Source organism: Vibrio sp. M260121, assembly GCF_036533715.1.
Lineage (GTDB): Bacteria > Pseudomonadota > Gammaproteobacteria > Enterobacterales > Vibrionaceae > Vibrio.
The window spans coordinates 1-57,671 of sequence record NZ_JATABF010000014.1; the positions used below are offsets into that span (position 1 = coordinate 1).

Annotated in this window: 52 protein-coding genes and 4 pseudogenes; 28 read left to right on the forward strand and 28 right to left on the reverse strand. The window is 46.1% G+C overall.

Annotated elements, in window-relative coordinates; genetic code table 11:
* Both QTO06_RS09970 and QTO06_RS09975 read left to right on the forward strand, forming a co-directional pair.
* Nucleotides 1-227: pseudogene (locus QTO06_RS09970) on the forward strand (IS4 family transposase); the annotation flags it as partial.
* 47 nt (nucleotides 228-274) lie between these two features.
* Nucleotides 275-971 (forward strand): annotated as a pseudogene (locus tag QTO06_RS09975) (IS1 family transposase).
* Nucleotides 972-992: 21 nt separating this feature from the next.
* Here the strand turns inward: QTO06_RS09975 and QTO06_RS09980 are convergent.
* Nucleotides 993-1,337 carry a hypothetical protein gene (locus QTO06_RS09980; RefSeq protein ID WP_331407700.1) on the reverse strand — a complete coding sequence of 115 codons (345 nt, stop codon included), beginning with the start codon at nucleotides 1,335-1,337 and terminating at the stop codon, nucleotides 993-995.
* 360 nt (nucleotides 1,338-1,697) lie between these two features.
* Here QTO06_RS09980 and QTO06_RS09985 point away from each other — a divergent pair, with 360 nt between their 5' ends.
* Nucleotides 1,698-2,699, forward strand: coding sequence for a GGDEF domain-containing protein (locus QTO06_RS09985; protein ID WP_331407703.1), 1,002 nt, complete (start codon nucleotides 1,698-1,700; stop codon nucleotides 2,697-2,699).
* 113 nt (nucleotides 2,700-2,812) lie between these two features.
* On the opposite strand, the gene QTO06_RS09990 is transcribed toward QTO06_RS09985, so the two are convergent.
* Nucleotides 2,813-3,487: a fructose-6-phosphate aldolase gene (locus QTO06_RS09990; RefSeq protein WP_136976822.1), complete on the reverse strand. Its 675-nt coding sequence runs from the start codon at nucleotides 3,485-3,487 to the stop codon at nucleotides 2,813-2,815.
* Between the two features lie 254 nt (nucleotides 3,488-3,741).
* On the opposite strand from QTO06_RS09990, the gene QTO06_RS09995 reads away from it, so the two are divergent.
* From QTO06_RS09995 to QTO06_RS10025, 7 genes and pseudogenes are all read left to right on the forward strand, one after another.
* Complete coding sequence (locus QTO06_RS09995; RefSeq protein ID WP_331407707.1) at nucleotides 3,742-4,683, forward strand: glycyl-radical enzyme activating protein; 942 nt, start codon at nucleotides 3,742-3,744, stop codon at nucleotides 4,681-4,683.
* Between the two features lie 2 nt (nucleotides 4,684-4,685).
* Entirely contained in the window at nucleotides 4,686-7,124 is a 2,439-nt protein-coding gene (locus QTO06_RS10000; protein WP_331407710.1) for a formate C-acetyltransferase/glycerol dehydratase family glycyl radical enzyme, read from the forward strand.
* A gap of 155 nt (nucleotides 7,125-7,279) precedes the next feature.
* Nucleotides 7,280-7,744 (forward strand): NUDIX domain-containing protein, encoded by a 465-nt coding sequence (locus QTO06_RS10005; protein WP_331407713.1) that lies wholly within the window; start codon nucleotides 7,280-7,282, stop codon nucleotides 7,742-7,744.
* A 33-nt stretch (nucleotides 7,745-7,777) separates the two neighbouring features.
* Nucleotides 7,778-8,268: pseudogene (locus QTO06_RS10010) on the forward strand (GNAT family N-acetyltransferase).
* Between the two features lie 32 nt (nucleotides 8,269-8,300).
* Nucleotides 8,301-8,720 carry a VOC family protein gene (locus QTO06_RS10015; RefSeq protein WP_331407715.1) on the forward strand — a complete coding sequence of 140 codons (420 nt, stop codon included), beginning with the start codon at nucleotides 8,301-8,303 and terminating at the stop codon, nucleotides 8,718-8,720.
* A 191-nt stretch (nucleotides 8,721-8,911) separates the two neighbouring features.
* Complete coding sequence (locus tag QTO06_RS10020; protein WP_078609968.1) at nucleotides 8,912-10,516, forward strand: ABC-F family ATPase; 1,605 nt, start codon at nucleotides 8,912-8,914, stop codon at nucleotides 10,514-10,516.
* A 165-nt stretch (nucleotides 10,517-10,681) separates the two neighbouring features.
* Entirely contained in the window at nucleotides 10,682-11,113 is a 432-nt protein-coding gene (locus QTO06_RS10025; protein ID WP_038885589.1) for a VF530 family DNA-binding protein, read from the forward strand.
* Nucleotides 11,114-11,237: 124 nt separating this feature from the next.
* Here QTO06_RS10025 and QTO06_RS10030 read toward each other — a convergent pair whose 3' ends face one another.
* A complete protein-coding gene (locus tag QTO06_RS10030; protein ID WP_331407717.1) occupies nucleotides 11,238-12,188 on the reverse strand; it encodes a LysR family transcriptional regulator in 951 nt (316 codons plus the stop codon).
* 149 nt (nucleotides 12,189-12,337) lie between these two features.
* On the opposite strand from QTO06_RS10030, the gene QTO06_RS10035 reads away from it, so the two are divergent.
* Nucleotides 12,338-12,877: an NADPH-dependent FMN reductase gene (locus QTO06_RS10035; RefSeq protein ID WP_331407720.1), complete on the forward strand. Its 540-nt coding sequence runs from the start codon at nucleotides 12,338-12,340 to the stop codon at nucleotides 12,875-12,877.
* Nucleotides 12,878-13,129: 252 nt separating this feature from the next.
* On the opposite strand, the gene QTO06_RS10040 is transcribed toward QTO06_RS10035, so the two are convergent.
* Nucleotides 13,130-14,005 (reverse strand): LysR family transcriptional regulator, encoded by an 876-nt coding sequence (locus tag QTO06_RS10040; RefSeq protein ID WP_331407723.1) that lies wholly within the window; start codon nucleotides 14,003-14,005, stop codon nucleotides 13,130-13,132.
* Nucleotides 14,006-14,103: 98 nt separating this feature from the next.
* Here QTO06_RS10040 and QTO06_RS10045 point away from each other — a divergent pair, with 98 nt between their 5' ends.
* Nucleotides 14,104-14,274, forward strand: a complete 171-nt coding sequence (locus tag QTO06_RS10045; protein ID WP_331407725.1) for a hypothetical protein — start codon at nucleotides 14,104-14,106, stop codon at nucleotides 14,272-14,274.
* Between the two features lie 77 nt (nucleotides 14,275-14,351).
* Here QTO06_RS10045 and QTO06_RS10050 read toward each other — a convergent pair whose 3' ends face one another.
* Nucleotides 14,352-15,167: an enoyl-CoA hydratase/isomerase family protein gene (locus tag QTO06_RS10050; protein ID WP_331407728.1), complete on the reverse strand. Its 816-nt coding sequence runs from the start codon at nucleotides 15,165-15,167 to the stop codon at nucleotides 14,352-14,354.
* Nucleotides 15,168-15,355: 188 nt separating this feature from the next.
* On the opposite strand from QTO06_RS10050, the gene QTO06_RS10055 reads away from it, so the two are divergent.
* The gene (locus tag QTO06_RS10055; protein WP_331407730.1) at nucleotides 15,356-16,306 is read left to right on the forward strand and encodes a LysR family transcriptional regulator; all 951 of its coding nucleotides are present in this window, start codon (nucleotides 15,356-15,358) and stop codon (nucleotides 16,304-16,306) included.
* Between the two features lie 64 nt (nucleotides 16,307-16,370).
* Here the strand turns inward: QTO06_RS10055 and QTO06_RS10060 are convergent, their stop codons facing one another.
* From QTO06_RS10060 to QTO06_RS10095, 8 genes are all read right to left on the reverse strand, one after another.
* Nucleotides 16,371-16,721, reverse strand: a complete 351-nt coding sequence (locus QTO06_RS10060) for a rhodanese-like domain-containing protein (RefSeq protein ID WP_331407732.1) — start codon at nucleotides 16,719-16,721, stop codon at nucleotides 16,371-16,373.
* Between the two features lie 142 nt (nucleotides 16,722-16,863).
* Entirely contained in the window at nucleotides 16,864-19,344 is a 2,481-nt protein-coding gene (locus QTO06_RS10065; RefSeq protein ID WP_331407734.1) for a GH92 family glycosyl hydrolase, read from the reverse strand.
* A gap of 89 nt (nucleotides 19,345-19,433) precedes the next feature.
* Nucleotides 19,434-21,890 carry a GH92 family glycosyl hydrolase gene (locus tag QTO06_RS10070; RefSeq protein WP_331407738.1) on the reverse strand — a complete coding sequence of 819 codons (2,457 nt, stop codon included), beginning with the start codon at nucleotides 21,888-21,890 and terminating at the stop codon, nucleotides 19,434-19,436.
* 73 nt (nucleotides 21,891-21,963) lie between these two features.
* Complete coding sequence (locus tag QTO06_RS10075; RefSeq protein ID WP_331407741.1) at nucleotides 21,964-24,669, reverse strand: GH92 family glycosyl hydrolase; 2,706 nt, start codon at nucleotides 24,667-24,669, stop codon at nucleotides 21,964-21,966.
* 47 nt (nucleotides 24,670-24,716) lie between these two features.
* Nucleotides 24,717-27,137 (reverse strand): GH92 family glycosyl hydrolase, encoded by a 2,421-nt coding sequence (locus tag QTO06_RS10080; RefSeq protein WP_331407743.1) that lies wholly within the window; start codon nucleotides 27,135-27,137, stop codon nucleotides 24,717-24,719.
* A 121-nt stretch (nucleotides 27,138-27,258) separates the two neighbouring features.
* The gene (locus QTO06_RS10085) at nucleotides 27,259-28,659 is read right to left on the reverse strand and encodes a fructose-specific PTS transporter subunit EIIC (protein ID WP_010453114.1); all 1,401 of its coding nucleotides are present in this window, start codon (nucleotides 28,657-28,659) and stop codon (nucleotides 27,259-27,261) included.
* Between the two features lie 11 nt (nucleotides 28,660-28,670).
* Nucleotides 28,671-29,111: a PTS sugar transporter subunit IIA gene (locus QTO06_RS10090; RefSeq protein WP_005436338.1), complete on the reverse strand. Its 441-nt coding sequence runs from the start codon at nucleotides 29,109-29,111 to the stop codon at nucleotides 28,671-28,673.
* Nucleotides 29,112-29,562: 451 nt separating this feature from the next.
* A complete protein-coding gene (locus QTO06_RS10095; RefSeq protein WP_331407879.1) occupies nucleotides 29,563-30,042 on the reverse strand; it encodes a peptide-methionine (S)-S-oxide reductase in 480 nt (159 codons plus the stop codon).
* A 158-nt stretch (nucleotides 30,043-30,200) separates the two neighbouring features.
* Between QTO06_RS10095 and QTO06_RS10100 the strand changes: the two genes are divergently transcribed.
* Complete coding sequence (locus tag QTO06_RS10100; protein WP_331407746.1) at nucleotides 30,201-30,590, forward strand: VOC family protein; 390 nt, start codon at nucleotides 30,201-30,203, stop codon at nucleotides 30,588-30,590.
* Between the two features lie 91 nt (nucleotides 30,591-30,681).
* On the forward strand, nucleotides 30,682-31,422 hold the full coding sequence (locus tag QTO06_RS10105; RefSeq protein ID WP_331407748.1) for a DeoR family transcriptional regulator: 741 nt from the start codon (nucleotides 30,682-30,684) through the stop codon (nucleotides 31,420-31,422).
* A 121-nt stretch (nucleotides 31,423-31,543) separates the two neighbouring features.
* On the opposite strand, the gene QTO06_RS10110 is transcribed toward QTO06_RS10105, so the two are convergent.
* Both QTO06_RS10110 and QTO06_RS10115 read right to left on the reverse strand, forming a co-directional pair.
* A complete protein-coding gene (locus QTO06_RS10110; RefSeq protein ID WP_331407751.1) occupies nucleotides 31,544-32,197 on the reverse strand; it encodes a nicotinamidase in 654 nt (217 codons plus the stop codon).
* A gap of 31 nt (nucleotides 32,198-32,228) precedes the next feature.
* Nucleotides 32,229-32,954: an NUDIX domain-containing protein gene (locus QTO06_RS10115; protein WP_331407753.1), complete on the reverse strand. Its 726-nt coding sequence runs from the start codon at nucleotides 32,952-32,954 to the stop codon at nucleotides 32,229-32,231.
* Nucleotides 32,955-33,344: 390 nt separating this feature from the next.
* Between QTO06_RS10115 and pncB the strand changes: the two genes are divergently transcribed.
* Nucleotides 33,345-34,655, forward strand: a complete 1,311-nt coding sequence (gene pncB, locus QTO06_RS10120; RefSeq protein ID WP_331407755.1) for a nicotinate phosphoribosyltransferase — start codon at nucleotides 33,345-33,347, stop codon at nucleotides 34,653-34,655.
* 42 nt (nucleotides 34,656-34,697) lie between these two features.
* On the opposite strand, the gene QTO06_RS10125 is transcribed toward pncB, so the two are convergent.
* Complete coding sequence (locus QTO06_RS10125; protein ID WP_005429476.1) at nucleotides 34,698-34,880, reverse strand: hypothetical protein; 183 nt, start codon at nucleotides 34,878-34,880, stop codon at nucleotides 34,698-34,700.
* A gap of 227 nt (nucleotides 34,881-35,107) precedes the next feature.
* Between QTO06_RS10125 and QTO06_RS10130 the strand changes: the two genes are divergently transcribed.
* From QTO06_RS10130 to QTO06_RS10140, 3 genes are all read left to right on the forward strand, one after another.
* Entirely contained in the window at nucleotides 35,108-35,467 is a 360-nt protein-coding gene (locus QTO06_RS10130; RefSeq protein WP_005429478.1) for a hypothetical protein, read from the forward strand.
* A gap of 18 nt (nucleotides 35,468-35,485) precedes the next feature.
* Nucleotides 35,486-35,833: a GlpM family protein gene (locus QTO06_RS10135; RefSeq protein WP_005429480.1), complete on the forward strand. Its 348-nt coding sequence runs from the start codon at nucleotides 35,486-35,488 to the stop codon at nucleotides 35,831-35,833.
* Nucleotides 35,834-36,053: 220 nt separating this feature from the next.
* A complete protein-coding gene (locus QTO06_RS10140) occupies nucleotides 36,054-36,572 on the forward strand; it encodes a glycine zipper 2TM domain-containing protein (protein WP_331407761.1) in 519 nt (172 codons plus the stop codon).
* Between the two features lie 81 nt (nucleotides 36,573-36,653).
* Here the strand turns inward: QTO06_RS10140 and QTO06_RS10145 are convergent, their stop codons facing one another.
* Entirely contained in the window at nucleotides 36,654-37,745 is a 1,092-nt protein-coding gene (locus tag QTO06_RS10145; protein ID WP_331407764.1) for a transporter substrate-binding domain-containing protein, read from the reverse strand.
* Between the two features lie 197 nt (nucleotides 37,746-37,942).
* Entirely contained in the window at nucleotides 37,943-38,851 is a 909-nt protein-coding gene (locus QTO06_RS10150) for a DMT family transporter (protein WP_331407767.1), read from the reverse strand.
* A gap of 94 nt (nucleotides 38,852-38,945) precedes the next feature.
* On the opposite strand from QTO06_RS10150, the gene QTO06_RS10155 reads away from it, so the two are divergent.
* The gene (locus tag QTO06_RS10155) at nucleotides 38,946-39,830 is read left to right on the forward strand and encodes a LysR substrate-binding domain-containing protein (protein ID WP_331407770.1); all 885 of its coding nucleotides are present in this window, start codon (nucleotides 38,946-38,948) and stop codon (nucleotides 39,828-39,830) included.
* Nucleotides 39,831-39,906: 76 nt separating this feature from the next.
* Nucleotides 39,907-40,293, forward strand: a complete 387-nt coding sequence (locus QTO06_RS10160; RefSeq protein WP_077262786.1) for a universal stress protein — start codon at nucleotides 39,907-39,909, stop codon at nucleotides 40,291-40,293.
* A gap of 69 nt (nucleotides 40,294-40,362) precedes the next feature.
* Here the strand turns inward: QTO06_RS10160 and QTO06_RS10165 are convergent, their stop codons facing one another.
* Together QTO06_RS10165 and QTO06_RS10170 are read right to left on the reverse strand one after the other, a co-directional pair.
* Nucleotides 40,363-41,175, reverse strand: coding sequence for a 5'-methylthioadenosine/S-adenosylhomocysteine nucleosidase (locus tag QTO06_RS10165; protein WP_331407774.1), 813 nt, complete (start codon nucleotides 41,173-41,175; stop codon nucleotides 40,363-40,365).
* 193 nt (nucleotides 41,176-41,368) lie between these two features.
* A complete protein-coding gene (locus QTO06_RS10170) occupies nucleotides 41,369-41,878 on the reverse strand; it encodes a copper resistance protein NlpE (RefSeq protein ID WP_331407776.1) in 510 nt (169 codons plus the stop codon).
* 200 nt (nucleotides 41,879-42,078) lie between these two features.
* Between QTO06_RS10170 and QTO06_RS10175 the strand changes: the two genes are divergently transcribed.
* Complete coding sequence (locus tag QTO06_RS10175) at nucleotides 42,079-42,309, forward strand: hypothetical protein (RefSeq protein ID WP_331407779.1); 231 nt, start codon at nucleotides 42,079-42,081, stop codon at nucleotides 42,307-42,309.
* Nucleotides 42,310-42,385: 76 nt separating this feature from the next.
* On the opposite strand, the gene QTO06_RS10180 is transcribed toward QTO06_RS10175, so the two are convergent.
* From QTO06_RS10180 to QTO06_RS10190, 3 genes are all read right to left on the reverse strand, one after another.
* Nucleotides 42,386-43,627, reverse strand: coding sequence for a quaternary amine ABC transporter ATP-binding protein (locus QTO06_RS10180; protein ID WP_005429507.1), 1,242 nt, complete (start codon nucleotides 43,625-43,627; stop codon nucleotides 42,386-42,388).
* Nucleotides 43,620-44,519 carry an ABC transporter permease gene (locus QTO06_RS10185; RefSeq protein WP_005429511.1) on the reverse strand — a complete coding sequence of 300 codons (900 nt, stop codon included), beginning with the start codon at nucleotides 44,517-44,519 and terminating at the stop codon, nucleotides 43,620-43,622. The genes QTO06_RS10180 and QTO06_RS10185 overlap by 8 nt, the downstream gene beginning before the upstream one ends.
* A gap of 88 nt (nucleotides 44,520-44,607) precedes the next feature.
* On the reverse strand, nucleotides 44,608-45,600 hold the full coding sequence (locus QTO06_RS10190) for an ABC transporter substrate-binding protein (protein ID WP_005429514.1): 993 nt from the start codon (nucleotides 45,598-45,600) through the stop codon (nucleotides 44,608-44,610).
* 341 nt (nucleotides 45,601-45,941) lie between these two features.
* Between QTO06_RS10190 and QTO06_RS10195 the strand changes: the two genes are divergently transcribed.
* From QTO06_RS10195 to QTO06_RS10210, 4 genes and pseudogenes are all read left to right on the forward strand, one after another.
* Nucleotides 45,942-46,232, forward strand: coding sequence for a DUF134 domain-containing protein (locus QTO06_RS10195; protein ID WP_005452940.1), 291 nt, complete (start codon nucleotides 45,942-45,944; stop codon nucleotides 46,230-46,232).
* A complete protein-coding gene (locus tag QTO06_RS10200; RefSeq protein ID WP_331407784.1) occupies nucleotides 46,229-46,732 on the forward strand; it encodes a NifB/NifX family molybdenum-iron cluster-binding protein in 504 nt (167 codons plus the stop codon). Before QTO06_RS10195 ends, QTO06_RS10200 begins: the two co-directional genes overlap by 4 nt.
* Entirely contained in the window at nucleotides 46,732-46,950 is a 219-nt protein-coding gene (nqrM, locus tag QTO06_RS10205) for a (Na+)-NQR maturation NqrM (protein WP_039988478.1), read from the forward strand. The genes QTO06_RS10200 and nqrM overlap by 1 nt, the downstream gene beginning before the upstream one ends.
* Before the next feature lie 123 nt (nucleotides 46,951-47,073).
* Nucleotides 47,074-47,688, forward strand: a pseudogene (locus QTO06_RS10210) (sugar O-acetyltransferase).
* An 84-nt stretch (nucleotides 47,689-47,772) separates the two neighbouring features.
* On the opposite strand, the gene QTO06_RS10215 reads toward QTO06_RS10210, so the two are convergent.
* Nucleotides 47,773-50,787, reverse strand: a complete 3,015-nt coding sequence (locus tag QTO06_RS10215; protein WP_331407788.1) for an EAL domain-containing protein — start codon at nucleotides 50,785-50,787, stop codon at nucleotides 47,773-47,775.
* 336 nt (nucleotides 50,788-51,123) lie between these two features.
* Between QTO06_RS10215 and QTO06_RS10220 the strand changes: the two genes are divergently transcribed.
* Nucleotides 51,124-51,318, forward strand: a complete 195-nt coding sequence (locus tag QTO06_RS10220) for a hypothetical protein (protein ID WP_020196099.1) — start codon at nucleotides 51,124-51,126, stop codon at nucleotides 51,316-51,318.
* Nucleotides 51,319-51,391: 73 nt separating this feature from the next.
* Here QTO06_RS10220 and fusA read toward each other — a convergent pair whose 3' ends face one another.
* The 4 genes from fusA to QTO06_RS10240 form a co-directional block, all read right to left on the reverse strand.
* Nucleotides 51,392-53,416 (reverse strand): elongation factor G, encoded by a 2,025-nt coding sequence (gene fusA / locus QTO06_RS10225; protein WP_331407790.1) that lies wholly within the window; start codon nucleotides 53,414-53,416, stop codon nucleotides 51,392-51,394.
* Between the two features lie 309 nt (nucleotides 53,417-53,725).
* A complete protein-coding gene (dgcA, locus tag QTO06_RS10230) occupies nucleotides 53,726-54,712 on the reverse strand; it encodes an N-acetyl-D-Glu racemase DgcA (protein WP_331407792.1) in 987 nt (328 codons plus the stop codon).
* A 26-nt stretch (nucleotides 54,713-54,738) separates the two neighbouring features.
* Entirely contained in the window at nucleotides 54,739-55,743 is a 1,005-nt protein-coding gene (gene dgcN / locus QTO06_RS10235; RefSeq protein WP_331407794.1) for an N-acetyltransferase DgcN, read from the reverse strand.
* A 119-nt stretch (nucleotides 55,744-55,862) separates the two neighbouring features.
* Nucleotides 55,863-56,747 (reverse strand): LysR family transcriptional regulator, encoded by an 885-nt coding sequence (locus QTO06_RS10240; protein ID WP_331407796.1) that lies wholly within the window; start codon nucleotides 56,745-56,747, stop codon nucleotides 55,863-55,865.
* A 128-nt stretch (nucleotides 56,748-56,875) separates the two neighbouring features.
* On the opposite strand from QTO06_RS10240, the gene QTO06_RS10245 reads away from it, so the two are divergent.
* Complete coding sequence (locus QTO06_RS10245; RefSeq protein ID WP_331407798.1) at nucleotides 56,876-57,604, forward strand: GntR family transcriptional regulator; 729 nt, start codon at nucleotides 56,876-56,878, stop codon at nucleotides 57,602-57,604.
* Nucleotides 57,605-57,671: the final 67 nt, after the last annotated feature.

Genomic DNA, 57,671 nt, shown 5'->3' on the forward strand with positions numbered 1-57,671 from the left:
ACATCGCTGAAGCTGGCTTTCAAGCGACCGTATCTCGAGCTAAAGAGCATGAAGAATTACTCGCGCTTGAAGATACAACAACGCTCAGTTTTCCGCATCGAAGTATAAAAGATGAACTCGGGCACACGAATCAAAGCAATAGAACCCGAGCTCTCCACGTACATTCGCCTCTACTTTTCGCGCCACAAAGTCAGACCATTGTTGGTCTGGTCATGACTTCAACATGGTGAACTTGTTCTAAAATGTCATCCTTTTCACCATCAAATTAGAAATCATGGCTACCATTCGAGTTCAATGTCGATTTTGCAACCAAACTGAACATGTTCGTAAACACGGAAAAGGTCTTAGAGGCTTTCAGCGCTTTCGTTGTATTGAGTGCAAGCGCTCCTTTCAGCTTGATTATGCATACGAGGCATATAAGCCCAATGTCAAAGAACAAATCATTGATATGGCAATGAATAGCTCGGGTGTAAGAGAAGCCAGTCGTGTCTTAAAGGTTGGCTATAACACAGTGTTACGCACTTTAAAAAACTCTCGCCAAGGCAAGTAACTTCTATACCTTTCGATAAAGCAAATATCTCGCTCATCTGTGAAGTTGATGGCAATGGTCGTTCGTAGGTAATAAGAAAAATCGACGTTGGCTTTGGTATGCATGGGAGCCTCGCTATAAACGTATCATTGCTCACGCATTTGGTAAGCGTAATACGGATGCACTGCGTTCGTTACTCGCTTTGCTCAAGCCGTTCGACATCAGCTTCTTTTTTACCGATGACTTCAGCGTTTACGCAAAAGAACTACCAAGGAAAAAACATGTTGTAGGGAAAATGTTCACTCAGCGAATTGAGCTAACCAATCTGACTTTACGCTCCAGATTAAAACGTTTCGTACGCAGAACTATCGGTTTTTCCAAATGCGAGAAAATGCACGGCAAGGTGATAGGAACATTCATTGAGCAGGAGTTCTATCTTTAAATCAACTAATTGGAGTCGCGACTATTTAGTTGGTGTTTCGTTCTTTCCATCTGGAACATATTCACTGACGATGTATAGGTTGTCAGGGTTATTTCTGAAATAGTCCGCCGCTTCGCGAACACTTTCAAAATTGTCTAATGTGAATTCTACCCAACGAAGTGAGTTGATGATGGCGACGCCATCTGGAATGATTTGTGTTGTTGTATGTTCTTTCTCGTCTTGCTCTAGCATCTCGAGTATTAGTGTCGAGACTGAGTCTTTACTCTTTATGATCTCTGTCGCATTTTCAAAGTACGCCAGCAAGTCTTCCAACCCATTCACGGCGAGATCTTTTTCATTTACCCCCGTCAATAGATGCTGGGTCAATATTATCGCTGCCTAGATAGGTACAAACACTCGGGTACTGGGCTGTCCAATGGTGTGCCTTTTGTGCTTCTGAGTGACGATCATTGATTCCAAGCCGGATTGAATCTCCGGCAGGTAGTCGGTATAAGTAAGTTGTTAATGGGTTATGCCAATCAAAGTTTCTTCCAGTCATAGGAAATGATGGGTTTAAACTATTGAAAATACGCGTACACATGAGATTTGAGCTCCTTCTCGAATTTTATTGATGACTTACTTTGTATGTTAATAATTTGATATCATCATCATTCATATCAATAAAAGTGCCGCTAATTGGTTTTGTGATACGCACTTTATATTTTGAATTTGTATGGAAACAGATTTATGAGCATTGAAAGCTTGGAATACACAGAAAGAATAAGGAATAGAGTCTTAAGTGCAGTTAGTCTTATCTTTACGTTTGTAATGTGCGCCCTTGTTACATTTAATGTCCTCTATCATTCGCAATATCTCCTAGCATTCATTGAGGCATTATTCGCAGTTTTATCCCTATATATTTTTTATAAATGTCGCCAGGGGGGCTGCCATCCGTACTTAGTATTTTTCTATTTATTGAACATTGCGTCCTTGATTCTAGCGGCAAATTTGATCCTTCCTTTCACCGATGTTGTGTTTTTATGGGCGTTTTTCTTCCCTACCATTTCGTACTTACTGCTCGGAAGGGGGTTAGGGTTCAAGCTTACTGCCATTGTTTTTGCTGCAGTAGGAGGCGTACTCATGCAGAGTCTTTTAAACGACTCATTATTTGCCTTTGAGCCCGTGATGATAAACTTTGCCACATGCTACGTGACGATTTGGTGTGTGACACATTTTTTTGAGATGAGTCGAGCACAAGCAAATGCCTCGTTGGCTAAACTTGCTCTTACTGACGCCTTGACAAATACCAATAACCGCCTTGCTTTTACTAACTCCTTCGCTAGATATGCTGGAGACTACCTACTGATGTTTGATATCGATGATTTCAAACATATTAATGATGAATACGGCCATGATACTGGCGATAAAGCTTTAACTGCCATTGGTCGCTGTTTGAACTCCGAAATTGGCAATGAAAGAGTTTTTCGTGTTGGTGGTGAGGAGTTTTGTGTTTGGATATCCGCTGACGACACTCAAGAAGCAGTAATCAAAGCAGATCAATTGAGGGAGGTAATTTCAAATATTCAATTGAAAGCAGGGAGTCGTCACGTTTGTCTTACTTTAAGCGGAGGCCTCGTTAGAAATGAGTACACGAATGAGTCTGAATTATTGAAGTATGCAGATCAATTGATGTACCAAGCCAAGGTTAATGGAAAAGATCAAATTACTCACTGTGTTAAAGCCGCTTAGAACACTAGCTTCAACCACAATACAAAAACAAAACGGAATCTCAAACTCACCGGCGCACAGGGTGAGTTAAGATTCCCTTATTATTGACTAAGATATTGAGTTCTTACTTTTAATTAGCTTTCAAATGAAAGTTTATCGCCGAACGTCTCTTTCCAGTCTTTATCGAACTGTTCAACCGCAGGTTTTACTGCTGGGTGAGCGAACATTTGTGCCGCCACATCGGTTGGTAATGTAATGGCTTCGATACCAAGTTTCATCACCTCCATCGCTTGTTGAGTGTTCTTGAAGCTGGCAGCCAAAATCTTCGCTGGTAGTTGGTTTTGATCGAGCAACAATTGAAGATCCGCGACCACTTCAACACCGTTGCCGTTCATTGCATCGATGCGGTTTACGTAGGGCGCCAAGTAGTCTGCGCCGCACAGTGCTGCAAGGAAACCTTGTTGAGCTGAATAGATAGCGGTAGCAAGAACCTGAATCTCCTCTTTTTTCATTAGCTTAATTGCTGCTAAGCCGGTTTCTGTTGCTGGCACTTTTACCACCATATCGTAAGGCAATTCATTCAGTTGGCGCGCTTCTGCCACCATGCCTTCGACGGTTGAACTCACGACTTGTGCATGAAAGCGAGGTGTACCGCCAAGTGCTTCTTGCATTCCTGCTAGGGTTTCATTCAGTCCCTGCTTTGACTTCGCCAAAATGCTTGGGTTTGTCGTCACGCCTTTTAGCGGTAGGCACTGGTTAAAGCGTTTTACTTCTGCCACATCAGCAGTATCTAAATAAAGTTCAATCATGGTTTCTACCTTAAACAAAATCTTCGTTTTGATGATGGGATCACTATAGATCTGACAATCGAACGAGATCTTGATTTTGATCAATTGAAATTTCATTTGAAACTATAGTAATTTCACAAAATGAAAGTTAAGTGAAACTTGTAAACGCTCAAATGAAGCTTTCAGTTCGAACAAAGAAAAGCCGCTCATAAGACTCAACCAGCAAGAAACGGATTAAGTACACAGCGGTAGCACAGACCAAGAGGCAAGCAGAGATGTATTTTAATATCCAACGATTCTCTACCCATGATGGCGATGGCATTCGTTCCATTCTTTTTCTTAAAGGATGCAGCTTGTCTTGCCCTTGGTGTCAAAACCCAGAAAGCCGCAGCGAAAAGCATTCACTGCTGTTTGATCAGCGAAGCTGTATGGAAGGTTGCCAACTATGCGTTTCTGCTTATCAAGCCACAACTCAACCCACAGCGGGTAGCGAAACAGTGGGTGATGGTATTCAACGCATCAACAACCAAATCATCATCAATCGCAAAGCCATCAAAGAAGACCAACTGATCGCGCTGCGAAACGTCTGTCCTACGCAAGCACTGACCGTCTGCGGTGACGAAGCAAAATCAGACATGCTGTTTGACACCTTAATGAAAGACAAACCTTTCTACGACCAAAGCCAAGGTGGCGTGACCTTCTCCGGTGGTGAGCCACTCATGCAAGCGGATTTGGTGGCAGAACTCGCGCAGCGTCTGCATGACAACCAAGTCTCTACCGCCATTGAATCGTGCATGCATGTGCCTTGGAAGAATGTCGAAAAAGTCGCGCCGCATATTGATTGCTGGTTGGCGGATTTAAAACACACCGATGAAGAAAAGTTTCTTAGCTGGGCGAAAGGTTCACTAAAACGCATCAAAGACAATTTCCGAAAACTGGCACCTATCGCGAAGCGCATTGTGATTCGCGTTCCCGTTGTGCCGGGGTTCAATGACACTATCGAAGAGTTACAAGACATCATCGATTTTGCGGCTTCACTAGAAAGCTGCCAAGAACTTCACTTGCTGCCGTACCACACGCTCGGCATCAATAAATACCGTTTGCTCGATATGCCTTACGAGTGTTCTGACAAGCCATTAAACAAACCAGAACTGCTAGAAAGCGCCATGCAATACGCAAGCGAAAACACCCAACTTAACGTGATTGTAAGAGGTTAACTATGGACCTGAACACCCTTCCTGAGCGTATCAAAGCGCACAAATCGGCACTGGTAAATATCGTAACGCCACCTGTCTGTACCGAGCGTGCAGAGGCATACACTCGTGCTTATCAAGCAAACGAAGACAAACCTGTGATTGTCCAACGTGCGCTAGCACTGCAAGAGCATTTACGCACTCGTACTATTTGGATTAAACACGATGAGTTGATCGTCGGTAACCAAGCGAGCAAAGTGCGCGCTGCGCCTATTTTCCCCGATTATACAGTCCGTTGGATTGAAGCGGAAATTGATGAGCTAGCCGACCGTCCTGGTGCAGGCTTTACTGTTACCGAAGAAGATAAGCAAAGCATTCACAGCATCACACCGTACTGGCGCGGTAAAACCGTTCAAGACCGTTGTTATGGCTTGTTCACTGATGAGCAGCAAGAAATCTTAGCCAGCACCATCATTAAAGCTGAAGGTAACATGACTTCGGGTGACGCGCACCTTGCGGTGGATAACGAAAAAATCTTGAAGCTAGGCATGAACGGTTTGTTGGAAGATGTTCGTCAGCACCGCGCTAACAATGATGTTTCGACCTTTGAAGGCTTGAAGAAAGAGCAGTTCTACAAGTCGGTCGAAATCGTGCTGCTTGCCATTCAAGATCACATGGTGAGCTACGCTGAATTGGCGGCAAAAATGGCGTTAGAAGAGACACGCCCGCTGCGCAAAGCTGAGTTAGAAAGCATTGAGGCAAACTGTCGTCATATAGCAAGCCACGCACCAGAAAACTTCTGGCAAGCGCTGCAGTTGAGCTACTTCGTTCAGTTGATGCTACAAATCGAATCGAACGGTCACTCGGTTTCTTTCGGTCGTATGGACCAGTTCCTAAACGAATTTTATGTTCGTGATATCGAAAACGGCGCGATTGAAAAAGACTTTGCACTAGAGCTTTTACAAAGCTGTTGGTTGAAGTTGCTTGAATTAAACAAGATTCGCTCTGGCGCGCACTCGAAAGCATCGGCAGGTTCTCCGCTGTACCAAAACGTGTGTATCGGCGGTCAGAAGTTGAATGAAAAGGGTGAGCCTGAAGACGCAGTAAATCCCCTTTCTTGGGCGATTCTGGAATCTTGTGGTCAGTTGCGTTCGACGCAACCTAACCTGAGTGTGCGTTACCACGAAGGTTTGAACCAAGAGTTCTTAATGGGTTGTATCGAAGTGATTAAATGCGGCTTCGGTATGCCTGCGTTCAACAACGATGAGATTGTTATTCCTGAATTCATCAAGCTTGGTGTAGAGAAAGAAGACGCTTACAACTACGCATCTATCGGCTGTATCGAGACGGCGGTTCCCGGCAAATGGGGTTACCGTTGTACGGGCATGAGCTTCATTAACTTCGCTCGTATCCTGCTCGCTTCATTGAACGAAGGTGTGGATGCAACAACGGGTAAAGTTTTCTTGCCGCACGATAAGTCATTAGCAAAAGGCAACTTTGAGAGCTTTGAGCAAGTGACTGCTTCTTGGGCAGAGCAAATCCGCTACTACACCCGTAAATCGATTGAGATTGATACGGTAGTCGACAGCGTACTTGAACAGCAAGCTCAAGACATCTTCTGTTCAACGCTGGTGGATGACTGTTTGGCTCGCGGTAAAACCGTGAAAGAAGGTGGCGCGAAATACGATTGGGTATCTGGCTTGCAAGTCGGTATCGCAAACTTGGGTAACAGCCTAGCAGCAATCAAACATCTTGTTTTCGATGATGCGCAAATCACCCAGCCCCTTATCTCACAACAACAGCTAGCAAAAGCATTGGCTGAAGATTTCGACGGCATGGAGAACGAGCAGCTTCGCCAACGTCTTATCAACTTTGCACCAAAATACGGTAACGATGATGACGCGGTAGATCAACTACTGGCAGAAGCGTACCAAGTGTACATTGATGAGCTAGAGCAGTTCGTTAATACGCGTCATGGGCGTGGTCCAATTGGCGGCGGTTACTACGCAGGTACATCAAGTATCTCGGCAAACGTCCCATTCGGTGCTTCAACCATGGCAACGCCAGATGGTCGTAAAGCGAAAACGCCATTGGCAGAAGGTGCAAGCCCGTCGTCTGGCTCAGACCGCTTAGGTCCAACAGCGGTATACAACTCGGTTGGTAAGATTCAAGCGAATAAGATCCTTGGTGGCGTGCTGCTTAACCAGAAGTTAAGCCCGGCAGCAGTTGAGTCTGAAGGGGATAAGCTCAAGCTTTCTATGTTGATTCGCACCTTCTTCAACCACCATAAAGGTTGGCATGTGCAGTACAACATTGTCTCTCGTGAGACCTTGTTAGCCGCGAAGAAGAACCCAGATCAATATCGTGATCTTGTCGTGCGAGTAGCAGGCTACTCAGCCTTCTTCACCTCGCTATCACCAGATGCGCAAGACGACATCATCGCACGTACTGAACACGAACTATAAATAAAGAAAATGAGGAAACAAAAGGCACCGATTGGTGCCTTTTCTATTTGATCTGTATCGAGTTTAGTTGCATAACCGATTGATTAATTGGGTTGTTTCAATAGGGTGGGGGAAAATCAAAAACAAGGGGAAAAAGTTATATTCAAGGATGAAAAATGAGTGTCAGTCATTACGTAAAAGAGCTACGCAGCAAAGTTGGTAATCAAGTATTAATGATTCCGGGCGTTGCCGCTGTGATCCTTAATGAAAGTAATAAACTGCTTTTGCAAAAGAAATATGATGGCAGTTGGAGTTTGCCGGCAGGCATGATTGAGCCAGCCGAATCACCTTCGCAAGCCGTGGTTCGAGAAGTCAGAGAAGAAACCGGACTCAAGATTAAAGTTGAACGTGTACTAGGTGTTTTCGGTGGAGAGGGGTTTGGTTTTACTTATCCAAACGGCGACCAAGTTGAATACACAGTTGTCTTGTTAAATTGTCTGCAAACGGGACACTTTGACAAACAGCTAGATGACGAGACTATCGAGCTGGCTTGGTTCTCTAAAACAGATATGCCGACACTTGCTTTGCCTTATCCCCTTGAGTGTTTATTTGCAGAAAACATCGAGCCATTGGTTTCGTAACGACTGCCCACTCAAACTAACACAAGGAAGAAAATGCAAATAGTTAAAGCCAATCTCAGCCATTTAGAAGCTTTCAAACACTATGTCGAGAAATGTGCTCAGGCAGAAATGGGAATGTACGTCGCCGCCAAGGGCGACAGTGAAGCGCTGCTGAAAAAAAGAATTGGATACGCCAATGGTGAAGGTTTACCTGAAGGCTGGACGCCATCTTCGACTTACTTCTGTATTGAGGAAGGATACTTGGCTCGATTCGAGTTCGCGAAGGTAGCAACGACTACCTTGAAAATGTGATTGGGCATATTGGTTACGAAACCGCGCCAGATGCACAAGGTAAAGGCATCGCTACCGCTATGCTGAACTGGGTGAAATTCGAAGTTATTGATGATGCGGCTATTGTCACATGTGATGTCAATAATACAGCCTCAAGGCGCGTAATTGAGAAGGCTGGTGGTAAGTTCCTCAACACATTTTATTCGGAACAAGAGCAATACGAAGTGCGTCGTTATCGGTTGATGGCTGGATGAGTCCCCGTTATAAAAATGCAAGGTATAACAAGATGAAACAATCCATTGTCCATATTGCTTTGGTCGTCAAAGGCTACGATGAAGCGATTGATTTTTATGTGAACAAACTGAAGTTTGAGCTGGTGGAAGATACTTACCAACCAGAGCAAGATAAACGCTGGGTTGTGGTTTCTCCGCCGGGTTCCAATGGCGTGACTTTACTGCTAGCCAAAGCATCAAAACCAGAGCAGCATGCCTTTATCGGTAACCAAGCGGGTGGACGTGTGTTCCTATTCTTGAATACCGATGACTTCTGGCGCGACTACAACCGAATGGTAGAGCAAGGCATTAAGTTTATTCGCCCCCCAGCGGAGCAGGACTACGGCATTCTCGCTGTGTTTGAAGATCTTTATGGCAACCTGTGGGACTTGCTCGAAATGAGTCCAAGCCATCCCATGTCGTCTCGCACATAATCTTGTCTTAGTTACTACAAAAAGCACTCTTATTGTTTAAAAAATCCTAATCAATATTAGTGTGATCTATATCACCTATTGAACGAATCAGATAGAATGGCGGCCACTTTCAATATGCCCTTTTCTAACCGTATCTCGAAAGTGAATTAACAACTTGTTATTTAAAAGAAATTTCCTTCGAGGACGCCGCTATCATTAGTACAAACAATATCACCATGCAATTTGGTGCCGAGCCACTGTTCGAAAATATCTCTGCTAAATTTGGCAACGGCAACCGTTATGGTCTGATTGGCGCAAACGGCTGTGGTAAGTCGACATTTATGAAAATCCTGAGCGGAGCACTCGCGCCAAGCTCGGGCAACGTTTCCATTACTCCGGGGCTGAAACTGGGCGTATTGAGCCAAGATCAGTTTGCGTTCGAGCAATACAGCGTAATTGACGCTGTGATCATGGGCGATCGCAAGCTTTGGGAAGTGAAGCAGGAACGTGACCGCATCTATTCATTACCTGAAATGAGCGAAGAAGACGGCATGAAAGTCGCTGAGCTGGAAAGCGAGTTCGCAGAAATGGACGGCTACACAGCAGAAAGCCGTGCTGGCGATATTTTGCTTCAAGCGGGTATTGAAGAAGAGCTGCATTTTGGTTTGATGCAACAAGTTGCTCCAGGCTGGAAGCTGCGCGTACTTTTGGCGCAAGCTCTGTTTGCTAATCCAGATATTTTGCTGCTCGACGAACCAACCAACAACTTGGACATTCACACCATCAACTGGTTGGCAGAAGAGTTGAACCAACGTAAGTGCACGATGATCATCATCTCGCACGACCGTCACTTCTTAAACTCTGTGTGTACTCACATGGCAGATATCGATTACGGCGAACTGCGTATTTACCCTGGCAACTATGAATACTTCCTTGAAGCATCGGGTCTTCGTCGCGAGCAGTTACTGGCTTCTAACGCGAAGAAAACCGCTGAAATCAACGAACTTCAAGAATTCGTAAACCGTTTTGGTGCGAATGCATCGAAAGCGAAACAGGCTAGCTCTCGCGCTAAGAAGATGGAAAAAATCCAACTCGACGAAGTGAAAGCAAGTAGCCGTGTTAGCCCGTCGATTGATTTCGGTGAGGGCAAAAAGCTGCATCGCTTAGCGTTAGAGCTGCAAGACCTTGGTCATTCTTTCGGTGATGAATTGTTGTTTGAAAAAGGCAACTTACTGTTAGAAGCAGGCACTCGCCTTGCGATCATTGGTGAAAATGGTGTGGGTAAAACCACCTTGCTGCGTTGCCTTGTCAATGAGCTTGAACAAACTCAAGGCGTTGTGAAGTGGTCTGAAAATGCCTCTATTGGCTACTGCCCACAAGACAGTAGTGCAGACTTTGATAATGATCTGACCATCTTTGAGTGGATCTCTCAGTGGCGTACCGTGAAGCACAATGACCTAATGGTGCGTGGCATTCTAGGTCGTTTGTTGTTTACCGCTGATGATGCCAATAAAAAAGCGAAAAACTGCTCGGGTGGTGAGAAGAACCGCCTGCTGTTTGGTAAGCTAATGATGCAAGACATCAACGTTTTGGTTATGGATGAGCCAACCAACCACATGGATATGGAAGCGATTGAAGCGTTAAACAGCGCATTAAAAGACTACACGGGCACTTTGATTTTTGTTAGTCATGACCGTGAGTTCGTATCGTCATTGGCGACTTCAATCATTGATGTAAAAGACAAACAGTTGGTGAGTTTCCAAGGTACATTTGAAGAGTACATGGCACACCAACAAAAGGTGCTTAGCGCTGCGTAACCAAGCGCCGATCATCGTGAATAATTGGACGTAAAGATCGTCTTTGAGACGAAGAATACAACAGATTATTTGCAATAGTGATTTAATCTAAACCTAATAGAGGTAAGGTGGTGAGTACAACGCTTGCCACCCACAATTAAGGAGCCGTTCATGAGCCATGAATTTATGACCGACGAAGAACGTATTGAACTGCAGAAGAACAACCCTCTGCACGGTCTTAAATTAGAAGACATGTTGCAGCAGCTTGTTGACCATTACGGTTGGGAAATCCTCGACACAGCAATGCGTATGAACTGTTTCAACACCAAGCCAAGTATTGCGAGCAGTGTTAAATACCTTAAGAAAACAGAATGGGCTCGGGAGCGTGTAGAGAACTTCTACCTGTACCGCTACAAGCGCATGCCAAAAGCGTCTGAATACGAATACAACTTGCCACCACGCGCTCGTACTTTCCGTCATGGATTAGAGCCGCGTGAACCAATGGAATTGACGGTTGAATCGATTCTGGCGTCACAAGCGAAGGCTGCGTCTGCGCACAAAGAGCGTTCATCAAAACAGCGAGCTGATCGCGCTCGATTTAACAACCGCCGCCGATAAAACCTCTCAACTATTCTTGTTCACGTATGCTCTGATGCCTCTGGAACACGAATGACTTCGGTGAAAAGCCAAACCACTCGGTTTGGCTTTTTATCATCTCTTTTCCGGCTAAATCAATTTCTTATCAAGACCCTAGCTTGATAATCGAAGAATACATTTGCTGTGGATCTGACTGACGGTCGAAACGGCCTTGAAAGCTCTCCACCACATAATCAATAAATGCTCGAAGCTTCTGCGATTGCTCTTTGTGGAAAGGGTAGACAATATACAAAGCATGTTTTTCCATTTGCCATTCGGGTGTGATTTCGATTAACTCACCAGATGCCAACTGAGGCTCAACAAAAAAATCGGGCAATAAAGCGACGCCATGTCCTGCACATGCTGCTTGGGTAAGCGCTAAGCCGCTATTAACAGTGTAAACACTCGCAGGCAGATCAACTTCCAGTACCTCATTGCCATTTTGAAATGTCCAGCGGTGAGACGTTGAAGAGAGGCTATAGCTAAGTAGGCGATGGTTTATAACGTCACGTGGAGATTGAAACGGCTGCGACTCTTCAAGGTATTGAGGGGAAGCGCAAAGTACACGGCGGATATCCAATAGTTTGCGCGAACGTAGGCTAGAGTTACCCAATTCGCCTCCGCCACGAATGGCAATATCAACCCCTTGCTCAATCAAATCAATATGTTCATCACTCATCACCACTTCGATGGACAGTTCTGGATGCAGCTTCATAAACTCGCAGATGATGGGGTTTAGCTCAATCAACCCTAATGACATCGGCATGCTGATTTTTAGCGTGCCCTTTAATGTGTGGGAAGATTCAATCACTGAGCGGTCTGCATTATTGAGTGCATCGAGAACCTGACACACTTGCTGATAATAGAGCTGACCATTATCGGTAATGTGTAAATTGCGGGTAGTACGATTAATTAGAGGGCTTTTTAAGTAGCTCTCTAGTTCATTGATGTTCTTACTTATGGCGGCTTTTGAGAGATTCAAATCTTCTGCTGCCGCGACGAAGCTACCTAGCTCCACCACTCGACGAAATACGGTTAATGCTCTGATCTTATCCACGCATTAGTTTCCTCATGTTTTCATTGTTCACTAATGGTGAACTATATAGCCACTATTATAGTGTTTATTCACTGATGGGAGTTAATTAATATCACCTCATTCACTGAGTGCCCGACACAAGTAGGGGCAAACGTAATTAGGATTCCACTATGAAAAAGATCGTCGCATTTACTGGTAGTAACAACAGCCAATCAATCCACAGCCTTTTAGTTCAAGCGTTGGCAAACCAAGCTACACAAACAGAAGTAAACACCATTGACCTAAACGACTTTGAATTGCCAATGTACGGCTTGGATGTTGAAGGTCAGGGCATCCCAGAAAACGCACACAAACTGCGTGCAACGTTAAACGAATACGATGCGATCATCATTGCATCACCAGAACACAACGGCTCAATGCCAGCATTCCTGAAAAATGCGATCGATTGGCTATCACGTGTTGCACCTCAAGGTACATCTTTCTTTGGTGACACTAAGAAACCAGTTCTGCTAGTGAGCACATCTCCAGGTGCAAACGGCGGCGCAACTAATATCAAAACCATGGCTGAGTTGATGCCTTGGTGGGGCGGCGATGTAAAAGGCACATACAGCCTAGGCGGCTTCTACGACAAGTTCCAAGATGGCAAATTTAATGCTGCGACCTCAGCGGAGTTGAGTGAGTTAATGGTGTCTTTCGAGCAGTCTCTATAAGTTATCTATGCTCGCGCAAGTCGCTATTAATCAGGGTTGCTAATCAAGAAAGGTAGGTAAGGTATGGCGGTATTAGAACAAGGCGTTTGGTATCCAAATAAAGACACAAAAATGAAGTGTGGGCCGAGAATAGGTTTGGTTCGCCAAGTTCCATTGATTAGTAATGAGCACAATGTCATCCGAAACGTATCGAGATACGGCTGATGACATTTAAATTTAATCGTAATATTTAGCAGTTAGCTTTCCGAGCTATTACTTGGGCTGTACGCTAGGATAAAAATCCAAACAACGCTCAGTAAGCCACTGCATGACAGGACCTTCTTCCTTTACTTTGCCCGTCACTCGGTCAATTTGTAAAAGCCAATCTTTCTCTTCCCCTTGTAGTTTAAGGGGAACGATATTTGAGTGTTTTTGAAACAGGTGGTCAGGTATCAAGCTCCAGTTATTATTCAGTTTAATCAACTCTACTAATGTTTCTAAGTCATTCACTTTGGTCAGTGAATTCGATAAGTTCGCGTTGTAGTGAGCAGGGTAGTCTTTTAATACGATTTGTCGATACGTCTTAAGCGCTTCAAAAGAAACGGAGTCTTCGGCCAATAGTGGATGTGATTGATGTACAGCGATAGAAAACGGCACATAGCCAATCGAACCTAAAATCACATTCTTAGGCTGTGTGCTGCCCCACAACATAAAACCGATATCCACTTCATTACTCGCGACAGCATCAGCAATATCATTGTTTTTCAATACATTGAGATTGAGTTCGGTGTGCGGGAATTGCTGATAAAACTCTTCAATCACGCCAAAAAACTGCGGTGTTAGTAAAAGCGCATTGATTCCTATCGAGATCCTATCTTCTACTCCCACATTGAATGTTTGCAGCATATTTTGTACGTGTTGTGCATGCTCTAACAATGAGAGGGCTTGAGCATGCAGTCTCTCGCCTTGTGCCGTTAAGGTAGGCAATCGAGAAGTACGATCAAAGATGGTCAGCCCTGTGTCGATTTCCAAGTTTGAAATCGTAGTACTGACCGCAGACTGTGCTTTACCAAGCTTTCTTGCTGCCGCAGAAAACGAACCACATTCCACGCACATGACTAACGTTTCAAGTTGTTGAAGATTGAACATAACGATGTATCTAATTTTTAGATGGTAACTAACTATATCTTATAAAAAGTTTAGATGACAATCGCTCCATTAATCGTTAAGTACAAGTAGAGAATAAGATGAGTAACAACCAATCTGCGGAAATATCGGATACACAAAGGGAACTTGAAGCATTGCGTGAACGCTTGCGTCAAAATACTCAAACCATGCAAAGTTCGGCCAAGAAATCAGACGCGAACGAAATGATGTCCGGGGTGATTAAGACGGTGGCTACGTTCGAAAAAGACTAATAGACCTTTTTCCAGAAGGTATAAGTATAAAGGCACCAACGTACTGTCGGTGCCTTAGGTCGATGATGAACCAAGTTCTATTGTTTGTTTAGCTCAGCCGCGGTATCCACAAAGATACCTTGGATGTCTTTCGCTTCACGCTCTGTTTGACCACCGTGTTTTAGGAACGCATCGATGATCGCTGCGGTTTTCTGCTCTTTTGCGCGCTCTAAGAAGTAACGCAACTCTAGCTCTGCACCTGCGTCTTCATCTTTAATAGAAGTTGCGATGATCTCTTTGTACATTACGATATCACGCACTTCTAGTTGGCTAATCACGCCCAATGTTGCCGCCAAGAACCCATCCAAGTCTACTTTAGGCACAAATTGAGTAATGATGTTTAACTGCTCTGCTTGCTGTGCCGTAAAGTCGTTACCAAGTAGCAGTGCTTGAAGCGCTTCGTTTTTACCCATGCGACGAGCGAACTGTACCGCACCTTGACCACCCGTTGGGATGTTGACGTGTATCTCTGGCTGAGCAAATGCTGCGTTTTCAGTGCCGTAAGCCAAGTCACACGCCATCACAAACTCATTACCGCCGCCACGAGCTACACCATCAACCACAGCAACCGATACTTGTTTCATCGCTTTGATATTGGCAATCATGTGGTTGAATTCAATTGATGCTGCCTGACCACCTTGTGTGCCATTGATAACTTTCAAATCTAAATGCGCTAAGAAGAAAGACTCATGAAGTGATTTGAATACCACCACTTTCGTATCGCGGTCACCTTTAAGTGATAGTACAAACTCGTTGATTTCATTAATCAAATCGATAGTCAGTACATTCACTGGTGGGTTGTTGATTTCAACAGTAGCGATGCCATTTTGTTGTGTGATTGATAGCGTTTTCATAGCTGTTTCCTCAGCGTTAGTAAGATTAGCAGACCTCAGTAACGCGAATTTATTGGTTTGGTATTGAGGAGGTTTGTCTCTCTCCCGTTGTGTGCAGCTACTATAGATTTGTTATAAGATGAGAAAAATAAGCTAAATGGAACATAATTGATGCCATAGAAGCAACAATGGTTTGTAGGTAAGGCGTTATGGATTTCTCTAGTCGTTTATTGCTGTTACTTGAAGTGGTCGAACTTGGCTCCTTCACCAAGGTATCAGAACAGAAGAATGTGGATCGTTCGGTGATCTCAAAACAGATCAGCCGTTTGGAAGAAGAGCTGGGTGTTCGCTTGCTCAACCGAACCACGCGCTCCTTATCATTGACGGCTGCCGGGAATGAAATGATCAACCAAGCCAAATCCCTTCGTACACTGCTGAGTGATACTCACCGTTTGGCGCAGAATTATCACGAAGAGCCTCGTGGGGTCTTGCGTATTACCAGTTCGACCATGTTTGGACGTCAATACGTTCAAGATGCGATTTCAGTGTTTCAACAGCAATACCCAGATGTGGAGTTTGAGCTGCGTTTGGAAGATCGCATGGTTGATATGGTGCAAGAGGGCTTTGATATTGGCTTTCGCATCGGACGACCTAAAAACTCGAGCTTGATTACTCGTAAGATTGCACGAAGCCGCCTGTTGATTGTTGCCGCCCCTGCGTTTTTAGAAAAGTATGGTGAGGTGAACAGTCTAGAAAAATTGGAATCGCTACCCGCCACCATCTACGCTGCACCAGGTCTTTTGTTCGATAAATTCGGCTACCAAGATGAGCATGGTAAACAGCAGTATTTTCAGCTTAATGTCGCTTATAAAGTGAATGATGTGGAAATGTTGGCAAGAAGTGCAGCAGGAGGAAATACGCTTGCCGTAGTAACCGCACAAATGGTTCGAGATGAAATCAGACAAGGGAAGTTGGTGCCGATCATGACCGATTTGAATATTGATGATTTCGGCACCTTCTATGCGGTCTATCCACACCGAGACGCACCAATTAAAACCAAGTTATTCATCGACACGCTAAAATCCATTGCTGGGGAAGACATCCCTATCTGGGAAAAGAACATCCCAAACTTCGACAAAATGTATGGACGCGGGAAGTAGGATAAACGGCAGAGTATTATTTAACCTGCCGTTTGTTTTAAGGCTTTTTACGGCGACTTAGTCATTACTTCGCTTGTTGTATCTCAACTAAACCACCTGCGTTATGAAGGTTGGTAAATCCTTGCGATTGTAGGTACTGATACGCTTGCCCTGAGCGATTACCACTGCGGCAATAAAGCACGATTTGCGTATCTTTATCGACATTAGCAAAGTGTTTATCCAACTCAGAAAGCGGAAAGTTAATCGCATTGTCCAAGTGACCATCGGCAAACTCTTGTGGTGTGCGCACATCGACAATCATTGCGCCTTGCTCAATCCATTGCCAACCCTGCTCTGCACGTTCAGAAGCCAATACCGGTGGAGCGGTGAAAGCTAAGCTTAAACAAGTGAATACAATCGGTAGTAGTTTTTTCATTGAGTTCCTTTCCTCAAAGGCAATTGTCTCTATTGGTTCTGATGAAGATTATACGTGCTAATTGGGGTGTTCAACATGGTACTAGTCGGAAAAAGGCCAGCTCTCGCGAACTGACCTTTGAAGAGGGAAGAGTGATAGAGGTTTATTGAGGCGCTTTCATCGCTTCAGATTGCTCGCCCGTCATCACGAAGTGCAACTCACCACCCGGTTTGAACTCGGAATGGTCGAAGAAGAAACCGTTATCCAAAGCTTTGCCATTGATGGTGACAGACTTGATGTACATGTTGTCATCGGCGTTGTTCTCTGTGGTGATGGTAAACGTGCCGCCTTTCACCGGAATCACCGCTTTGTCGAATAGTGGACGACCCACAGTGTAAATAGGTTCTGCTGCGTTCACTTGGTAGAAGCCTAATGCAGACATCACATACCAAGCGGACATTGCGCCCACGTCTTCGTTACCAACTACGCCTTCTGGGGCAGCGAAATACATGTCATCAAGAATGTGGTCGACGACTTGTTGCGTCTTCCATGGTTCTGCGGTCCAGTTGAATAGGTAAGGAATGTGGTGTGAAGGCTCGTTACCAAACGCAACTTGACCAATCAAACCAGACATATCCGGTGTTTCAGTGCCTTGGCTTTCTGCGGTGAAGGTTGCTTCTAGGTTTTTCTGGAACTCAGCATCGCCACCCATGATGGTTTTTAAGCCAGCGATGTCATGCGGTACAAACCAAGTCCACTGCCACGCGTTACCTTCGGTGTAGTTGCCTGTTTCGTGTTCTGTGCCGTATGGGTCGAATGGCGTCATGAAGGTTTCATCAATCATCACTGGGCGCATAAAGCCCGTCACGCCATGTTCTGCGTATTCTGTTGGGTTGTAATCGAAGTATTTTGTGTAGCCTTTTGAGCGTTCAAGGTATTGCTCTTCCGCTTGAGTATCACCGGCTGCTTTGGCGATTTGCGCGATAGCCCAATCGTAGAACGCGTTTTCCAGACCGTAAGAAACAGACTCAACCGTGTAGTCTTCAAATACTGGTTCACCATCGACACGTTGGATGGCAGGCGTGAAGCCGTTTTTCTCAATGTAATCGATGTGCTTGGTTAAGGTGCGATCCAATACGCCCTGATCCCAATCGGCTTGCAGTGCTGGGTAGTTGTCGTAAGTCGAAGAGTCGATCGCTGCTTTCAGCGCCAGCTCTTTCTCTTGCTGAGTAAACTCTTCCGGGAATTTGGTCATCGCATCCGCAATCACTGCTACCGCTGGGTAGCCGACCATGGTGCCTGTTTCGTCACCTAAGTGCTCCCATTTCGGCAGCAAGCCGCTTTCAGTGTACTTCTGAACTAGGTTCTTCGCGTACTGCACCGCGCGGGTTGGCTCTGTGATGGTTTTTAGTGGGTGCAACGCACGTTGGGTATCCCATAGAGAGTAAACCGAGAAGTTTGGCTGTTCTTCCGTTGCTTGACCGTAAACGATGGAGTATTCCCCTTCGCCTTCACGAATTGAGCCTTTGCTCATGCCACGGAATCGACCATCTACGTCTTGATGCACCATGGGTGCAATTTTGGTGTGGTAAAGCGCAGTGTAGAAGATCTCTTTCTGATCTTCCGTGCCCCCTTCAATTGAGAAGTTGAGTGCTTTTGCCCATTTATCACGTGCGTTGTTGCGCGCAGTATCGAAAGAGACATTCGCTTCGGCATCGTAGTTGTTTTCTGCACCTTGTGGGTCAACCGCAGATAACGCCACTTGCGCGTTCAACTCCTGTGAGCCTTCATCTTCAAATTCGATGTAGGCAGTGACGTCCGCTTTGACACGCTTAACTGGATTACCTTGGTCATCGTAAATCAATTCAGAAACGTGCTCTGCCGTTAGACCGTCAACAGGCTTACCATTGGCAAGGATGTAGACGTCTTTGATCTTCTTATCGAAAGTCGCATAGAAGAAGATTTTTTGGTTTTTCGCCCAACCAGAGAAGTGCGCTGCGTCGCGCTCGCCCGTGATGGTATGACCGTCTTCGCTCACCGTCAGTTTGTTGCGCAGAGAGGTCGAACCCCAATCACTGTTAAGGATGGAGTTGAGGTCTATCTTCAGACGTTGTGGTTGACCTTGTGGGTAGGTGTAGCGGTGGAAGCCGACACGTTCAGAAGCAGTAAGCTCAGCTTTGATGCCGTTTTCTGCAATCTTCACCGAGTAGTAACCCGCTTCTGCTACTTCAGAGGTTTTGTCCATTTTGACTGAAATCGCTTCGCGGTAGTCGTCGCTGTCTTCGATGTATTTAGCTTTATCTTCGGTAAACGGCAGGAACAGAATGTCACCTAAGCCGCCCATACCCGTGCCAGATAGGTGAGTGTGGGAGAAGCCAAATAAGGTCTTTTTATCGAAGTGGTAACCTGATGAAGAGTGCCAGCCGATCAGCTCGGTATCTGGAGAAAGTTGCACCATGCCTTCTGGCACAACAGGACCCGGGAAGGTGTGTCCGTTAAAGCCTGTTCCAATGAATGGGTCGACGTATTTTAGGTTGGAAGTATCGACGCTTGGTGAGGTGTTATCGTCGTCATCGTTGCAGCCAGCCAAACCAATAACACTTGCAATCACAGCGGTGGCGATAGCGGTTTTCGTAAAGTTCATAATCTTGATTCCTTAGGCAGGAAGCGCGTCACTTCCTGCCACTGAGTTAATCTATCTGCTTATTCTTTAAACACGAATTACATAAAACGTTACTGAGCTTGAAGCGCTTCTTGCTTGTCACCCGTCATGACGAAGTGAAGCTCGCCGCCCGCTTTGATTTCGCTGTGCTTGAAGGTGAAGTTGGCATCCAGCGGTTTGCCGTTGATGGTTACAGACTTCACGTACTTGTTGTGTGGGCTGTTGTTGTCTGCGATGACTGTGAATTCGCCGCCTTCCACTGGAATGGTGATTTCATCAAACATAGGACGACCGATGGTGTAGACCGGATCCGCAGGCGTCACTTGGTAGAAGCCCATTGCCGACATCAAGTACCAAGAGCTCATCTGGCCCACGTCTTCGTTACCAATCAAGCCAGTTGGCTCGCTGGTGTACATCTCTGACATGATACGGTCTAGGTACTCTTGTGCTTTCCATGGCTCATCGGTTAGCGCGTATAGGTAAGGAATGTGATGTGATGGCTCGTTACCGTGCATGTACTGACCGATGTAACCCGTTAGGTCTGGCAGTTCTTCACCTGTGTTTGAAGAACGTGCATTAAATAGCTCGTCCAAGTCTTCACGGAAAGCTTTCTCTGGCGTGGTGTCTTTGCCTTGAGCCAAGTCTGCTTGGTAGATTTCTTGTTTCAGACGGTTGAAATCGTGCATTGGTTGGAACTTCCATTGCCACGCGTTCCCTTCGGTGTAGGCAAACTCGTCCACGTAGTAAGGGTCAAACGGTAGCAGCGGGCATTTCTCTTTCATCACGCCTGAGCCTTCTGGCCACTCAACCATTTCACACTCAGCTAAACGATCTTCATCAATCGGTTGGTTGAACTCCAAAGGTGGTTTGTTTGGTGATGAGCTAAGCGGGTGGTTTTTCGGACGTAAGAAGCCTGTCTCTGCATCCCAATGGTTAAGCCAGTTGTCAGCACGAGTCATAAACTCTTCTTGCAGTTTTACATCGCCAGCCATGCGCGCGATTTCTGCCATTGCCCAGTCGCCATAAGCAAACTCAAGCGTGTAAGACGCACTGTTCCAGTAGCCGTGGTGAACAAAGCCGTTTTCTTCGTACACCTTCACTTGCACAACGTTGGCTGCGCCGATGTTGTTGTCTTCCGTCCAATCTGGGAATTCAGACGCCTCGTGGTAACGCACCGTAAACTCAGCCGCTTCTTTGGCAAGTTGTGGGTCGATGTCTAAGCCTTTTGCCATCGCGTCAGCAATGATAGAAACCGCAGGGAAACCGATCATAGTGCCCGTGTAGTGGCTGTGCAGTTCCCATTTCGGTAGGATGCCACCGTCTTCGTATTTACGAATTAGATCGTTGGCAAACTCTTCGGCACGTTCTGGGTCGATAATGGTTTTCAGTGGGTGCGCTGCACGGAAAGTATCCCACATGGAGTACACAGAGTAGTTTGGTGTGTCGCCCGCGTCTTTTTGAATGCGTGTACGCATCGCAGGGTATTGACCGTCGACATCTTGGAAGATCATTGGCGCGATAGAAGCGTGGTAGAGCGCGGTGTAGAAGATTTCTTTTTGATCTTCTGTGCCGCCAGATACCATCATGCGGCTAAGCTCTTGGTGCCATGCGTCGTTGGCTTGAGCGCGCGCAGTATCAAATGACACGTCTTTTGCTTCTGCTTCTAGGTTCTTCTCCGCACCTTCTGTGCCTGTTGGTGACAAGCCTACTTGGATTTCTAGCGGTGTTGATGATGGTGCGAATTCTAGGTAAGCGATGGTTTTCACTGCGTCGATGTTGTCGTTGTTTACATCGATTTCCGTTTCTGCGCCGTCAACTAAAGCGATGGCTTTGACGATAGGTTGGTTGAAAGTGGCGTAGAAGTAGACGTGTTGGTTGTTCGCCCAACCGTTCGAGCTACGTAAACCACGGATGGTGTAAGCGTCGATGAACTCCAAATCACCCTTCATGGTGCGGTTATTGAAGTGACCTTTGTTGAGGGTGTGGTCTAAATCGAACTTGATGTGTGGCGTAGTGCCTTCTTTGAAGGTGTAGCGGTGGAAGCCAACACGTTGCGTGGTGGTTAGCTCAGCTTTGATTTCGCCTTTGTTCAGTTCAACCGCGTAGTAGCCCGCTTCTGCGGTTTCGTTGTCTTTATCGAAGGTGTTGAAAACGGCGTTTTCTTTCTTGGTGAAAGGCAGAACTAAGATGTCACCAAGGTCGGTAATGCCTGTGCCAGAAAGGTGAGTGTGGGAAAAACCATACACTGGGATTTCAGTCAGCTTGCCGTGGTCGAAGTAACCGGCGGCAGAGCCCCAACCTTCCATTTCGGTATCAGGAGAAAGTTGTACCAAACCGTAAGGCACAACCGCCCCAGGGAAGGTGTGACCATCTGCGCCTGTACCAATCAATGGATTGACGTATTGAGTTAGTGTGGTATCGAGGGATGGTGTACCAGAGTTGCTGTTGTCGTCATCACTGTTACAACCAGCAAGACCAAACATGGCAGCGAGTATAGCGGTAGAGATAAGGGTTCTTTTTAGTTTCATTTTTATGGTTCCACTGAAGTGAAGCTTTTTTAGGGAGCTCGATGCCCCCTTTCGTTATTTGGATGGGTATCGGTTACTGCGCTTTCATCGCTTCAGATTTGTCTGAAGTCATGACGAAATGCAGTTCACCACCGTCTTTCAAATCGCTGTGCGCGAAGCTGAAGTTGTCACTCAATTGTTTGCCGTTGATGGTCACCGACTTCACGTAGATGCTCTCTTGGCTGTTATTTTCTGAGGTGATGGTGAATTTACCGTCCGCGACTGGAATCACGGCTTTGTCGAACAGAGGACGACCGATGGTGTAGCTTGCTTCGCCCGGAGTGACTTGGTAGAAGCCCAATGCAGACATCACATACCACGCCGACATCTGACCGACGTCTTCGTTACCAATCAGACCTTCATGGGTTGGGTGGTAGAACTCGTTCATCGCTTGGTCGACGATTTCTTGTGTCTTCCATGGCTCTGCTGTCCAGTTGTATAGGTAAGGTACGTGGTGATCTGGCTCGTTCCCCATCACGAACTGACCGATATAGCCTGACATGTCGTGTGACTGGCTTGTATCGGCGTTGGAGTCCGCATTAAACAGCGCATTCAAGTTGGCTAAGAATGCCGCTTTGCCTTGTTCGGTTACGTTTTCAGGAAGAGAGAAGTCGGTGCGGTCGATGTGCTCGCCACCCATCACGTTAGCCAGACCGTTCAAGTTGTGCGGTGCAAACCATGTCCATTGCCATGTGTTGCCTTCGGTGAAGTCTTCACCACGGTGCTCGGCGCGGTAAGGCCAGAACACGTCACTTTCGTTGAGTGCTTTGCGGTCTTTACAGGCGTTGTAGTCCATACCGTCAGGGATAGACAGCGCCAAGTTCTCGTCCAAACATTCTGCTTTCAGGTTGTTTGCCCAAACTTTGCTGCCGCTGTTCATGTAAGCCGGACGCATAAAGCCGGTTGCACCCAATGCGTTGCCTTTGGTGTCTTGCAGTTTGCCGTATTGTTCTGGGTTGTAATCGAAGTAGTTCTTGAACGATTCTGAGCGCGCCATGTAGCGGTCGTATTGTTGGTCATTGCCCGCAAGTTTAGCGATCTGAGCGATACACCAGTCGTAGTAAGCATTCTCAAGACCGTATGACACTGACTCGTTCACGAGCTCATCGTATTTATCGACTTTTAAGCCTTCTACGTAACCCGGTTTGTCACCAGAGTCCGGCGCCCATTTGGTGTTAGCTGGAATAAAGCCGACGTCTTCTTGGTAGTCGTTATGACGAGTCATGACCGTGAAGCGTTTGTCACCGTTCCAAGCGTCTTGGTAAGGCACCCAGCTTTCAGTTTTATCAAGGTTGAAGTTGACTGTTTCGTCAGCGGCTTTCAGTGCCAAATCAAACTCAGCGGCAGTAAAGGCTTCTGGGTGTTTGACCATGATATCGGCAATAACCGAGACCGCAGGGTGACCGACCATTTCACCGGTGTAATCCGAGTGCAGTTCCCACTTTGGCAGCACGCCGCCCGTTTGGTATTTGTTCAATAGATCGCGTGCGTGTTCAATCGCGCGGTCTTTATCGATGATGGTTTTCAGTGGGTGTGCGGCGCGGAAGGTATCCCACATTGAGTACACTGAGTAGTTCACTAAGCCATCTTCTGCTTGGTGCACTTTGCCATCCATGCCACGGTATTTGCCATCCACATCTTGGTATAGGAATGGAGCAACAAACGTACGGTAGAGCGAGGTGTAGAACATGGTTTTGTCAGCTTTGTTGCCGCCTTCCAGTTCAAACTCGCCAAGGATGTTTTCCCAAGCCACGCGGTTTTGTTGTACGACGTTGTCGAAATCCCAGCCGTTGGTGTCCGCTTCTAGGTTTTTCAGTGCGCCGTCAACGCCAGTGCCAGAAATAGCTACTTTGACCACCAATGGCTCATCGCTCTTACCAAAGTTCAAATGCGTCAGGACATCGTTTGCGCGTTTCGCCAAACGTTCTGGATCAGGTTCTGGTTCGCCCGGCATTGGTTTGTGTTCTGCGTAACCACGGTAATCTTCCAAGCCGACTTCAGTAGCGTCAGTTGGAGTCAGTTTGCTCTCAGAAGCCAGCTTGGTGTACAGATTCTCTTCAATGATTGGATCAGAGAATTCTGCCGCGAAGAATACAGTTTGCCATTGACCCCATTCGTTTGAGGTACGCGCGCCTACGACTGTGGTGTCGTTAACGCGTTTGTAGTAGATACTGCGAGAGTGGTTGCCGTATTGTTCCAACAGTTCGTGTTGCAGGTCGATACGTACTTTGCGATCTTCACCCGGTTTGAAGGTGTAACGCTGGAACGCCACGCGGTCGGTTGCCGACAGTTCAGCTTTTACGCCAGTTTCTACAAGGTCAACCGAGTAGTAACCAACTTCTGCCACTTCCGAGCTTTTATCCATGGTCACGGCATCGGTATTGAAGCCTGTGTATGGCAAGAAGGCGAAGTCATTTAGGTCGCCTTTACCTGCGCCAGAAATGTGAGTCATTGAGAAGCCAGAAAGCAAGCTGTGCACAGGATCGTATTCAACAGGCGAGCCTTTGCCATTCCAACCGTTTGGATCGAAGTTATCTGGTGAAGGTTGAATCATACCTTCTGGCATAACTGGAGAAGGGTTAACGTTGCCAAGACCTTTAGTGCCGATCAAGGTATCAACGAATTCCAAAGTAGGGGTAGAGATAACCGGAGTTTCTGGATCAGAGTCGCTGCCACAACCAGCAAGACCAAGCATGGCGGTTAACACTGCGGTAGAGAGTAGGGTTCTTTTTAGTTTCATTGTTTTTATTCCACGAGAAAAGGGGACACGAGGTCCCCTCAAAATCATTATTCGCCAAGGTTGGCTTGCATTGCTTCAGACTTGTCAGCTGTCATCACGAAGTGCAGTTCGCCGCCTGCTTTGAATTCGCTGTGCTGGAAGGTGTTGTACACATCCAGAGGCTTACCGTTGATGGTCACTTCTTTGATGTACATGTTGTCTGGACCGTTGTTCTCAGCCGTTACCGTGAAGGTGCCAGAACCAATGTCTACCGTCGCTTTGTCGAAGATTGGACGACCGATGCTGTAGGTTGGATCGGTTGGCGAGATTTGGTAGAAGCCCAGTGCTGACATCAAGTACCACGCCGACATTTGACCTACGTCTTCGTTACCGATGATGCCGTCTGGCGTCGGCTTGTAGAACTGGTCGTAAACTTGGTCTAGGTATTCCTGCGCCTTGTAAGACTCTTCAGTACGGTTGTACAAGTAGATGACGTGGTGCGAAGGCTCGTTACCGTGAATGTACTGACCGATGTAGCCTGTCATGTCTTGGTGCGCTTCGCCGCCATTTGGATCGGCAGTAAATAGGTTGTTCAGCTTGTCGTTCAAACCTTGCGTGCCGCCCATGATTTCAGTCAGCTTGTCTAAGTCTTGCATGAACGCCCATTGCCATTGCCACGCGTTACCTTCTGTGTAGTAGAACGCGTCAGACTTGTAAGGGTCGAAATCAGTTGAAGCGTATTTCAGCGCACATGGGTCGCCTTCTTTCAGTTCTGTCGGTACGAAGAAGCCCGTGCCGTCTGCGTTACCAGCTTCTGCATCCCAGTGTTTCAAAGAGTTGTTAGAACGAGCTTTGAACTCTTCATACGCGTCCATATCGCCAGCAGCTTTCGCCATTTCTGCGATCGTCCAATCGTAGAATGAGAATTCCAACGAGTACGACACTGAGTTCCAGTTCGGGTAACGAACACACTGTTCTTTCTCGTGGTAGTTCAACTGACCTGCCATAAGTGAGCTTAGGATGTCGTCATGAATCTGTGGGTACTCATGCGGTGTGTAACGCGCTGATTTCACCGACGCCGTGTAAGCCTGCTCTGCATCAATCAAGCCTTTGGTTACCGCATCGCCCAGAATCGCTGCCGATGGGTAGCCGATCATGGTGCCGGTTTCTGAGCCGTGACCTTCCCATTTCGGCAATAAACCAAACTCGTCGTTTGATTTACGAATCAAGTCTTTCACGTATAGCGTTGCTTGGTCTGGGTCGATGATGGTCCACATTGGGTGAACCGCGCGGAACGTATCCCACGTTGAGTAAATCGAGTAGTTTGGTGTATCGCCGTCTTTCAGCGTGCGCACTGTGCCAAGCATATCGACGTATTGACCGTCCACATCGTAGAACTCGATTGGCGCGATCATCATGTGGTACATGCCAGTGTAGAAGTTGGTTTTCTCTGCGTCTGTGCCGCCTTCTACTTTGATTTTCGCTAGCTTCTCAGCCCACGCGTATTCCGCGTCTTCTTTCACTTGTGCTAGGTCGAAACTTGGTGCTTCCGCTTCTAAGTTTTTCTGTGCACCTTGCCAGTTAACTGGAGAGATACCAACGCGGATTTCAATTGGCTCTTCGCCTGTGCCGAAGTTTAGGTAAGCCGTCAGATCATCGCCTGAGTAAACCGCACCATTACGCATTTCGCGCGTTGGTTCTAGGTCTTGTTCGCCCAACAGTGCTTTGGCGATTGGTTGGTTGAATTTCGCGTAGAAGAAGATGTCTTGACCTTGGTGATCTTGCCCTTGGAACCAGCCAGTTGAGGTTTTACGACCGCGAATGGTGTATTCGTCCACCACTTCTACTTTGTTCTTCAAAGACTTGCCGTTGTTGTTCATTAGGGTATGACCTAAATCGAACTTCACGTTGCGGTCCGCGCCATCAGCAAAGGTGTATTTGTGCAAGCCAACGCGTTTGGTTGCGCTCAACTCTACTTCGATTTGACCTTGGTTTAGCTTGGTTTTGTAGTAGCCTGCGCTTGCTTCTTCATTGGCTTTGTCGAAAGAGTTCAGTTGTGTGTTCGCCATGTCTGCGTATGGCAGAACCAAGATGTCGCCTAAGTCCGTTGCGCCTGTACCTGAAAGGTGAGTATGGGAGAAACCGTACAGCGGAACGTCAGTGTTAACCACTTCGCCAGTTTCGTAGTTGGATGAATCCCAGTAGCCAGATGCCGAGTGCCAAGGGTTAAGCCCAGATTCATGGTCTGTGTTAGAACCGATGAAAGTATCTGGAGACAGTTGAACCATACCTGCCGGTACCGTCGCGCCCGGGAATGTATGACCAGAAGCCGCTGTGCCGATCATAGGATCGACGTATTTCAACACCGCAAGATCAACAATTGGATCGCCCGGCAGTGAAGAGGAAGAATCGTTGTCGCTGTTGCAGCCAGTCAGACCGACTAGACCACTGAGAACTGCGCAAGCGAGTAGGGAAGGTTTGAATTTCATTTTTAAAGCCTTGTAAATTGTAGGGTTATATAATTAAAAAAATCAGGGGTATTACGAAAACTTAAAAACTTGAAATAGAGCCCTTTGGGGGAAAGGGCTCTTAGGGGGAGGAGCTTAAGGTTTAAGCTTTCACAAGAGTCGCTGCGTTACGCATCGCTTCTTTCGTTGAACACTCAACAACGTTTGCTTTTGCAAAGCGGTGAGCGTCTTTTACTTGGATATCGTGAGCTAGAATAACCAGCTTCGCGTTTGCTACATCTAGGTCAGTGATGCGGTTCTGGATACCGTTTTGACCTTGAGTTTCTACTTTGATTTTCAGACCCGCAGCTGCACCTGCTTTCTCTAGTGCTTTCGCTGCCATGAATGTGTGTGCTACGCCAGATGGGCAACATGTTACTGCTACGATGTCGTACTCGCCTTCGCCTGCTGCTGGAGCGGCTTGAGCTTGTGCAGGTGCTGCTTCTGCGATTTCGTCTTCTGCTTCTTCTTCAGCTACTGGTTTCCAGAAGCCAACGATAACTGCTGTTGTTAGTGAGCCTAGTGCGATACCCACAACGTACATTGGGATGTTGCTTGATACAGGAGCTGTGATTAGACCGCCCCATGGTGCGTGTAGTAGTACGTCTGTTAGGAAGCCAAACACACAGCCAACGATACCACCAGCAACGATTGAAGGAAGAACGCGTACAGGGTCGTTTGCTGCGAATGGGATAGCACCTTCAGAGATACCGATAGAGCCCATGATTGCTGCTGCTTTACCTGCTTCTTGCTCTTGCTTAGTGAACTTCTTCTTGAATAGGAATGTTGCTAGTGCCATACCTAGAGGAGGCGTACAGATTGCGATACCAACACCACCCATTAGCCATGGTTGAGTATCTACTTGAGTTTGAGCGAATAGCGTTGCTACTTTGTTGATTGGACCGCCCATATCGAATGCAGTCATACCACCAAGAATCGTACCTAGAACCACTTTAGAAGCGCCAGCCATAGAAGCTAGGAATTCGTTCATAGACGCCATGAAGATCTTGATTGGCTCACCGATACCCCATAGAACGATACCTGCAGAGATAAGCGTACCTAGTAGAGGGTAGATGAAGTAAGCGCCCAACGCAGTCATGTTAGCAGAAAGAGGGATCTTCTTAAGTTGGAATACCACACCACCTGCGATGAAGCCCGCTACGATACAACCAAGGAAGCCGCCGCCCATGTCAGCCATGATGCCAGAAGAGATCATCGCTGGTGCTAGAGCTGGTTTGTCTGCAATTGAGTAACCGATGAAGCCACCAAGAATAATTGGGAACAGCACCAGACCTTTAATACCGATATTAGAAATATCAGCCAATAAACCGTCCGCAGGAACCGCACCTTTACCTGATGCCATTACCGCTAGCGCCAGTAGTACACCACCCGCAACGATAAATGGAAGCATGTGAGAAGTACCGAATAAAAGGTGACCTTTCATGGTACTTAGGATTTTTTTGAAATCGCTATTATTACTAGCTTGAGCTGTGATTGTACTCATAATTTCACGCCTTATGAATTAATTAAAATATTTAGTATTTGGTTTTCGTCTTTTGCGTTATGAATATCTTCAATAAACTCTTCGCTAAATTTTCCGAATAATTCTTGAAGAACATAAATATGGTGGTCGGCACCGTTATCTGGTGAGGCAATCATGAAGAATACGGTCGGTTTGACTCCCTCTTCGTCGCCATACTCGATGCCTTCGCGCTTTACGCCAACAGCGATTGCAGGCTCTGTCACCGCTTTGCTTTTTGCGTGTGGGTAAGCGATGCCGTCCATTGAAGTCACGCTTAATGCTTCACGTGCTTCGATGTCGGTTAAAAAAGCCTCTTTGCTGCTGATTCGATTATTTTCGAATAGCATTTGCGCTAGCTCTTCAAAGACTTCTTTTTTATTATTTGCTTGAAGGTTGCCTTTAATTAAATTGACGTTTGTTAGTTCTGTAATCATTTTTTGACTCATTGGTACTGAAGTAATGAGGTAAATTTAATTAATGTTACGGTTTTCTGAAATAGTAAAAAAAATCCAATAACTATACTTTTGTATCACTGAGAGCTAAGTGTGATAGAAGTCATTAATATCAATGAGCTAGAAGGGGATTAGTATTGTGACTTATATTCCATTTATTTTGAAATTAATAATGAAGCTTGAAAATAAACGAGAAGGGAATCAAATATGGTTCAATTTTGCTATAAAAAAGAGGCTTTGTGCTAAAGGCACTCCAATAACCCTTTTTTTAAGGTAATTTTCTATCTCTTTGAGAAAAGAAATAAAGCGCTTAGGAGAGCTGATAGTGAACTTAGCTAGTTCCTCCCCTTGATACGTATTGGTTAATGTAAGCTCCGAACTAGAAGCCAAGAGGAGGTTAGGAAGGGTTGTTACGTTGAATTTGGCTAATCCATTAAGACGGATTTTTGTACTTGTGCAGCAAATCTAACGGGATATGGCAGTAGTCATTGGGAAAGCGCGTGAGTCGGTCTTGGTGCTCATCATCACTTGGTACATAGTTTGTGAGTGGCAGCACTTCTACGGCGATCTTCTCGGCATCTGGTCTTGCTGCGATAAATGCTTTAGCAATCGCTAGATGTTGTTCGTTTTGGCTATAGACACCAGTACGGTACTTCTCACCTACGTCTTCACCTTGCTTGTTAACGCTGTGCGGGTCGATGATCTCAAACAGATATCCCATCAAAGTTTCAACCGAAACCTGCTTAGGGTCGAACTGGGTTTTCACGCATTCCGCGTAGCCATCGTATTCGGATTGAGTGTTATCCGTCGTGCCATTTGCTCGTCCTGCTTCGGTGCTGATTACGCCCGGAAGGTGGCGCATAAATTCTTGAACACCCCAAAGGCAGCCGCCTGCAAAGTAAATTTCTTCCATCATTCTGTCCTGAAAAACTTTGCGCCATTATGGGCATCACTTTCATTCAAACACAACTCCAACCATAAAACAGGAACAACTCAGAAGTGATTTGCTCTCTTTTTTGTGCTGCGTTTCCTCGTTAGATTGAACGCAGTTAAGAGCTAGGGGGAATCCTAATGAAAATAGAACATATCGCGATTTGGACTGAACGTTTGGAAGAGCTAAAAGCCTTCTATGAGAAATACTTTAACGCGGTGTCTAACGATAAATATCACAATCCAACCAAGCAATTTTCATCTTACTTTCTTTCGTTTGAAAGTGGCGCACGATTGGAGTTAATGTCGATGGAAGGTGTGACCGCCTGTGAAAAATCTCATGCAATGCAGGTAACAGGGTTGGCACACTTTGCCTTTTCTCTAGGATCAGAGCAGGCAGTGGAACAATTGACCAAAACCTTAGTGGATGATGGCTACCAATGGATCGGCGGTCCGAGACAAACAGGTGATGGTTACTACGAAAGCTGCGTGCTAGATCCGGATGGCAACCGTCTAGAGCTTACGGTGTAACTCGACTTAGCTTAATTCTATCGTTCGCAGGCTGCTTTCATATGAAAGTGTTCGGGCGTATACTGCAAGCTCATCTATAAGGAGCGAGCCTGTGAACTCAAGACAAAATGAAATCCTGCAATTGGTTAATGACCGCAAACGCGTTCAAGTGACGGAGCTTTCTGACATCATTGGCGTGTCGGGCGTGACCATCAGGCAGGATTTGAACTTCCTTGAGCAACAAGGCTATTTGAAGCGTGTACACGGCGCTGCGACGGCGCTGCAAAGTGACGATATTGATACGCGACTCGAAGTGCGCTTCGACATCAAACAAGCATTAGCAAACAAAGCGGCAGATTTGGTATCACCAAACGAAACCGTATTAATCGAAGGTGGGAGTGCCAATGCGCTCTTGGCTCGCACATTGGCTGAACGTGGTGACGTCACCATCATTACCCCATCGGCGTACATCGCTCACCTCATCCGTAATACCTCAGCTAACATCATCTTGCTCGGTGGTGTGTATCAGCATCAAGGCGAGAGCTTGGTTGGTCCGTTAACCAAGTTGTGTATTGAGAATATTCACTTCAGCACGGCTTTCTTGGGGATTGACGGCTTCCATCAAGATACTGGCTTTACTAGCCGAGACATGATGCGCGCAGAAATCGCCGAAACCATCATTGCGAAAAAGCGTCGTAACATCGTGCTGACGGACTCAAGTAAGTTTGGGCAAATCTACCCATCTTCGATCGGTAAAACGAGTGAAATCTCGGTGTTGTTAACCGACGAAGCCGCTCCGAAAAGCGACCTCGAACAACTGAGAAAGCAAGGCGTGGGAGTGGTTCTTGGCTAATAGAGGTGATGTTCTCCAATCTAGCACTCGTTTCATAATGTTTTTTGTGTAAAAGTTGCGCAAAAAAGGCCCAGATAAGCTGGGCCGTTTTTATTAATAAAGGCGATGATAGCCAAAGAAGTTACGCGAAGCGTTCTACGATGATGTCATCTGCATTTTTAACAAACACCGCGCCTTTCTCTTCCATTTCAGCAATGACCGCATCAATAGTATCTGGCAATACTGCGCGGCTAGATGCTAGGTTTACAATCACTTTGAAACCTAACTCTAGAGCTTGAGTGACGGACTTTTTCACACAAAAATCGAGTGCCAAGCCACCAACAACCACGGTGTCGATGTGGTTGAATTTTAAGAACTCATTCGCACCTGTGGTTTTGGTATCCGCCACGTCATGGAAAAAGATGCCGTAGGGGTGGGCGTCTGGATCCATACCTTTGTTCACTTGGAAATCGTATTCCAGAACAGGTGGCAGACCGTCTAGCAGTTCTACCCCAGTAGTACCAAGCACACAGTGGCGGTTCCACTTAATATCCACATTGGGCAGGCCAACTGGCTCAAGCATATTTGCTGGCGTTTCTGCATCCCAAGCCGCTTTTGGTGGGTGCAAGTCACGGCTGACTAATTTTAAGCGACCTTTCGTGTGGTTCTTTAGTAGCTCTGGAACGATTTCTAATGCGCCGGTTACTGGCAGTTCGTCAGGGCAAAGTTCGGTGAAGCCTTTTTCAGGATCCACGTCGATCACTGCGGTGGTTTGGTAGTTAACTCGAACTGTCATGGCAGACTCCTTGTCTGTCTTTATGCTTGCGTTAGCCACGCAAACAGTTTTGGAAAAAGGTGACTTCGTCGCTTGCTAGGGTGTACACCATAGCTGGCTTACCGCCTTTGCCTTTGTTGGTGGAAGCGACTTTGTTGGTTGGCTTAAGTACGCCGGAATCAATCAAACGGCGTTTGATCGTCATTCGGCTGATGTCGATGCCGAACTCTTGATAGGCGGAAATGATGTCGGCAACCAAAAACTCTTTATCAAGTGCGAACAGCAGGACAGAGGTGTATTCGATAGAGGCGCGCAGCTTTTGCCATGCTTTTTCAATCATCTTTTGGTGATCAAAAGCGAGGGTTTCTTCACCATCAAGGATTGCTTGGAGCGGAAACCACTTCAGATGACATTCTGGTACGCCAGCGTTATCGATTTGCTCTTTGTTGTTACGGTCAACCAAGGCGTAGTGAGTGATGTTCAGGCTCCAATCCTCAGGATCACGCTTTGGGTCACCATCGACAAAGGCTTCACTAAAGTGACGAGGATAGGTGTGGATTTTTTCACGGCAAATACGACGTCGTGCCGCTTCGAAGTTCTTGTCTGCTGGTCGTCCACCTTCGTCGGTCATGTCTTTATCAAACACGAACCCGCCGGGAAGAGCCCATACACCGTGGTACGGACGTTCCGGATTCGAACGTTTGATCAGCAACACTTCCAACCCTTTATCGGCGCAGCCAGATAGCCTGAATGGAATGATGTCGACGGTTACGATCATGATTTGGTCCTGAGAATAATTTGTAAGTAATCTAGCGCATAACAAGTAGTCAATCAATGGGTAAGTAACCGATTGTTAGAAACGTGCTCATCGCTGCCTAGCGTTTGTCTTTAAGCAAGGGTGTGCTTATATGCTTAGGCTATCCACAATAACTGTCGGATTTTTGTGCGTAAAAACCTTATAAAAATGAGTGGTTAGTAACAAAAGTTGACAAACCCTAAGTGGGTGTTTATTGTTTACGCAATTAAGTTAGTAACAACAAGTTATATACCCAAGTTTGCCTTGTTGAGAACTTTCCACCAACTTGGTTGGGAAAACAATAAGATGCGGTTTGTACCGTGCTGAGGGAATTTGGGTATAAACGAAAAAGGGCGTGTAGAAGGGCTCCGAATGACCACCAATTTATTTTCGTCTCGCATCATCCAAAGTGCGTTAGATTTTGACGTATACAAAGTGAATATGATGAGTGCTGTTGCAGCGCTATATCCTGATGCGATGGTGTCTTATAAATTCATCGTACGCAGCGAAGAAGACCTGTCTGAATTACTACCAGAGGTGAAAGCTGAAGTACTTAAACTGCAAGACATCACTTTCTCCACTGAAGAAATCGAGTACATCAAAGGTGTTGCACCTTATCTAAACCCTGAGTTTGTTGATGCGCTGCACGCGTTTCGTTTTAATCCTCAACGTGACGTTTCTTTTAACATTAAAACCATGGCAGATGGTACCAGCCAATTGCGCATTACCATCAATGGTCTTTGGAAAGAAACCATTCTCTACGAAACCATCATCATGAGTATTGTGTCCGAAGTGCGTAGTCGTGCACGTTGGGCAGAGATTCCAGTCGAGCAATTCCAATCTGTTTTAGAAGAGAAGGTTCGTCACCTTAAAGCAGAACTGAAACGTCGCAATATCACCAACTTTAAGTTTGCCGATATGTCGACTCGTCGTCGTTTCTCTTTCCAAGCGCAGCGCTCAATGCTGAAGTATCTGAGCAAAGAGTTGCCTGACTGCCTAACAGGAACCAGCAACTACCACTTGGCGAAAGAGCTAGGCCTCACACCGATTGGTACTGTGGCACATGAATGGTTTATGGGTCATCAAGCATTGGTGAATGTTCGTGATTCACAAAAGGTGGCTTTGCAACGTTGGCAAAAGATGTTTAATGGCGCGTTAGGTATTGCGTTAACGGACACTATTGGCATTGATGCGTTCTTAAAAGACTTTGATGAAGAACTCAGTAACGCGTACGTGGGAGTGCGTCATGATAGTGGCTGCCCTTACACATGGGGCGAGAAGATGATCGAGCATTATCAATCGCTTGGAATTGACCCAATGACCAAAACCTTGGTATTTACCGATGGTTTGAACTTCGAGCAAGCGTTGGATATTTGTGAGCATTTCCAAGGTCGCGTTCAGGTGAGTTTTGGTATTGGTACGTCTCTAGCGAACGATATGGGTGATTACACGAATGCACAAGGTGTTGCTTACAAGCCACTGTCTATTGTGATTAAGATGGTGTCATGCAATTGCTCACCAGTTGCTAAAATCAGTGATGAGCCAGAGAAAGCGATGTGCGAAGACATCTTCTTTTTAATGAATTTGAAGCGTCGTTTTGAGCAGCCACTTGATCTTGACGAGTGCCGTGTACTGATCGACCGTCTAGAGGATGAAGGAGATAATTACCTCATCGACGCCTGATAAGAGAATTGAATGATTGATAAAAAGAGTGGTGCAAAGGCATCACTCTTTTTGTGCCTCACAAACTTCGTTATATTTGATTTCGCACAGTGCCCCACACTTTGTGCGATAAGGGAGACGTTTACTGCCTGTATTGGCACGAACCCTCTTTACAATAAGCCCCTCTAGGTCGGCACTCTTTAGGTGTTTTTCTCGAACCTTCTTCCAATAATCATCAAAAGCCATACGTCACCGTGTTGTCATTTTTATTTTTATAAATTTGTTATTATTCTATGCAACACATTCCAGTTTCTAATGTCAGAAAAATCCTAAAAATCGTTAAGTAAAAGGCGATTTGTTGTAATGCTCTCGTTTCTTGATTTTTAACTTCTATGGTTTCGACAAATTTATATCGGCAAACCTAGAAGGCGATTTGGTTATAGTACAAACAAAGAGCAGGTCGGGAACTTACGATGAATTTGGTTGTGCATCTACAGAAGAAAGTGATTAACAAACACGGTTATGAGTGGGCGACGCGCCAAGCGTGGAAGTGTGGCATCAAAGCGAACCTTGTTAAGCGTGTGATTGGCATTTACAAGGGGCAAATCGTGTGTGTTGTTGAAGGTTGCCGCGCTGAACTGACGACACCAATTAACAACCCTCTGCATGACGATGAAAAACAAGGCCGTTACGTGTTTGTTGGCGGAATTTTCTGGGAGCCAAACAACATCATTGCTCCGGGTTTTCCTGACTTTATGTTTATGCACTTACGTAGCCTTAGCCATCGTCATAAGTATCTAACGGATGATGAATTGTTTTTAAGTTTGGCTTAAGCATTCTGGAAAAATCGGATGACGAGTCTCTTTCTTAAATCTTTACTCGGTGCGGGCGCAGTGTTGATCATTGCTATGCTGTCGAAGTCGAAAAGCTTCTACATCGCGGGTTTGGTGCCATTGTTTCCAACTTTTGCGTTGATCGCTCATTTTATTGTGGGCAGTGAACGAGATATGGAAGCCTTGCGGCAAACGGCACTGTTTGGTATCTATTCTCTTATTCCTTATGCCGCGTATCTGATTTCAGTCTTCTATTTTAGCTATCGCTTGAGCTTGGTTGGCACATTAACAGCGGCGACACTTGTTTGGGTTATGTTCGCTTCGATGTTGCTTGCATTTTGGACGCGATGGATGGTGCCTGCGTAATTATTACCCATCCTTACAATGTAGTTAGCTGAATACTCATAGCTCACCCTGATGTGATCTAGCTCTGATTTACCGTGTTTTGCTTTTTTGCTGACGTTACCTTAATAAAACAACGTTTTTTAACCTGCTAATGACAGAAGGCTTAATTGGGCCTGATGTGAATTTCAGTCCGCGATTTACTATACCGCCAAGCAAAGATAACTGTACTGGGAAGTAATCCATGAATATAAAATCTATCGCAATCGCTGCAGCCGTTGTTGCTGTACTAGCAGGCTGTAAAGATAAGACGCCACCGGCACCAACAGAAGCGAACATTACGCTTGTTGAAGCGGTAACTGAAACAGTGAAGAACCCACACCAAGTGTGTAAAGACGTGGTTGTGACTCACCAAGTTGCATCAAAGGATAACAACAAGATCCTTGGCACGGTCGGTGGTGCAGCAGCAGGTGCTGCGTTAGGTAACCAAATTGGTGGCGGTTCAGGTAAAGTGATTGCAACGGCGGCAGGCACTATCGCGGGTGCAATGGCGGGTCGCGAAATCCAAGACAATGTTCAGAAGGGTGATGTTGTGACATCAACTGAGAAGCAATGCCACACTGAATACACGACGTCTGAGAAAGTAGTGGGTTACGATGTCACTTACGAAGTTGCTGGCGCGCCAACAACCGTTCGTATGCAAAGCAAACCTGCAGGTAAAACTTTCCCAATTCAAGATGGCAAAGTGGTTCTACCGCAATAATCGCCAACGAGATTGAATACAAAAGCCCTTTTGTTCATTGAACTTAAGGGCTTTTTTCATTTTAGAAGACAGTGGTGAACACTACTTGTCTGCAAAATAATCGACCAGAATCTTACGCCATTTTCGTGATTCACGAATTTGTAGTAGAGCGCGATTGATCTCTTCTTCATACGGGTTGTTTTCCGTAATGATGAAGCCATAGTTCTGCTTTTCTAACTGGTAAGGCAGTACCTCTAAATCTTCATATTGCCCCGATATTCTGCCGTTACCAATCATGTATTTGAGCACGACGTCATCGGCAACGATTGCTTCGACTTCTCCAGTATCCAATGCATTTAAAAGCGCGGTCATGTCTTGATAATCTTGATGACGAATACCGAAGCTTGTCAGTAACAAAGATGAGGTGGTTGCGGTTTTGGTTCCCACTTTGACATTGGCGAGATCGTTAATGCTTTTGATTTGAGAATAACCTTGGCTCAGGGTCAATTTGCTGGCCAGCACGGCGGTGATACTGGCGATAAAGAGCATGCTAAACACACCGATAAATACCGTTACGATGCGTCCTGTTAAGCTTTTAAACTCGAAGTAGTTAAAGGGGCCTCGCGTAATGAAGAGAAGTCCAAGGATAAAGCTCTCAACCCAACGTCCTACTCGGCTTTTCATCGAATACAGCTTTTCATTTTTCCCTTCTTCTATCGCGTAGAAAAACGCCCCAACCAAACCTGCAACCAGAATGATCGCGCTAACGATTAACCACAATGCAGGGTTCATGAAGATCGATTGTAAGGTATGTAGATACCCTTGATTTTTAACTGCAATTGCAAGGTGGGTCTCATAGAAAGAATGAGAGAAGTCAGCGAATAGCTCACGTTCTGGAGTAATTGAAATGCATGAAACACCAATGTCGATTTGTTCCGTTTCTATCGAGTGAAGAAGATCGTCCAATGGGTGGTTTTCGAAAGTGAACTCGACATTCATCTCTTTGGCTATTTGTTGCCACAACTCAATACTGAGGCCGTTTAGCTCCGAATCAACAGAGCCGATGACAAAAGGTGGACAGGGGTAAGTCCCTACTTTTAGTGAAGATGCAGAAGCATAAGGGCTGAAAACAGAGATAAGAAAAAGCGTTGAAAGGACAAAAGATTGAAGCGTCGATTTGAAACTCATTTGCATGCGCAGACCCTCAAAAAAGAGGCAGCGATGAATCGAATCAAGAGCGAGCGCTCGCTCTAAAAATGCCAGAGTGCTGAGAAAGTAGGAGAGGTGATGACGATTTCAATACTGCCCTAGTTTTATTATTTACGTTTTTAACTATAGCAGTTGTTACCAAATAACAAGGGACAGTGAATTGCCCCTTGTTTCGGTTTCGTCTACGTCACAGGTGCTTGGTGGTGCTGTTGCTCTTCTGCGAGTTTGGCAGCTTGCGCTTGTTTTTGTTTGCGGCGTTCTCGTTTGGATAGCCAGATCAGAGGCACGACAATCATTACCGTGCCAATTGCCATAAAGATATCCGGCGCTTCACCAAACCAAATCAGACCAACGATTACTGCACCAATCAAGCCGCTGTATTCTGCGCTGGCAATTTTGTTGCTATCGATAGAGCGATAAGCTAACACACAGGTTGCTGCATAAATCATGATGAACAAGCTTGAACCTGCCGCCACAGGGAATGAACTCCAATCCCACGCTTCACCTTCAATAAAAACCAACAACAATGATACCGGGATGCCAGCTAGGTTAGTCATCAACAGTGTGTGTGGCACAGATTGGTTCTTTGGCAGTTTGCGGATCAGCAGGTTGTTGATCGCCAATGTGACTGCGACAACCAATGCCGATAGTGCCGCCCAATCAATCTGATCGGGACGAATAATCACAAGCACGCCTGCAAAGCCCATCACTGCCGCCGCAATAGATTGACCGGAAAGCTTTTCTCCAAAGAAGATGGCCGCCAGTGGCAGCATGATCAAAGGCGCGGCATAGAAGATCGCGTTCGCGGTGGCGAGTGGCATTGACGAGATGGCAAACACCATGAAAATCGCGCCAGTTAACCAAACGTGTGCACGAACTGCATGCCACTTGAAGCCTTCCATTAATGGGGCTTGTTTAGTGAGTAAATACACGGGTAGTAACATCATCACAGCTGACAATTGTCGGTAAAACACAAACTGAAAAACCGGCACTTCATTACCGACACTTTTGATCAAAGCGTCTGAGAGCACCGCAACTAGGTTACCAACGATTAATAGCAGCATGGCTGCACCGACAGATGTGACTTTCACTTTATTCCTCTCCTCATTCTTTGCCAAAGAGTAGGTGATGTCATAGGATGAAGTGAAATGATATTTATTGGTTTAAGTATGAGATTTTTAGATAATGAAACTACCACCTCTTAGAGCGGTCCACTGTTTCGAATCCGTTGCGCGCAATTTGAGCTTTTCCCTTGCAGCAGAAGAGCTCAACGTGACCCAAAGTGCTGTGAGCCATCAGATCCGTATATTAGAAGACTACCTTGATGAAGCCTTGTTTATCCGCCAGGGGCGTAAGTTATCACTCTCGGATACTGGCTTTCGTTATCTCGAAGATATTAGCCCTGCCATTAGTGCGATTGCGATGGCGAGTCAAAAGGTGCGCGAAGGAGAAAAGGGCAGTCTACGGTTAGCGATTTACAGCTCGCTGGCGGTGAAATGGCTGATCCCAAGGTTGGCGGACTTTAAGCGTCAGTACCCAGAAATCGATCTCTCACTCAATATGGTCGCCGGAGATCCCGAACAAACCGACAGTGTTGGTGATTGCTTTATCACAGTGCAAAAGCCGAAGCGTAATTATATGGCAGTGCGCCTATATGATGAGGTTTTGTATCCAGTATGCAGCCTCAATATCTGGAAAGAAATCCAAGACCAGCCTATGCCGAATGCGCTCTGGCACTATCCGATCCTTTCTACTGACTCTATCTATCGCGAACGAGGTAAAGATTGGGCAGAGTGGTGCAAAGCCGGTGGGTTTGAATTGCCAAAAGACATTGATATGCAGCACTTCAGTCACATGCTGCTTGCTATCGAAGCCGCTCGTTACGACCAAGGCATTACGTTCGCTAATGACTTCATGTTGAATGAACTAGATAAAGCTCAGGATTTGGTCTATATCCCTTCGCATGGACTGGAAACGGGAGACAGCTTCTACTTCGTACACAAGAAGAATCGTGCTCGTCAGCCTGAAATCATCAAGTTGACTAACTGGCTTAAACAGCAGTGCTTGTAGTGTAATTGGAGTGATTGCTTCGCTGCTCTCCTTGTGGTGCTAGACTTAACTTAGGCAGGTCAGTTGGGAGAATATCATGAGCTACGCACACATTTTGGTGGCAGTAGATTTATCAGATTCGAGCCGAGCGGTAATCGAAAAAGCGATTGCGATGGCAAGAGATGCAAACAGTAAGGTGTCCTTTGTTTTCGTCGATCACGATAGAGTCGCGCTGGAATCGAAAGACGAGCAGAAGCTAATGCAAGAACTGCAAGTGCTAGCGGAACAGAGTGATTATCCAATTAGCGAAACCATGGTGGTCGTTGGGGATTTGCATATTAAGCTGGCTGGTGTTGCAAAGGAAAACGACATCGATTTGGTGGTTTGTGGACACCATCATAAGTTTATGAGTCGTCTGTTCTCTTCCATTCCTAAGCTCGCGAATGCTATTGAGGCAGACTTGCTCGTCGTATATTTGGACTGAGCCTTCACTCAAGAGCACAAACGATAAGGGAGGCTCTGTGAAGCCTCCCTTTGCGATCATAAAAAGCGATTATTGCTTTCTGATCAGCGTTTTAATCACATCAATCGTGTATAGCTGGCAATCGACAGCGGTTTGCGGATCGAAGTCTTGCTTATGTTGATCGGTGTTCGACAGGATACGGATGCCAACGAAAGGTACTTGGTAAGCTTGAGCAACCAATGCCGCTGATGACGTTTCCATCTCTTCAACAGACGTACCGTAGGTTTTATGGAACCAGTTGATGCGGTCTACTTCGCGGTTCCATTCGTCCGCTGAACCAATCAAGCCTTTCACAACTTTGCCTTTTTTGTATTCTTCAGACAAAGAAAGAGCAGTTTCAACCAATGCTGGATTCGCCTTGAATTGTTTGTGTTCAACAAACTCACCGTTTTCACGTAGACGCATGGTTACGTCGAAGTTCTGCCACTTCGTTGGATCAATGCCTTTGCCTTTTTCTGTAAATTCAGACTTGTAAGAGCCCATGTTAAAACTTGCTTCGCCAATAACAATGTCACCACGGTATAGCTTAGGATCGTGGCCGCCAGATGTGCCCTGGTTAATGATGTATTTAGGTTTGAAGTGTTCAATCGCAATTGTGGTAGAAGCGGCAGCGTTCGCCAAGCCAACTTCAGTACGAGAAACCACAACTGGGTAGCCATCGATTTTACCTTGCCAGAAAGTCCAAGAACCAACGGTGGTTTCTTTCGCATCATCCAATGCTTCAACCAATGTACTGGTTTCAATATCCATTGCACCCTGAACAAGGATAGGTTGAGTTTGAGCGAAAACAGAGAAGGAAAGTACTGCAGGAACAAGTGCAGCGAAACGTTTAAAGATTTGCATACGACATACTTACAAATGAAAAAGATGGCGCAATCTACCAATGGCAATCGTTTGCGTCAATTGATGTCGTTGTTATTTTTCTCAATAAATGAAAATTCTTGATTGTCGTTCTAATTAACGAGAATGAAAAAATCCGAGCGGGGGAGGCTCGGATTGGGTCTTTATCAGGATGAGATGCAATCGCTATTCAGCATTAAGGCATTTTGCTTAGGTTGTAGAATGACGCTAGCTCGCCTGTTGCTTTTTCGCCGTTCATATCCAGCTTCATTAGCATGTTTTCACCAACGAAGTACTGGTTTGGACCGGATTCATCAACTAATGTGATGGTGTTGCCTGATTCGTTCCAAGTGAACTTACCTTCCGATTTGATTGGGTCGCCTTCTTTACCCTCGTACAGCTCTACCAATGAGTAAGTGCCGTCTTCGTTCAGGGTTAGCGTGGTATCGATACCCGCGCAATCAGCACAAGGAAGTTTGCCTTTGTAAATGCCGTTCCAATCCAGCGCATTTTGCGCGTTGTGACCAGAATCAACAAAAGTATCTGTGGTGATCACTTGCTCTTCTTCAATCGGTGTTGCATCAACGGTGGTTTCAACTTCTGTTGCATGAGGAACCTCAACCGCAGTTGTCTCCGCGGGTTTCTCATCCTGACAGCCTGCTAAGATAACGACTGCACCAGTTAGTGCTAATAGTGTCTTTTTCATAATATTCCTCTCTAAATCAACGAGTTGATATACCAAAATAATCTCGTTGCTTGTATGCTAAGGTCACTTGGGTATACCGTGATAATAATAGACCTGTTTCCTAAACCTGCGTCAGAACAAAGCAAACCATTGAACAGCCTTTGTAAGAAAAACTCTTTAACGTCAGTGGTTTGAAAATAAAATGGAATAGGAAAAGAAAAATGGAAGAATTGGTAATAGGTGCGCTTAGGATATTGGGAGCACTTATTCGTTGGTTGTTGATCGAACTTTGTTTAGACAGGGTTGCTTACAGTATCGGTTACGCAGGATTGTATATTCTGACGCTAGGTAAAAGACCGCATCGTCCCGCCTCGACAGAAATGCAGGGACGGATTGCTCTGCTTGGTATCGTGTTGAGCCTGTTAATTTTCGCGCTGCTTATATGGCTGTAGCGATAGCAATAACACCAATGGTAAAGAGACAACAAAGCAAACAAAAAGGCTCATCCGACGATGAGCCTTTACTGTATTAAGATGCCTTATCCATTACTGGAGGCGTTTTGACCTCCTTTGGCGGCGACGCCTCTTCGGTATTATCAGTAAAGATTTCAGCCACGGCGCTTCGTTCTAGTTCGCCTTGCAGATTACCTTCGTCATCGACAACTGGCAGTGAGTAGTCACAAGACATTGTGTCTGGTAGCACTTCTTCAATTACGGAATCAGGAGAGACAACAGGTACTTCTTCGTAGATTTCTTCTGCCAGCTCTTGCGCGGCATCCGTCTTCGCGGCGTCTAGTAAGCTCTCTTTGGTAACGACACCTTGATAGCCTTCGTCGGTCACATGGTACGCGTAATCTTGTTTCACGCGTTTCATCTCGACAAGGGCTTCTTCGATAGTCGTAGCTGCAATGCGATATGCTGGTGGCTGCATTACGGTTTCTACCGTAAGCGCTCTCGCTCGGTTTACGTCCTTAACGAAGGCTTCTACATATTCATCGGCAGGGTGTAGCAGAATCTCGTCTGGAGAACCTTGCTGTACTAACTCGCCATCTTTCAAAATAGCAATACGGTCGCCTAAGCGAAGTGCTTCGTCCAAATCGTGAGTGATAAAGATAATGGTCTTATGTAGCTTCTCTTGCAGTTCAATCAGCTGATCTTGCATCTCGCTTCGGATCAGTGGGTCGAGTGCCGAGAATGCTTCATCCATCAATAGGATCTCTGCGTCAGTCGCCAGCGCGCGAGCTAAACCAACACGTTGTTGCTGGCCGCCAGAAAGTTGCGCAGGGTATTGGTTCTCGTAACCTTTAAGACCAACTGTCTCTAACCATTCGTTAGCTTTAGCAATGCGTGCTTCTTTCTTGATGCCTTGGATTTCCAAGCCGTAAGCGACGTTGTCAACCACAGTGCGATGAGGCAAAAGGCCAAAGCGTTGAAATACCATCGACATTTTATGGCGACGAAACTCTTCCAACTCTTTTGAAGACAGCTGCATCACGTCGACGCCTTCAACCAAAATTTGTCCCATGGTTGGGTCAATCAAACGGTTGAAGTGACGGATCATGGTCGACTTACCAGAGCCAGACAGACCCATGATAACGAAGATCTCGCCTTTGTTAATTTGCAGGTTGATGTCTTTTAAACCGACGGTATGACCCGTATCAGCCAGAATTTGGTCTTTGCTCTGACCTTGTTTTACTCGCTCGATGACTGTTTTTGGCTTTGGTCCGAAGATCTTGTACAGCCCGCTGATTTCAATAAGTGGCTTAGTCATGTTTCAGATCTCCTAAGTGTGCTTGGGTTCGCTTCGCGTAAGCTTGCGACGCACGGTCAAACAAAATCGCCAGTGCCACAATCGCTAGGCCATTAAGCAGACCAAGAGTGAAGTACTGGTTGGTGATTGATTTCAATACTGGCTGACCTAAGCCTTTAACGCCAATCATCGAAGCGATAACAACCATAGAAAGTGCCATCATGATGGTTTGGTTGATACCAGCCATAATGGTTGGCATTGCCAAAGGTAATTGTACGCCGACTAAGCGTTGCTTGTTACTTGCACCAAAGGCGGTGGCGGCTTCAAGTACTTCTTTGTCTACGAGCCGGATGCCTAAGTTGGTCAAACGAATCACTGGGGGAATTGCGTAGATAACAACCGCAATCAAGCCAGGAATCTTACCGATACCAAGGAGCATCACGACAGGAATCAGATAAACGAATGCGGGCATGGTTTGCATCACATCGAGCAGTGGTGTCACGACAGATTGCACGCGATTGGAGCGCGCCATGGCAATACCAATTGGAATGCCGAGCGCAATGGCGAGCATGGTACACACCGTGATGATGCTGAGCGTCCGCATCGTGTCTTCCCACATGCCAAAGTACCCTATCAGGATCAATGACACGAAACACGCGACAGCCAGTTTCCATGAGCGACTAGCGGCATAAACCAACGCAGTACACACACCAAGAATGATCATCCATGGTGTAGAAATGAGGAGTTTTTCGAACCAAACGAGAAATGAGAGAAGAGGGTCGAAGAATGATTCAATAAGGTCGCCGTATTCGCGAGAGAAATCGCGGTAGGCTCCATCTAAGGTTTTGCGGATGGCTCTGAGATCTGAGCGATCCATTTCTGGGAATTCGCTAAGCCAATTCGAGTCAGACATGTTTACTTCCTTTTCTTGCCGAGGCTCAAGCGAGCCTCGGCATACAACAATTTTGGTATTCCTATACCATTTACGAAACGTCTAAGTCTTACAGTGCACCTTGCACTTTTTTAGCTACGTCTTGTGGAACCCATGCGTTCCAGATCTGCGGGTAATTTTCTAGGAAATGGAACATGGTTTCTTCACCGTCTGCTTGGTTGTCTTCCATCCAAGCTAATAACTGGTTCATGTCCGCATTGGTGAAGCCACGCTTGGTGAAGTAGTCGTAAGCGGCTGGAGAGCGTGAAGCAAACTCCTCAGTCGTAATGGTATGAACTGGTGAAGGTGGGTACATGGTTGCTTTTGGATTTTCACAGTCTGTTTGTGTTGTACAGCTGACGAACTCTTTCTCATCAACGCCGCTACCAAAATCCACTTTTACCATGTCGTATTTACCAAGAACTGCAGTAGGTGCCCAGTAGTAACCGAACCACGCTTCTTCACGCTCGTAGGCTTTTGCAATTGAGCCAGACAGACCGGCACTTGAACCTGGGTCGATTATGTCGAAGCCTGAGTCAGCAAGATTCATCGCTTTGAAAAGATTGCCGGCGCTAATTTGACAGTTCCAACCAGCAGGACAGCTATAAAATGCCGATTTTGCTTTGTCTTCAGGATGAGAGAATAACTTCGCGTGCTTTTTCACACCTTCGATGGTTTTCATTTCAGGGTATTGCTTAACAAGGTAGGCAGGGATCCAGAATCCTTCTTCACCACCATCGACGAGCGCTTTACCTGCATAGCGTAGGCGTTTTTCTTCGACACCTTTGTCTAGCGCGTCTTTAAGGCTGTTACTCCACAGTTCAGGTGCCACATCAGGCTGTCCTTTTTCAATCATTGATGTGCCTGTCGGCATGGTGTCGCCAGGGATGAGTTCGGCATCACAGCCGTAGCCGTGCTCAAGAATAAAACGGTCCACATTGGCAATCAGTGTTGCAGAGTTCCAGTTCATATCTGCAATGGTAACCGTTCCACACTCACTTGCGTTTGCGTTGGTCGCTGCTAGCGCACCAATCGCTAGTAGTAAGGGAGTTTTGTACGTCATATTGAGTTTCCTTTCTCTAAATAGCTCACTTAGGGTAACGAATTAATCATTAGTGTTCAAACTAATGTGTTAGATGAATTATAGCTTTGTTTGTTAACAAGTGTGAAAATGATGGTGAACATTTGATGAAAATAGCCACAGAAATGCGAGGTTTTTTATCGACTCATGTCAATGAATCGTATGGTGGTTTGTATGTGTTGTTGCATTATTATTAGATGTCTAACGAATATTTCGCTATGGATACGATTTTTGCAAACTAAGATATTGGCATATGCTAAAAACTATAATTGGCATATGCCATAAACGGGCGTAAGGTGAAGGCGTTTTGTAGAGAGGATGTGATGGCGAGACCAAAAATAGAAAGACGCATATGTGGACGTGCAGCGCACCATTGCTTTAAGCCCAATGGTGTACCGTTTTACGAGCTAGAAAAAGTCAACATATTGCCAGAAGAACTAGAGGCATTGAGATTGGCCGATCTGGAAGGATTGAGCCAGCAACAAGCCGCCGACCAAATGGGAGTCTCTCGCCAGACCTTTGGTAATACGGTTAAAAGCGCGCGTTTTAAAGTCGCGAAAAGCCTAGTTGAGGGTCATGCACTTGTTTTTCCTGACCAGGAGTCAAACTCATGATTTACGCTATTCCGAATGACGGCGAACGCGTCGCCAATCACTTTGTTAAAGCCCCATACATTGCGATTTATTCCGATTCAGACGGACTGTTAAAGAATCTAGCTAACATTGCTTCTATGCCACAAGCTGGCTGCAAAGCAAAATCTCAACTTATTCAATCTTTGCAAGAATATCAGGTGGATGCGGTGCTGGTTCGTAACATTGGTGAACGTGCGCTTGGTAAGCTTTTGAGCAGTGGTAAGCAAGTCTTTAAGCTATCGACTCGCAGTTCACTGGATGACGTGATGGGTGTGCCACGTTCGCCATTAACGCTTGCCACGCAAGGTCGACCTTCTATCAATCACGCTAAGAAAGGTGGTTGCGGAGGCTGTGGCAGCAAAAAAGCGCCGTCGCTATTGCTTAATCCTCAATCCCAATTCCAATCCCAAAAAACACTCATGACGCTTCACCCGACGAAACTAAAAGCATTGGTTTCTTCTTACGTGAAAGAGGTGAAGTAATGGTTTGGTTGTTCACTTTTCTGGGGTTCTTAGCCATCATTTTGTTGATGTCACTGGGCGTGATCTTTCACAACAAGCGCATTCAAGGCAGTTGCGGTGGTTTGAATAACGTAGGCGTTGATAAAGTGTGTAACTGTGAGACTACTTGTGCAGACAACGAGCGCCGCCTCTATCAGATCCAAGAGCCGAGTTCGAAAGCGAATGGGGCGTGTGTTTAACAGCCAACATCAAAATGCGTTGTTGCTCGCAAATACCTAGCGAAATGATACGAAAAATTGGTAGTTAACTGGCTGAATTTACGATTATTTATCGATGTGTTCTTGGTTCTTTAGAGGTTGTCGATGAGTAGTAAGCTGGCTGATTTTTCTGTGCATATTCCTATTACGCCTGAGCTGTTTGAGTTTCAAACCGAAGTGAAGGAGAAGCTGTATGACTTTAATCACGCACGACCTTCTGAGCATTTGAAGAAAGCTGAGATCATCGAATCACTTCTTGGCAGTGCGAACGGCGTGAACATCGTGCCGCCGTTTTATTGTGACATGGGCAAGAACATTCACTTTACCCAAGGTGGCTTTTTGAATGCAGGCGTTACCATTCTCGATCTTGCGCCTGTTCATATTGGTGAGTACGTGTAAATTGGTCCTAATGTGGTGATCAGTACGGCAGGACACCCCTTTGAGCTCGCTGAGCGCGTTCGTCCCATAGCAACGGGCAACCCAATTACCATCGGCGATAGTGTGTGGATTGGTGCGGGGGCCATCATTTTGGATGGCGTGACAATTGGTGACCGAGCGATTATTGGGGCAGGCAGCGTGGTGACCAAAGACGTCCCTGCGGATTGCGTTGCAGTCGGGAATCCATGCCGCGTAGTGAAAACCATCGAGCAAAGCGAAATGCCATCTGAAGAAGAGATCATCGAGATGTGGCGACCATTGATGGAAATGAAGTTGGATTAGACAAGAAGCTTTTGTAGAGCGAAGTATTTAAAAGCAATGGTGAAGAACAGAACAAGGCGAGCACATGAGCTCGCCTTGTTGCTTTTAAACGGCTCCAAGTGGTGTGTATTGTTGCTCTAGTTGAGAAATAGGTTGGGGTTTGCTGAAGTAATAACCTTGCAGTAAATCCACGCCGAGTTCGCTTAAGCTAGAGACATGCTCTGCGTTTTCTACCCCTTCTGCGACCACGCGATAACCCAAACTTCTACCCATCAAAATCATAGTGGAAACGAAATCTAGGTTGGATTGATCTTTGATGATGTCGGCGATGAAAGAACGGTCGATTTTGACTTCACTCAATGGCAACTTCTTCAATAACGACAATGAAGAGAAGCCAGTCCCGAAATCATCCAAAGAGATGGTAATGCCTGCTTTTCTGAGCTTCTTAAGCGATTTTACACACAAGTCATAGTCACTAATGGCTGCTGTTTCGGTGATTTCGATGCAGAAAAGAGACAATGGCAATCGGTAGTTAAGGATGGTTTGAATCACCTCGTCAGCAAAATAAGGCTGTACCAACTGACGTGCACTGATGTTGACCGAAATATGGCTCATCGATTGCAACCAAACGGATTGCTGCACGTCACGACAGACTCGATTAAGAATGTATTCTCCCAATCGCGAGATCATACCTGCGTTTTCAGCGACCTGAATAAACTGGCTTGGCGGGACAAAGCCAAGCGCTTCAGATTGCCAACGAGCCAAGGCTTCTACTGCAATCACACGCTGCGTTTTGTGGCACAACTGAGGTTGGTAGAACACATCAATTTCGCTTTGTTCTAAAGCGCGATTTAGGTGGTGTTCGAACTTAATTAAGCTTTGTGTCGTCGCTTCCATGGTGTCGTTGTAATGCACCACTTTGCGCCCACCGAGTTGCTTCGCTTGATACATGGCGATATCGGCTTTTTTGACCAACTCTTCAGGGCTATGGCCATCCGATGGGTAGAAGGAAATCCCTAAACTGCCTTGGCTGACCAATTCCATCTCTTCATGAATCATTGGCTTTTCGATGGTGCGTAAAATCATGCTAGCAATCTGGTTGGCTTGGGCGGCATTGCTGACATGACAGAAGAACAGGAACTCATCTCCGCCGAGTCGCGCAATGGTATGAGGCTCAACCAAAACACTCTCTAACTCTTTCGTTATGTGGCAAAGCAAGGCGTCACCGACATGGTGTCCAAAAGAGTCGTTGATCATTTTAAAGCGATTGAGATCCATCAACATGATGGCGCGAGGCTTATCTGGGTTAACGCTGATGTGTTCAACAATCTCTTCCATGATTTTGCGGCGATTAGCGACCCCCGTTAGTGCATCGAAATACGCCATATGATGGATCTTTGCGGCGCTTTCTCGCTGCTCGGTCACATCCGTCATTGAGCCGATAAAGCGTACCGCATGACCTTGTGCGTTGCGTACTGCAGAACCATTGGCTTGCACCCAGATATAGCCGTTGTCGTGTTTGCGAATACGAAATTCGGTTTTGAACGCCACTTTATCGACCAAGTGAGCTTGGATGTGTTCCTCTAATTGGTCGATGTCTTCTGGATGAATAAATTGGAACAGCTGATCGCAGTCGATGTAGCGTTTGTGGGAGATGTTTTCATTGCCGAGCATGTTGACCAAGCGGCTGTTCCAACGCAGTTTATTGCTGGTCAGATCCCAGTCCCAAATACCATCATTTGAGCTGTTTGATACTACCTTGAGTTGCTGTAGCAGTTGCTGTGAGTTCTTTTGACGTAAGGTGCTGGTATTGAGTAGCGCATCACGTTCAATAAACAGAGACAACATATCGAGATAGTTGTTGAACACCGATTGGGTGCCGATGTTTTGTTGATCTTCAAGCGAATCGACCACCGCGACCAACTGCCACTGGTTTTTTTGCCCCGTAGCAATTGGCATTACCGTCGCAACAAAGTGTTCGCAACCTTCAAGGAAAGGGAAGTCACGAATGTCATCACTTGCGGTGCTCTGTTTTGGCAGCGTGGTTGGTTGGGTCATGCCTTGTTCGACCCAACTCTCGATATGGTATTGCTCCTGATCGCACTGCGCTAAACATGCCCAATCGAGGTTGTTGCCATACAAGCTTTGAGCGTCAAGAATGGAGTTAAAACCGTTCTGAGCTTGAGAATAGAAGTTCTCAAAAATCTCTGCCGGAGAGCGGCCTTCCACATTCAGCAAGGCATGACGAATTGAGTTCGGACATTCTGTTGATTCATAGGTTGGATTACGATTACCACAGGACTGACGGATAACCAGTTTCTGTGGCACTTGGTTAATCTGGTTTGAAAACGCAGCCCCTTGAATGCGCTCGATAGCTCGGCTAAATGCTCGGCGTGCCAGAACTTCCAATTGCTGATCGGCAGTGGTTAACGGTGGCTGAGTTTGTTTACCGAAGAAGACGTTATCAATACCAACCACGGCGACTTCATTTGGTACGGCAACTTGCAAGTGTTTGAGTTGCTCCATCATGCCAATAGCATTGTGGTCGGTAGCACAAATAACCGCCGTACATTGCGAGTTGCGCTGCACGAACTCTACGGCAGCTTCTCGTCCACCCGCTAATGAGCAGTTGCTAACGCTAAAGAAATCTTCGGGATTGAAAGCCCCTTGATGCTGTGTAGCAGCATGTTGGTAGGCTTTAAAACGTGAACGTACATCGTTAACCGACAAGTCACCACAAAAACCAATGCGTTGATGTCCTTGCTCCAACAACCAGCGATACAAGGCTTTTACGCCGTCACTTTGTATGCTGATGAACTGCTCTACATCAAGCGGTGCGTAGCTTGCGCCCAAAGACAACACTGGAATGCCTTTGTTCAGCGCCGTTTGCACCAGATGGTCGGATGCAGAATGCAAAACCACCATCAATGCATCGAGATGATGCAAAGCAACAGACAGGTCGAAGTCTCGGCGATGCCCACTACGAATAAATACCAAATTAACCCCATGTTGCTTAGCCATTTGGCGCAACGTGGCGTTAAGCTCTCCCATATAAAAACCGCTCAACATAGGCAAGATGATGCCAATGGTTGGGCGTTTATCAAAAACACGTCTATTCATCTGAATCAGCAAGTCGAGTAAAACTCAAAAAGAAAAAGGTCGCCTCTATGAGTAAGTTGAATATGAGGCTATTTGCATCCACACATTACTGACTAAAATCTCAAAAAAAAGACATAATTTGTGGAAATGATAATAGGCGCACGTTTGGTAGGGGATAGGATGAGCTCGCTGCCAGTTCGATGACGTAGTGTCAAAATTAAGTTCATGTCTGGTTTATAAAATGCTTTGGATTTAACAACAAAAATTGTCGAGAATGTCTAATTTTTACACAACTTGTTTTGCTTATTTTTTGACCACATTTAACTTTAAAGTTCGTCTTAACAAAGGAGAACCAAAATGGCATTTATGAAACAGGATATCCCAAACCGTGTAACGGTGTACCATGACAATGTCGATCAGGAACAAGAACTCAAGAACGCGATGTTGCCAGAGAAGCCGCGCTATTTTAACGGTTCTCCTACCTATAAAGCCGACAGTGTTGAACAATTCCAATCCAAGCTTGAAGATATTGGTATGTCGTTAGACAAATAGACCTCAACTGAATACAACAACGCCCTCAAGTTTCGAGGGCGTTTTTTGTTGGTGAAGTTAAGTGTGTTAAGCCTTAGCTTTGCTGCGTCGCTTCGTTGCAGACCTGTTTTTGTACTGCTGGTGGCGCTGGTTCGTAATGGCTGAGCGTCATGTTAAAACTGCCTTCACCGCCAGTAATTGAACGTAGACGACGAGCATAATCTTGCAGCTCGTTGACCGGAGACTTGGCTCTTAGCATAGTGAAGTTCGCATCGATAGGCTCAGTACCTTCAATAAGTCCCCGATTACCGGATAAGTCGCCGGATACATCACCCACATTCGCGGTTGGAATATGAAGCTCCATTTGCACAATCGGTTCGAGCACAATCGGGTCTGCGTTGTTGATCGCATCTAAAAACGCTTTCTTACCTGCGATGACAAACGCGATTTCTTTTGAGTCAACCGAGTGGTATTTACCATCGTAAACGGTCACTTCGACATCTTTGATTGGGTTACCAGAAATCGCTCCTTCTTTTAGTGCTTGAACAATGCCTTTTTCCACTGCTGGGATCAGCGCCGTAGGAATCGCGCCGCCTACTACTTTATTGATGAACTTGAAGCCTGCACCGCGTTCGAGTGGACGTACTTTTAATTGCACTTCACCAAATTGACCGGCACCGCCGCTCTGTTTCTTATGACGATAATGACCTTCTGCTGGCTTGGTTATGGTCTCAAAGTATTCGACGCTTGGCTGGCTGGTTTCCACCTCCAGTTTGTAAACAGAAGACATTTTCTCTAACGCTACTTTGAGGTGGAATTCACCCTGACCACTGATGATGGTTTCATTAGTGCGTGCGCGATGTTCGATTCGAAGAGAAGGGTCTTCACTGGCGATTTTATTCAGCACATCCCCAAGTTTTTGCTCGTCGCCACGTTTAACGGGTTTGAGGCACAGCGAGTACATTGAATCAGGGAAGTTGAGGGTTTTAAGTTGCACGCCATCTTCTTCATGAGAGTCATGAACAATGGAATCAAATTCCAACTCATCCACTTTAGCGAGCACACAGAAATCGCCGGCAAGCGCCCTTGGGATCTCCGTTCTGTCTTTGCCTTGCAATTGGTAGAGATGACCGACTTTGAACGCTTTGTTGCTTTCGCCAATGTAGAGTTGGCTGCCTGCGTTGATTTCACCTTGGTAAACACGCAAGTAAGCGAGTTTGCCCATGTAAGGATCGACGCTGATCTTGTACACATGCGCTACGCTGTGCTCAAGTGCTTCACAGTTTACTTTGACCTTCTTGCCGTTTTTCTCCAACAACGGTGGGTTGCCTTCATTTGGCATCGGCATGATTTCCGCAAGAGTTCTGAGTAGCAGTTCTACCCCTGCGCCTGTTTCGGACGACACAAAGCAGATTGGAATCACGTGTCCGGTTCTCAATGCTTCTTCAAACGGATCATGCAGCTGTTCTGCTGTCAGCTCGGAGCCTTGTTCGAGATACAGTTCCATCAGCGCTTCATCGACTTCAATCACTTGGTCTATCAAGGTTTCATGCGCTTCTTCGACTTTGGCGAGCAAGGTGTCGCGTTCGATTTCTGGTTCGAAATAGCAATCTACGACCGATTGAGCATCGGCGGAAGGTAAGTTGATTGGTAAGCAGTTGTCACCGAAGTGTTCGATGATGTTTTCCATCACGGCTTCAAGCTGGTTACCGTGATTGTCGAGCTTGTTGATGATGATCATCTGGCACTTTTGCTGCTCTTTAGCAAAGGCGAACAAGCGGTCAGACGTTTGGTTGATGGGCATTTGCGGGTCGATGATCAACGCGGAAGTTTCAACGGCAGGGAACACGCTGAGTGTGCGTCCGAGTAATTCACTTTGTCCGGGAGTGTCGATGATATTGAGGCGGTGTTTGTTCCAACTTAGGGCGACTGGGGTGGCTTCGATACTGTGTTGATATTGGATGGATTGTTGGTCGAAATCGGTCACCGTATCGCCTTTTTCCACACAACCTAAATGGTTGGTAGCTTGGCAGGTGTAGAGCAGTTTTTCTATCAGTGTGGTTTTGCCGGTACCCGTTTGACCGACAAAGGCGACGTTGCGGATCTTATTGATAGGCATAGAGCCTCCTTGCAAATGACGTGCGAAACCGAGTGAGCCTTTAGCGGCCAATCAACGGTTCCAAAGCAAACCTGATATCAGGCACGAACTGCATTGGAGTAGGGCGGGTTTACCGCCTTTTCGTCTTCCATGTCATTTTTCGGATGACTCTATACATACAACCATCACCTTGCTGAAAAAGCGCATTAGAGGTTACTACGGTATTAGCATGCCGTAATAACCCCGTAATTTATGTGACTTATTTCATGCTGACGGTGATTGTTTTTTAATCTAGGTCATGGAATGGGTGATGGGGTGATCACTGATCCTTTACAGGACGATTTCACCTTCTCGATATACCAAAGCAGGCTCAACATCCTGACCCAGTAAAACCGGACCATCTAAGTCGACCACTTTCGATTGCACAGCGATGGGTAGCGCTGCACGCATCGCCAATGAAGTGCCTAACATGCAACCGGACATCAAGGTAAAGCCAAGGCGTTTCGCTTCTTCTGCAAGCAATAAGGCTTCGGTAAGACCACCCGTCTTGTCGAGCTTGATGTTGACCATTTCGTATTTGCCTACCAATTCATGCAATTGCTGGCGCGTATGGCAACTTTCATCGGCACAAAGTGGAATTGGGTGCGAAATGTCTTTTAGCTTGTCATCGTCATTCGAGGGTAAAGGCTGCTCAATCATCGCAATATTCAGTGGCGCAAGCGTGGCAAAGGTAGCGTCTAAATCCAGTTCTTGCCATGCTTCGTTTGCATCCAGCACGATCATCGCATCGCCTGCCGCTTCACGAACTGCGCGAACACGTTCAATCACTTGTTCGCCATCGAGCTTCACTTTAAGTAGTTTTGCGCCTTGCTCGATGTAGTTGCGGGTCTGGTTTGCCATTGCTTCTGGCGTGTTAATCGAAACGGTCATTGCAGTGACAATGGATGCTGGTAGTTCAAATAAATCTTGAGTGTGTTGCTTGCCCGCTAGCTTCGCTTGTAAGTTCCACATCGCACAGTCGAGTGCATTACGTGCCGCACCACCAGGGAGAAGGTTTTGCAGCTTTTCTCTAAGGGAGACTATGTTCGCATCGCCTTTGGCAAACAAACCTTGTAGTTCATGAGCGGCTTGAGAAATGGCTTTGATCACCGATTCTACCGACTCGCCGTAACGGGGATAAGGCGTACATTCACCTTGGGCACTGATGCCATTCTGCTCTATGGTTACTCGCACCACGTGACATTCGGTTCGGCTGCCACGGGAGATACGGAAAGGCGTCGCCATCGCAATGGTGACGGGCTCTACATGAATTTTCATCGCGTCTACAATCCTTAAATCGCAACTTAAATCGCAATAATCTGTTGAGCAATTTGCTCTACGCTAAAACGCACAGGATCGGTGACAGGTACTTGGTATTTCTCCGTCCAGTCTTGGCAAAGCTGTGCGGCATCACCTTCACTGATTGCGGAGGTATTCAAGCAGATTCCGACAAGGCGTGTGTCAGGGTTTGTTAAACGTGCCGCTTGTAAATTCGCTTCGATGGTTTGCTCAATCGTTGGCAACTTAGCATGAGGAAGGTTGCGAATGTGTGGGCGACCGATCTCGTGACACAATACCAAAGCATCTGCTTGTGCGCCGTGAAGCAAGCCTAAACTAACACCAGCAAAAGAGGGATTGAACAGTGAACCTTGTCCTTCAATGATGTCCCACTCATGGTCAGTAAACTCAGGGCTAATGGCTTCCACCGCACCAGAGATAAAGTCCGCGACAACCGCATCAATCGAAATTCCACTGCCCGCGACTAAGATGCCCGTTTGACCTGTGGCTTTGAACTCAGCTTTACAACCCGATTGCTGTAAGGCTTTCTCAATTGCGAGGGCTGAGAACATTTTTCCAACCGAGCAGTCGGTGCCAACCGTTAGTAAGCGTTTACCCGAGCGCGCTTTACCATTGCCCACTTTCAGCGGTTCATCGTAATGGCGTACATCGTGCAACTTGGTTAGGCCACGTTGCTGTAAGTCATTCAAAGGCGCAAATTCAGAAAGACGTTGGTGCATACCTGAGGCAATTTCAAAACCCATTTCCGCCGCTTCTAGTAACGTCGCCTGCCATGATTCAGGAATCACACCACCAGGGTTTGCTGTACCGATGACGAGCGTTTTTGCGCCTTGCTGCTGAGCCTGTTGCAGCGTCATGTCGGTTAAACCTAATGAAACGGTTTCTGGCGTAAGACGAAGCTGACCTAAACAAATCTCTGGGCGCCATTGATGGATACCGCGTGCAGTTTTTGCGGCTAATGGATCGGTGACGTCGCCAAGAAAAAGTAGGTAAGGTTGAGCAATTTGCATGATGGTTCCCTCTGTTATTCATACGTTTTCAGACAATGTAGTCAGTTTGAAGAGGGAAGCCGAATGCCTATTTGTTGTACGCCTATAACTTGAAGTTATAGGTGAGCATGAGTGCTAACTTACTGATTAACATGCTGCTTTAGCGACTCAATAAAAAGCTTGGTCGATATGGATTGCGGCGAGTGTTCTGCAAACAAGATAGAGATAGAAAATGACAGCGCCGGAGAAAGTGAGCGCACGCTTACTGATTCGTCATCTTGATACTGTTTTGCTGTCCATGGGTCGACAATCGCAAAACCCGCATGATGCTTGACTAGCTCGGCGGCTGCGGCGTAACTGCGTACTGTGATCGCATGGTGATAATGTTCATCACGCGCAGAGAGTGTTTGATGTAGCAATAAACCGAGTGGGTCTCGACTGTCCAAGCCGATGATTGGCAATTCGTGCTGAATCAAATCATCAAACGATACCGAGTCCTCAGTTGAACTGAGCGCTTCTTTTGGCGCAATCAGAACAAGTTGTTGCTTGAGTAACACTTCACTCAAAATCGCAGGTGGCGCTTCTTCACCAAAGGCAATTGCCACATCCAATTCGTGCTGAAGTAAGCCTGAACACAGCTCATCACGGTTTGCCGTTAATAGTTCAAATGAGATGCCTTGTTGCTTCGACAGTGCAGCAACCGTTGGAGCAAGCAGTTGGGAAGCCAAGACAGGAGGCGCTCCGACTCTCAAGTGCTGAGTGCCTTGTTTTACCTTATTGGTGAGGGAGCGAAATTGCCCAAGCTGTTGGTAAACTTTCTCGGCTTCTGGCAGCAGGGCTTTGGCTTCTTGGGTCGGTACTAAACGGCCTTTGACGCGCTCAAACAGGGCAAAGCTAAGTTGTTGTTCCGTATGGGCAAGTACCCGAGTGACATTAGGTTGCGATACATGCAATAGGCGCGCGGCACCAGAAACGGTTCCGGTTTGCATGATGGCGTAAAAGACTTCCAATTGTCTTAAATTCACTGCGGTTTCCTGTTGTTTCGTTTGAGCTAGAAGCTAGCTTATCCAATTCTTACGCCTTTTAACAATAGTTGGTAATTACCCTCAGCTTGAGTAAGATGAGTTGGTAACCCCTTAGTTTTCACGGAATTATGACTGAGCTATTTGATCAAAAAAGTTTGCAGCCGCTGTACATTCAAGTCGCGGATGAATTAAAGCGCGAAATTGATAAAGGTATTTACCCTGCAGGCAGTAAGCTTCCATCGGAAAATCAACTGGTGGAGTTACTCAAAGTCAGTCGAGTGACGGTTCGTAAAGCGCTTCAACAGCTTAATGATTTGGGCTACACCTTCTCAGAAAAAGGCAAAGGGACGTTCGTTAAATCCAACAAATTGCGTCATGATTTCTTGTCCATGTCTGGCTTTGCTCAAGAAGCGGCAGGTTCAGGATTAGAAGCTAAGAACATTGTTGATGCGTTTGAAGTGGTTCCTGCAAACGAGTTAGTCGCTGAAAAACTCAATATAGCTCAAGGTGAGCCAGTTAACTTTGCTCGTCGTTTACGCCTGATTAATGATCAGGTTGTCTCTTATGAGGAGTTCTATATTCCTCGTGTTCTTTTGCCTAACTTAACGCAGCAAGATCTTGAAGGCTCAAAGTTCGAATACTTAAGTCGTCATGGCATTGAGATGGTGAAAACGCAGCAGAAATTGATCCCTGCCTTACCGGATGATGCTGCACAGAAACTGTTGGTGGTCGATAAGCTGGATCCTATCTTGATCAACCAGTCTCAGAACTTCTATGAAGAACAAGGGATATACGAGTATTCCATCGTTTATTACAAGTCGAGTTTGTACGACTTTGAAATCACCGCACGAGTTTAAAAACCTTGAAGCCACGGAATATTGAACGAATTGAAAAATAGCCCACCGATGTGGGCTATTTTTTTAT

Coding starts and splice junctions, on each gene's coding strand:
- QTO06_RS09985 (WP_331407703.1), top strand. CDS start 1,698: ATGAGCATTGAAAGCTTGGAATACACAGAAAGAATAAGGAATAGAGTC.
- QTO06_RS09990 (WP_136976822.1), bottom strand. CDS start 3,487: ATGATTGAACTTTATTTAGATACTGCTGATGTGGCAGAAGTAAAACGC.
- QTO06_RS09995 (WP_331407707.1), top strand. CDS start 3,742: ATGTATTTTAATATCCAACGATTCTCTACCCATGATGGCGATGGCATT.
- QTO06_RS10000 (WP_331407710.1), top strand. CDS start 4,686: ATGGACCTGAACACCCTTCCTGAGCGTATCAAAGCGCACAAATCGGCA.
- QTO06_RS10005 (WP_331407713.1), top strand. CDS start 7,280: ATGAGTGTCAGTCATTACGTAAAAGAGCTACGCAGCAAAGTTGGTAAT.
- QTO06_RS10015 (WP_331407715.1), top strand. CDS start 8,301: ATGAAACAATCCATTGTCCATATTGCTTTGGTCGTCAAAGGCTACGAT.
- QTO06_RS10025 (WP_038885589.1), top strand. CDS start 10,682: ATGACCGACGAAGAACGTATTGAACTGCAGAAGAACAACCCTCTGCAC.
- QTO06_RS10035 (WP_331407720.1), top strand. CDS start 12,338: ATGAAAAAGATCGTCGCATTTACTGGTAGTAACAACAGCCAATCAATC.
- QTO06_RS10040 (WP_331407723.1), bottom strand. CDS start 14,005: ATGTTCAATCTTCAACAACTTGAAACGTTAGTCATGTGCGTGGAATGT.
- QTO06_RS10045 (WP_331407725.1), top strand. CDS start 14,104: ATGAGTAACAACCAATCTGCGGAAATATCGGATACACAAAGGGAACTT.
- QTO06_RS10050 (WP_331407728.1), bottom strand. CDS start 15,167: ATGAAAACGCTATCAATCACACAACAAAATGGCATCGCTACTGTTGAA.
- QTO06_RS10055 (WP_331407730.1), top strand. CDS start 15,356: ATGGATTTCTCTAGTCGTTTATTGCTGTTACTTGAAGTGGTCGAACTT.
- QTO06_RS10060 (WP_331407732.1), bottom strand. CDS start 16,721: ATGAAAAAACTACTACCGATTGTATTCACTTGTTTAAGCTTAGCTTTC.
- QTO06_RS10065 (WP_331407734.1), bottom strand. CDS start 19,344: ATGAACTTTACGAAAACCGCTATCGCCACCGCTGTGATTGCAAGTGTT.
- QTO06_RS10070 (WP_331407738.1), bottom strand. CDS start 21,890: ATGAAACTAAAAAGAACCCTTATCTCTACCGCTATACTCGCTGCCATG.
- QTO06_RS10075 (WP_331407741.1), bottom strand. CDS start 24,669: ATGAAACTAAAAAGAACCCTACTCTCTACCGCAGTGTTAACCGCCATG.
- QTO06_RS10080 (WP_331407743.1), bottom strand. CDS start 27,137: ATGAAATTCAAACCTTCCCTACTCGCTTGCGCAGTTCTCAGTGGTCTA.
- QTO06_RS10085 (WP_010453114.1), bottom strand. CDS start 28,659: ATGAGTACAATCACAGCTCAAGCTAGTAATAATAGCGATTTCAAAAAA.
- QTO06_RS10090 (WP_005436338.1), bottom strand. CDS start 29,111: ATGATTACAGAACTAACAAACGTCAATTTAATTAAAGGCAACCTTCAA.
- QTO06_RS10095 (WP_331407879.1), bottom strand. CDS start 30,042: ATGGAAGAAATTTACTTTGCAGGCGGCTGCCTTTGGGGTGTTCAAGAA.
- QTO06_RS10100 (WP_331407746.1), top strand. CDS start 30,201: ATGAAAATAGAACATATCGCGATTTGGACTGAACGTTTGGAAGAGCTA.
- QTO06_RS10110 (WP_331407751.1), bottom strand. CDS start 32,197: ATGACAGTTCGAGTTAACTACCAAACCACCGCAGTGATCGACGTGGAT.
- QTO06_RS10115 (WP_331407753.1), bottom strand. CDS start 32,954: ATGATCGTAACCGTCGACATCATTCCATTCAGGCTATCTGGCTGCGCC.
- pncB (WP_331407755.1), top strand. CDS start 33,345: ATGACCACCAATTTATTTTCGTCTCGCATCATCCAAAGTGCGTTAGAT.
- QTO06_RS10125 (WP_005429476.1), bottom strand. CDS start 34,880: ATGGCTTTTGATGATTATTGGAAGAAGGTTCGAGAAAAACACCTAAAG.
- QTO06_RS10130 (WP_005429478.1), top strand. CDS start 35,108: ATGAATTTGGTTGTGCATCTACAGAAGAAAGTGATTAACAAACACGGT.
- QTO06_RS10135 (WP_005429480.1), top strand. CDS start 35,486: ATGACGAGTCTCTTTCTTAAATCTTTACTCGGTGCGGGCGCAGTGTTG.
- QTO06_RS10140 (WP_331407761.1), top strand. CDS start 36,054: ATGAATATAAAATCTATCGCAATCGCTGCAGCCGTTGTTGCTGTACTA.
- QTO06_RS10145 (WP_331407764.1), bottom strand. CDS start 37,745: ATGCAAATGAGTTTCAAATCGACGCTTCAATCTTTTGTCCTTTCAACG.
- QTO06_RS10155 (WP_331407770.1), top strand. CDS start 38,946: ATGAAACTACCACCTCTTAGAGCGGTCCACTGTTTCGAATCCGTTGCG.
- QTO06_RS10160 (WP_077262786.1), top strand. CDS start 39,907: ATGAGCTACGCACACATTTTGGTGGCAGTAGATTTATCAGATTCGAGC.
- QTO06_RS10165 (WP_331407774.1), bottom strand. CDS start 41,175: ATGCAAATCTTTAAACGTTTCGCTGCACTTGTTCCTGCAGTACTTTCC.
- QTO06_RS10170 (WP_331407776.1), bottom strand. CDS start 41,878: ATGAAAAAGACACTATTAGCACTAACTGGTGCAGTCGTTATCTTAGCA.
- QTO06_RS10175 (WP_331407779.1), top strand. CDS start 42,079: ATGGAAGAATTGGTAATAGGTGCGCTTAGGATATTGGGAGCACTTATT.
- QTO06_RS10180 (WP_005429507.1), bottom strand. CDS start 43,627: ATGACTAAGCCACTTATTGAAATCAGCGGGCTGTACAAGATCTTCGGA.
- QTO06_RS10185 (WP_005429511.1), bottom strand. CDS start 44,519: ATGTCTGACTCGAATTGGCTTAGCGAATTCCCAGAAATGGATCGCTCA.
- QTO06_RS10190 (WP_005429514.1), bottom strand. CDS start 45,600: ATGACGTACAAAACTCCCTTACTACTAGCGATTGGTGCGCTAGCAGCG.
- QTO06_RS10195 (WP_005452940.1), top strand. CDS start 45,942: ATGGCGAGACCAAAAATAGAAAGACGCATATGTGGACGTGCAGCGCAC.
- QTO06_RS10200 (WP_331407784.1), top strand. CDS start 46,229: ATGATTTACGCTATTCCGAATGACGGCGAACGCGTCGCCAATCACTTT.
- nqrM (WP_039988478.1), top strand. CDS start 46,732: ATGGTTTGGTTGTTCACTTTTCTGGGGTTCTTAGCCATCATTTTGTTG.
- QTO06_RS10215 (WP_331407788.1), bottom strand. CDS start 50,787: ATGAATAGACGTGTTTTTGATAAACGCCCAACCATTGGCATCATCTTG.
- QTO06_RS10220 (WP_020196099.1), top strand. CDS start 51,124: ATGGCATTTATGAAACAGGATATCCCAAACCGTGTAACGGTGTACCAT.
- fusA (WP_331407790.1), bottom strand. CDS start 53,416: ATGCCTATCAATAAGATCCGCAACGTCGCCTTTGTCGGTCAAACGGGT.
- dgcA (WP_331407792.1), bottom strand. CDS start 54,712: ATGAAAATTCATGTAGAGCCCGTCACCATTGCGATGGCGACGCCTTTC.
- dgcN (WP_331407794.1), bottom strand. CDS start 55,743: ATGCAAATTGCTCAACCTTACCTACTTTTTCTTGGCGACGTCACCGAT.
- QTO06_RS10245 (WP_331407798.1), top strand. CDS start 56,876: ATGACTGAGCTATTTGATCAAAAAAGTTTGCAGCCGCTGTACATTCAA.